Here is a 52,373-nt window from a genome sequence, read left to right as displayed (position 1 = left end):
ATATCGAATACAAATCGAATTTAAAATTGGCATAGAAAAAAGGAGTCCAATTCGTAAATGAATTGAACTCCCACACTCTTCATCAACACCAGTTGACAAAGAGCCATTAATCGTTACTCATGCCGTGCTTCATAGGTATCACAGCTCTGAATCACACAGAGTAGCCCGGTGTCGAATTGGAACGTCCCGTGCTCGCCTACGAATTCATTGCTAGCAAACGAGATCGGGTATGGAATTGGTTCATCGTGCAGCTGATACTTTTCATCAAGTAAGCTCAAATGGTCGATGGGCGTTAACGGAATGAATGCCAAGTACTTCTTATCGGCTTCCTTATCAATCGTATACTTGCCCGGGGCAAAAAATTGGATCGTATTCTGCCGGTCGATCAAACGAATCTGGCTGGCATACCGTTTGTACTGTGGTTCCAGCACCAGAAAAAGATTAGCCAGGAAGTGGTCCATTCGGCCACCAGTCGCCCCATAAATGTCGAGCTTATCGGCACCATAGTCCCCAAATGCCACGGACACCGCCGACTGGGTATCCGTGAAGTCCTTTTCGGGTTGTGATTGACGGATGTCCTTCACGTTCCGCCGGACGCGTTGAAGCTCACCGGGTTGCAACGAGTCAAAATCGCCAATCACGGCAATTGGTTGAATACCCAAATCGATCAGCCGCAACGTTCCCCGGTCAACCCCAATCCAGGGACCGTCAATTGCTTTAGCAGCTAAATCACTCGGCCAAGTCGCCTTCGGTCCACCAACTAACAGATTAAACGTTCCCCCACGTAGCATTATTTTGTCGCATCCTTTAAGGCTTGAACTTGAGCGGCTGGATCGTCGGCATTGAAGACGTATGATCCAGCAACAGCAACCGTAGCACCCGCCTTGGCACAGTCAACGACCGTTTCGTTGTTGACCCCACCATCGATCTCGATATCGAAATTGTAGCCTTTCTTCTCTTTGATGGCGTTCAATTCGGCAATCTTGTCCACAGAACTAGGCAAGAACTTTTGCCCACCAAAGCCGGGGTTAACCGTCATGATCAACACTTGGCCAACCATGTCTAACACGGGTTCGATCATGGCAACCGGCGTCCCCGGGTTGATAACCACCTCGGGCGTAGCACCAGCATTCTTGATCATTTGCAAAGCCCGGTGAATGTGGGGCGTTGCTTCGACGTGAACCCCGATAATATCGGCACCGGCCTTCGCGAAGTCTTCGACGTACCGTTCTGGGTTTTGAACCATCATATGAACATCCAAGACCATCTTGGTAATGGGACGAATTGCTTTAACCCAACCTGGACCATAGGAAATAGCTGGTACAAAGGCTCCATCCATGACATCGATGTGCAAAACTTCGGCACCGGCCCGGTCGACCATTTCGATATCCTTTTGTAAGTTGACGTAATCAGCACTTAAAATTGAAGGCGCTACTTTAATCATAAATTCTCTTCCTCATTTCTTCTTGTTATAGACTGGTTTTTGATTTTTTAACAGCGTTAAGAGTTGGACATAGTTGTCATATCGACTCTGCAAAAGCTTGCCCTCTGCCAAGCTTTCCTTGACCGCACAACCAGGTTCATTGATGTGAACACATCCCCGGAACCGACAGTCGTCAGCCAGGGCCATGAACTCTGGAAAGAAGTGACACAACTCACGATAATCGATTGTCAGTGTATCATAGGATGAAAAACCTGGCGTATCCGCAACAAGCCCGCCGGCAATCGGCATCAGACTGACTTTTCGCGTGGTATGCCGTCCACGATTCAAGGCCTTTGAGATTTCACCGGTTGCTAACGTTAGATCAGGTGACAGGTGATTCAGCAGCGTGGATTTACCCGCACCCGTTTGTCCCATAATCACCGTTTCCTTATCGGCTAAGGTGGTCTTCAACTGATTTAGACCCTCTGTGGCAAAGGGTTCGCGCGTCAAGCAGACGGCGTACCCGATCTGTCGATAGCCCGCGGCCAGCGTTTCAAATTCCCGGTAGCGGTCATCGTCAATCAGATCGGTCTTGGTGAAGTAAATCACCGGGGTGATACCACTAACCTCTAAGGCAATCAATTGTCGGTCCAGCAAATTGGTTGAAAACTCCGGTTCAGCAACGGCCGTCACGACCACCCCTTGGTCAATGTTAGCCACTGGTGGTCGCTGCAAGGAATTGGTTCGTGGCAAGATCTCTAAGACATAGCCTTCTTTGGGTGAAGAACTTTCAAAGACGACTCGGTCACCAACCAATGGCGTAATTCGGCGCTTACGGAAATTACCACGGGCCCGCGTCCGATACATTTTACCCGCGCTAAAGACATCGTAAAAACCACTCAATGATTGGCGAATCTGTCCTTCAGCCATAACGCACCTCCTAATAGTTTGAATAAAAAAACTCAGTTCTCTTATATTATAAAAGAACTGAGCACCAATTGCAGGCCTTTTCCCTAATTTTTCGTGACGTGGTTGTCGGAAGCAATCACATGGCCGTCGCGAACGACCTTGTATGCCCCGTCTTTCCCACTTGCCACCGTAAATGGCAACGTCACTTGGGTATCATCGGTAATCGTCATTTGTTTATAAACCGAACTTAGTGAGTGGTCCTGGTCCCGGAGATAAATCTGAATGAGATTCTCGCTGGATCCCGTATTACTACTGTCATCATCGTCCGTTGAGCCACTATCGTAAGGAATCTTAACGTCGACACTAAATTCATCGACGGAAGAGCTACTATCGCTCTCCGGCCCTCGAGACAGCGTCAAAGTCACGTTATCCCCTTCATGGACTACGGCACCTTCACCCGGCGACTGCCGAATAACATGCCCCTTAGCCACGTCCGAAGAATAAGCATATTTGAACGCCAAATTCAGGTTATGGTCGGTGGCATAGCTTTGGGCTTGGCCCTTGGTCTTATCGGTCAAGTCCGACAACGTCACCGTCTTCGATCCCGTTGAGACCGTGAAGGTCACCTCTGTATTGGCCGGCACAACGTTCTTACCCGCGGCCACACTCTGTTGGATAATTTTACCCGCCGGTACACTTGTTGAGTGAACCGACTCCCGGTGAACCGTGAAGCCCAGCGCCTCTAATTTAGCCGCGGTGCTGGCATACGATTCACCCTGATAGTCAGCCATGCGGAACCGTTTTGGTCCGGTGCTTATCCAGAGATCGACCGCACTCTTACGCCGCAACTGGGTTCCGGAACGGGGTTCCGTTCTGACAACCCGGTGAACCTTCACCGAGGCGCTCGACACCTTATGGACCTGACCAACCTTTAGCTTGGCCACGATCAATTCGCTACGAGCGGCGGTTTCAGTCCTCCCGGCAACCTTGGGAACCGTCGTCATTCGTGGCTGAAAGAGGGCCACTCCCAAGATAATCCCTAGCAGGACCAGTAACACCACCGACCCAGCAATGATAAACTTCCGCCGGCGAGGATGACGATGAAACTTACGTCCCTTCTTGCCCTTATTCTTTTTGGGCTTAGCGACCGGCTTAACGTCGGCCTGCGCCGTTTCCTCCGGATGATCAATTTCGGAAAACGCGGCTAGCGCACTAGCCGGCAAGACTTTGGTCTCTCCATTATCGTCCTCGCTAGGCGTAAACCGGACCTCCCCCGCCCGAGTTGGAGACAGGGAAGTCTTAAGATCTTCGGCCATGCTGGCAACATCCACATAGCGGTCCCGAGGCTGCTTGGAGGTGGCTTTTAGGACCACATTCTCTAGTGCTTGGGGAATCCGTGGATCAATATCTCTGACCGAGGGGATCTCTGATTGGAAGTGTTTCAGCGCAATGGAAACGGCCGTCTCGCCCTGAAACGGCACCGTCCCCGTCAACATTTCATAGAGAATAATCCCCAATGAATAAATGTCGGACTGCTTCGTTGCCATACCCCCACGGGCCTGTTCAGGCGACAGGTAGTGCACGGAACCCAAGACTGTATTGGTCTGCGTGAGACTGTGTTCCGACAGCGCTACCGCGATCCCGAAGTCCGTAATCTTGGCAACCTGATGCTCATCGATCAAGATATTCTGCGGCTTCAAATCCCGGTGAATAATATTATGTTTGTGGGCCATCGAGACGGCGCTAAGAATCTGCTCCATAATCTTAATGACCTCTTGATAAGGGATCGGAAAGTGGTGCTTGATATAGGCCTTGAGATCCGTGCCTTTCACGTACTCCATGACCAGGTACTGCATACCATTCTCCTCGCCGACATCGTAGACCTGCACAATATTATCGTGCACCAATTCCGTAGCGGCCAGCGCCTCACGCTGAAATCGTCGAATTGTGTTCGGATCGTCGCGCAAGTCCAGTCGAAGTAGCTTAACCGAGACGTCGCGGTCGAGAATCAAGTCATGGGCCAAGTACACGTTGGCCATGCCACCTTCGCCCAGCGCCCGAACAATTCGGTAACGCCCGTTCAGGGTATAACCCGCCTTCATTGTCCCATCACCTCCCGCGGAGGATTGGTGATCAAGAGAACGGTGATATTATCCAGTCCACCGGCAGCATTTGCCAAATCAATGAGCTGCTGACACTTGTCTTCAGCCCGTTGGTCACTGAGCAAAACCGCCTGAATCTGATCATCATCTACCATATTGGTGAGACCGTCGGTACAGAGCAACAACTGGTCGCCCGGTACTAAGGGATAAGTATTCAAATCAAATTGGGCATCGTCAGAGATCCCTAAGGAGCGGATAATCACGTTCTTTTGGGGATGATGCCGGGCTGCCTGACGACTAATCTCGCCGCGCTTAACCAATTCGTTCACCAAGGAATGGTCCTCGGTCAACTGACGTAACTGCTCGTCACGTAAAAGGTAGGCTCGTGAGTCGCCAATGCTGGCAATGACCACTTCATCCGTAAAGTACACGGCCGCCACCAAGGTGGTCCCCATGCCATTCAGATCGGCAAACTGGTTAGACTTATCAATGATCGACTGATTTTCCGCCGTGATCTGCGCGGTAATCCAGTGCCCCGCCGTTTCCGGCGAGGCGATCTTGGTCTGTTCGAACTCATGGCCTAGGTGTGACACAGCCATGGCGCTGGCGACATCACCCCCCTGATGACCCCCAATACCATCCGCAATGATGGCCAAATGTTGGCCTGCCAGGTTGGTAAAGACGTCCACATAATCTTCATTATCTTCGCGTTGCTTGCCAATCGACGTTTGGTATGCCACTTCCATGGTTACTCACCCCTATTTTTTACGACGGAACGCACTGACAAAGAACCCATCCGAATCAAAATCATCGGGATAGAGGCTCAGGGTGTCAGTCGTGCGGTCTTCCTTAATTGCTTTAGTCGTTGCGACCCGCACGCTCTCAAAGTCCGGATGAGCGGCTAAGAACTGCTTCACAACGTCATTGTTTTCGGTATCTAAAATGGTACACGTACTGTAGACCATCAGTCCAGCCGGCTTCAACTTGGCACTCACGGCATCCAAGATCCCGAGTTGCACCTTCTGGAGCTGTTGAATATCGGCTGGGGTCTTTTCGTAACGGATTTCTGGTTTCCGACGAATCAGCCCGAGCCCAGAACAAGGTGCATCGACCAGGATACGGTCAAACATCTTCTTGGGGTATGCCTCATTGATCTTCCGGGCATCTAAAGCAACGGCATCCACCCGGTCGGCAACGTGCAGTCGTTCGGCATTACTTTCAATCAAGGCAACCTTCTTGGGATGCAAATCAAGGGCGGTGACTTTCCCACCGGAATGGGCATCGAGGTGCGCCGCAATTTGAGTGGTCTTTCCACCAGGAGCCGCACAGGCATCGAGCACCTGATCACCCGGCCGGAGTTGTAAGGCTTCCACCGGTAACATAGCACTCTCATCTTGAATGGTCAGACGACCATCTGCAAAGGCTTTGCTCTGGTTAGCAGCGGCATCGTCCAAACGAAAGGCTTCGCCGGCCACTTCACTTGGTACCACGTCATAGCCTTCGGCCGTTAAGGCCTGTTGAACGGCTTCCATGGTGGTAACTGCCACGTTGACCCGCACAGATTGGGCAGCTGGCTGGTTAATTGTCGCCAATATCTTAACCGTCTTGTCGGCGCCAACCTGTTTCTGTAAGGCCGTGATCAACCACTCTGGCACGGAATATTCGAGACTTAACCGCTGCGTTGGGTCCTTAATAGCCGCAATGTCTGGTAAGCCTTGGCGATCGATGGCATGCAAGACCCCGGTCACAAACCGACGAATACCTTCATGACCCCGGTCCTTCGCCAGCTGAATGGCCTCGTTAAAGATGGCCCGTTTAGGTACCCGGTCCAAGTAAATTTCTTGATAAAGTGCGACCAACAACGTCATCTTAACCCAAGGCAACACCTTCTGGTTAGGCTTGATAAACCCTTCCAAATAGTAGTCTAAGGTGAACCGATGTTGGATCGTCCCGTAAACCAAGTTCGTCACAAACCGCCGGTCAACGTCGCTAAGGGCGTTCTTTTCCAATGTTTGTTCCAATTGTAAGTTTGAGTATGCCCCGTTAGCAACCCGCGTCAGTGCTTCGACGGCCAGTGCCCGCGGTGTCTTATTTTTTGTCATTTATTCTGCCACCTGTTCGCCCACGGCCAATTCGTCCGTGGTTCCATTTAGAAAGTCTGTAATGCTGAGCTTAGGCTTACCAGCCGGTTGTAATTCATCCAGGCTGATGACCCCATTTTCCCCGGTCGCAATGACCAAGTGATGCTTGTCACGTCTGACCACTTGGCCAGGCTTGAGATCGGTCTGTTCGGGTAAGACCGTGACGTGCCACAACTTTGTCCGCACACCATTCAAATAAATATGAGCCGTTGGCAATGGCCGCAAAGCCCGAACTTTGCAGTCAAAGAGCCGGGCACTGAGTGTGATGTCGACCCGTTCCTCATCCGACTTAATGGTTGGCGCAAAGGTTACCTGGTCCTCGTCTTGCGGAATTGGCGTGATTGACCCAGCCAGCAATTTAGGCAAGGTGGTCAGCAACAGGTCGCGCCCTAAATCACTGAGTTTGTCGAACATACTCCCCACATCGTCTTGATCGGTAATCGGAATGGCTTTCTGGGCCAGAACAGCCCCGGCATCCATCTTCTTTTCCATGAACATAATTGAAACCCCGGTTTCGGCGTCCCCGTTCATAATGGCATAGTGGACGGGAGCGCCTCCGCGATACTTGGGTAAGAGTGAGGCATGAACGTTTACCGCCGCCACCTTAGCCGCATTCAGCAGCTTGGTTGGCAGAAATTGGCCAAAGGCCGCGGTCACAATCAGATCGGGCGCCAATTCGATGGCCCGCGCCATCTCGGGACTCCCCGAAATCTTTTCCGGCTGGAGCACTTCGATATTATGGTCAACGGCCACTTGTTTAACTGGTGACGGGGTCATAATGTGCTTCCGACCAACGCGACGATCCGGTTGGGTCACCACCGCTAAGACGTCATAGCCATGTTCAATCAAACTCGTTAGGATGGGCGCCGAAAACTTGGGCGTCCCCATAAAAATAACAGATGTCATGTCACACCATACTTTCTTTTTTCTACATAAAGTTCATGGGTTCCGGATCAATCGTTACGGCTAAGCCGTGACGGGCCGGGATCTGGGCTGCCTGGCGAATCTGTTCCAAGCCCGCCTTCAAATCTGGTTCATTCTTATATTTAATCACAACTTGATAATAATACTTCCGCTTGACCCGTGCAATTGCCTTCGGGGTTGGTCCCAGCACAATCGCTTGGTCACTCAGGTCGCCCTTCAGTGCCGCCACAATCTGATACATCGCCTTAGCCGCGACCGCTTCATCTTCATGGCTGGCTGTCACCTGAACGGCAAAGTAATATGGTGGATAACTGCCCTGGTGACGCATCGCCATTTCGGTCACGAAGAAGCGCTCGTAGTCCTGGCTCTGTGCCAACTGGATAGCATAGTGGTCCGGATTAAATGTTTGAATAAACACCTCACCCGGCTTGGTGGCCCGACCGGCCCGGCCGCTGACCTGGGTCAACAACTGAAAGGTCCGTTCACTGGCTCGAAAGTCGGGTAACCCCAGGGCCGTATCGGCATTCAACACCCCAACCAGGGTAACGTTAGGGAAGTCGAGTCCCTTGGCAATCATTTGGGTTCCCAATAGAATATCGGCCTCGTGATTTCCAAATTGTTTTAAGATCCGCTCGTGGGCCCCCTTTCGCCGGGTGGAATCGACATCCATCCGCAGAATTCGAGCCGTTGGAAATTGTGCCTGCAGAGCCGTTTCGACCTTCTGAGTCCCGGTCCCATAGTAGCGAATCTTACGACTGTGACAGTTGGGACAAACTTTGGGGATGGCCTCTTCATGCCCGCAATAGTGGCACTTCATGGAGTGACTATCCATGTGTAGCGTTAATGAAATATCACAGTTGGGACACTTCAACACAAACCCACAATCACGACACATGACAAATGAAGAATAACCCCGTCGGTTCAACATCAACACAACCTGTTCCTTGCGATCCAATCTTGCTTGAATCGCGGCCACTAATGGTGTTGAGAAGTCACTGTCGCCAATGCTCTTCATCTCGGCCCGCATGTCCACGATGTGCACAGTGGGCAGGGGTCGATCGTTGACCCGCTTCGGCAAAACCAAACGGGTATAGATCCCCTTGGCCGCCCGCGCTCGTGTTTCCAGCGAAGGCGTAGCACTACCTAAGACCACCGGACAATGATTATATCGACCACGCCAGAGCGCCACGTCACGTGCATGGTACCGCGGCGTCTCGTCTTGCTTATAGCTACTCTCATGTTCTTCATCCATGATGATCAGCCCAACGTTTTTAACGGGAGCAAAGACCGCGGAGCGAGCCCCGACGACGACCGTGGCCTCACCGTTGTCAATCCGTCGCCACTCGTCGTACTGTTCACCCTTTGAGAGACCGCTGTGAAGGACCGCGACCTGTTCGCCAAACCGGGCCTTCACCCGATTGACCATCTGCGGCGTCAACGCAATCTCCGGCACCAGCATCAGGGCCGTACGCTTCTGTTGCAACGCCACGGCAATGCTTTGGAGGTAAACCTCGGTCTTACCACTCCCAGTGACCCCTTCAACCAAAAAGTTCTGAGTGTCATCCCCATCGATGGCGGCGGTGATGGCCGCCACGGCCTTGGCCTGATCAGGATTCAATGTCAGGGGGTGGGTCGGCTTGACGGGCTGATGGAACGGGTCCCGGTAGACCTCCAGGCTGGATTTCTCCAGCCAACCCTTTTCCGCTCCGGTATTAATCACCGCGCTGGAAACACCGGCCGCCTTAACCACCTTGGCCTGGGGTTGAGGCTGACTCGGAGTCATTCCCTGTAAGTAGGCCAACAGATCAGCCTGCTTAGGCGCCCGTTTGGCAACCGCGTGTTGAATTTCCACCAACTTATCCGGTGGTAATAACGGTGCCACACCGGTGGTCGTCTTCGCCGCCGCCTGATTCTTCACATGATAGAGCACGGTTACCTTGCCCGCTCGTTGTAACTTCAACAAGCCGGCTACCGTAGCCTCATCCAACTTATCGGGGTCGAATGGCCGCGGGGTACCGTCTGGAAAATAGGTCGCTCTTTCGGCGGGAGTAATCGCGTCCAATGGTGCAATCTCCCGCTCGGTCTTGGTCTTTAATAGGTTCGGTAACATGGTTTGAATACAAGTAATCCGAAAGGCAAACGTTTCGTCTGCCAACCAGTCGGCGAGTTGCTGTAACTCAGCATTAAGCACGGGGGAAAGGTCCAGTACGGCCTCGATTGGCTTAAGTGTCCCGTCGAAACTGGTCACATCGGTGACGCCAACCACCACGCCGTCAACCATCCGATGACCGCGACCAAATGGGACAATGACCCGCATCCCCGCCTGAAGTTGATGTTCCCACTCGGCTGGAATCGCATAGGAGTAGGGATCATTGGTTTGCATCGTCGGTACATCTACTAGAATTTGACCAATCTGGGCCACGACTGTCACCTCACTTACTTGCTAAAGTTTCTGCTAATCGTTTAATTAGCGCCTGTGCTATCAACTTTTTACTGGTTTTCGGCGTCTGATCGGTGACCCCATTCGGTTGAATAAAGGTCACCTGATTATCATCGCTGTTAAATCCAATTCCGGCCTGTGAGACATCGTTTGCTGCTAACAAGTCTAAGTGCTTGGCCTCTAACTTTTTCTGCCCGTTAGCCAGTAAATCTTGCGTCTCGGCAGCAAAGCCCACCGTAACTTGGTGGGGTTGCTTAATGGCTGCCACTTCCTGCAAAATATCAGGCGTTGGTTGCAGACGTAAGGTAAACTCGGTCTCACCAGGCGTCTTTTTAATCTTCTGATCGGCCATTTGCAAGGGTTGAAAGTCGGCCACGGCAGCCGCCATCACCAGAGCATCGGCCCGTTGATACGCCGTAATCACGGCATCGCGCAGTTCAGTTGTACTCTCTATTGGCACAACCTTGGTTCCAACCGGTGGATCCAGTCGCGTTGGGGCGGTAATTAAGGTCACATCAGCACCCGCGGCCACCGCAGCAGCTGCCACGGCGTAGCCCATCTTGCCAGAGGAATCATTCGACAGGAAGCGAACCGGATCCAACCGTTCCCGTGTGCCGCCGGCGGTAACGACCACCCGTTTACCCTTTAAAATGGGGGCTTGAAATAGGTTTAGATCATTAATCTGGCTCACAATCTCAGTCGGCTCCAGGAACCGGCCTTGACCGGCGTAACCTTCGGCCAACAGTCCGGTAGCGGGCGTCAAAACATGGACGCCATCGGCCACCAATTGTTGCCGATTCCGCTGGGTTGCCGGCGCCGTCCACATGTGGGTGTTCATGGCCGGGATCACCACTTTAATAGCGTCGGTCGCCAACCAAGTAGCACTAGCCACATCCCCGGCCAGTCCGTTTGCCAATTCGGCCATGAGATTAGCGGAAGCTGGTGCGGCAAGGGCTAAATCCGTCCAGTCGGCGAGAGCGACGTGATCGATTTCACCTGAAGCCTGCCACCAGCTCTCATCGTTTAGGACCGGTACCTTGGTCAACGCAGCAAAGGTTGCTGCCGTCACAAACTTAGCGGCGGCCGCGGTAAGGACCACCCGAACCTCCGCACCGGCCCGCTGCAACTCACGGGCTAAGGTCGCTGCCTTATAGGTCGCCACGCTACCACTGACCGTCAATGTCACATGTTTTCCAGTTAACATTTCGTCCCTCCTTGTCACTTACGATAAAAAAGGCCAGATCACCCAACGGTAATCTGGTCCTTCCTGAATCGCCAAGTTAGGCGTCCAGATCCTTTTCGTCCGGATCAATCATCAACGCACCGGCAGCAATTTCTTCCAGTGCACGACCAATGGTCTTAGGCGACTTGTAGTCGGTTAACAATGGCTTGGCACCGGCGTCCAACTCGTGGGCCCGCTTGCTAGCCAGCATAATTAATGAGTAACGTGAATCAACTTGTGCTAATAAATCATCAACTGAGGGATAAAGTAACATTAGTTTTCGTCTCCAATCATTTGTTCGTAATCCGGCATGACCCGGGTTACCCGTAACCGTTCACTGCGAATAATCATCTGAATCCGGGCAACTGCCTGGCTAACTTCATCGTTAACCACGGCGTAATCGTAGTTGCGCATCATCCGAATCTCACCAACGGCCTTTTTAATACGCTTGTTGATGACATCCATGGCATCCGTCCCCCGTCCAATTAATCGATGCTTAAGTTCCATCAGATCAGGCGGTGTCAAGAAAACAAAGACGGCGTCCGGACAATTGGCCCGAACCTGCATGGCCCCGTTGACTTCAATCTCTAAGAAGACATCTTTACCTTGGTCAAGGGTTTCATTTACATATTTTAACGGGGTGCCATAGTAGTTGTCAACATACTTGGCATACTCGAGCATTTCCCCATTACGGATATTCTCCTCGAATTCTTCCTTGGAAACAAAGTAGTAGTCGACCCCATTGACTTCGCCTTCTCGTGGTTGACGAGTCGTCATTGAGATGGAGTAAGAGAAGTCGGTCGCACCGGTATCAAACAATGCCTTTCGAACCGTTCCTTTACCAACTCCCGAAGGACCTGAGAGTACGATGAGCATTCCACGTTTAGCCATTCTGAAAAAATCCCTTCATCCAAAAAATTTAATTACTGACCCCATTCGTCCGTTGGGCCGAAATGCAGCGGGTCGCGTGCCAGCCGTTAGCCGGCCTTATCGACAATCTATAGATAACTATATTACCACTATTTCTGTCCGAATAGGTTGGTTTACCTCTTAAAATCCAGAAAAAGTCCGAAATATCGGGATTTTAGGACTCCGATAAAAAGTTCTTGCATTCTCGAACGGATGTTCGTATAATATAAATACAAACAAACGTTCGAGGTGAGCAGTATGCAAAACTTAAAGATTACTCGTGCAGCCCTGTCAGATCGGGTTGCAACTGCCTATAAGGAACTCTTTAGTAGTCGGCCTGTCGTTCAAGGCCAAGTGATTGAGTCGCAAATGCCCGATGAACAGCTTCATTACTTCATCCGACAATCACTTGACCGGCATTACTTTGTCCGTCTCCAATTCAAGAGCGCCCCTGACGTTGCCCCCGCAACGGCGAGTGGTTATTTAAGTGAAGATGCCGCTGGTCACCTCGTCTTGAAGCAAGACCGGCTAACGACCATCGTCGCACCCCGCCTCTTGCGTTCAATTCAACGTTACTAACGTAAAGCAACCTTCCTAGACCATAGACTAGGAAGGTTGCTTTTTTGTCGTATCATCACTTACTTACCGTTTAGTGGACCGGCACCATTGCCAAACACTCACGCTAGTGCCGAAGACCAAAAGGCCTAAGATCATGGCAAAGAGACTCTTTTGCTCATTCGTTTGTGGCAGGAAACGCTTCAAGCCCTTGGGTTTAGCAGCAGCACCGCTAGCGGAAGGCAGGTTTGTGCCACCGGCATTCGCCGTCGTCAGAGCGTTCGAGGCGAGATCCGCCCTACTACTCTGGTTGCGCTTGACGGTTGCTGGATGGGAACTCGAAGACGAACTTGAATCCTTTTTGACTGGCTCAGGTTCGCTCGAGCTTGTTGAGTCTGAACTCGAATCTGGTTCTGGCTCCGATGTTGGCGGCGTTGGCTTCTTGGACGGCGTAACAGCTGAGTCACTATCGAAGGTCGTAGAACTGCCGCTTTCGCTCGACATCGGTTCAGAAGAGGCACTCGGAATCGAGGCCGAAGCCGATGGGGTCGAGGAACTAGATTCTTCGGAACTTGAACTGGATGGAATCGAGGAACTTACCACCGGCTTGGAACTTGACTCGGTCGATATGGATGAAGACGCCAAGCTTGAGCTCGAGCTGCTTGGAATTGCGGAAGTACTAGTCGAACTAGTCACACTCGACGATGGCGTACTTGACGTCTCGGCAGAGCTCGAGGAAGCCACGGTAATTGGTTTGTCAACTTGCTCGACGCCGACAGCCGCTGTTCCGGCAGCCGAAACGGTTACGGGTACCGGTTCGGTATTCTTCTCATAACCATCCGGTGGCGTCACTTCATAGAAGTTATAGTCACCAGGTGCCAGCTTACTGACGGTCACTTGACCGTGGACATCCGTGACCAAATTGTCGGCAACAACTTTCCCAGTTGAATCCTTTAGCTGATACGTGGCTCCCGCAAGGACGTCACCGGTGCTGGCATCCTTCTTGGTCAAGGTGACCGAGTTAGGATTGTCGACCTGCGTTAATTCATGAATCGTGTTGCCTGCGGCGGCGTCACTGGCGGCAATGGTAAATTCAATCGGTTTATCCTTATCTGAACTGTAATCCGGCAAAAGATAGCCATCCGGTGCCTTGGTTTCAATCAACCGATAGTCCCCAACTGGAAGCAGTGGATCGCTTAAGACCCCCGTTGCATCGGTGGTCAGTCCGGTTTGAATATCGGACCAACTCCCACCATCCGCCTGCTTTTGAACCTTGTACTCGGCGCCAGGTAACGTCATGGCTGCATCGCCTAATGCCGACTTCGTCAGGTTGAAGCCTCCAACGTAATCACCATCTAAAACGGCTTTACCACCCCAATGAAAGTTCTTGGTCGAACCAGACTTGATGGGCCCATCCGGGGTGCTGGAACCGGGATCCTCACCCGTACTCGAGCTCCCGGTATCCCCGGCGGCACTCACCAGATCAACCTTGTTGCTGAAGACCCCTGAGGTACTACCCGTAATCGCCGCGGTATCCACCGACGTGTAATAGACCAGAGTCGTATTCTTGGTAATGTTGTCGAAAGTAAACGTCACCGTAGACCCGTTAGCGGCTACCGTTGGCTTAAGCACAGTGCCATCATCATACTTGGCCGAGATCGAACTGTCGTTGATAAAGGTCTGCAGGGGACCAATGGTATCGGTCAGTGTGACCTTCCCCATATCCTTATTGTTAGGGTTGAACACAATATCCCAAGTGATCTTGTTAGGTAAGACCCCCGTGTAATCATGTTCGTTAACCCAACCATTCTTATTGATCACGTAAGTTGCCCCACCACTGGAGGCCTTTTTATTGGTCCCGACGGCATTAAATTGGAGCGTCCCCGTTCGACCGACATTGGTTTTAGACATCTTATTATTAAAGGTGATGACCCCGACATTCGTGCCAACCTTGATCAAAACTTCACCGACGACCGTGTTGTTGGCGTCCTTAGCCATGACGTCAAACTTGGCCGGTGAGGCCGAGGCATTGGTTGGCATCGTAATTGTGGCGGTGTCGCCATCCCTCACTTGAACACCATCCTTGACGCCCCAGGTGTAATACAATTGAAAGTTTTGACCAGAATCAAGCTGAGTAGTATCTGTGACTGGCGTATAGACATTGTTGCCGGTTTCCTCAGCAATCGATGATGGGCCATCTAACCCCGTCGTTTGAGCCGTAATATCTGTGGCATGGGCCGTAATCGACCCGGCTACCAAGACAGTCACCAGGCACAATAGCCCGATGACTAAGCCCATAATCCTTTTTTTCATAATTCACACCCTCAACTAACTTTTCATCTCTTAAAACAATGTTATTATCCTTAGTATAAGCCAATCACCGAAATAATTTAAGCTGAATTTTATAAACCTTTTAAACTACCTGAGCAGACAAAAATAGTGGTCCCCATCAAAATGACTGGTAAACCACTAGGGATGATCACTTGTTTTGCGTATTTGTTTGCCGCTGCTTGGTTTCATCGGCCAGGGCCAGGAGTTCGCTGGCGTGTTCCAAGGCGAGCTTCGTCACCTGGGTTCCCGCGGACATTCGGGCAATTTCATCGATCCGTGCATCCGCATTTAACCGGGTCAAATTGGTCTCAGTCCGTTCGCCCACGATCTGCTTAGCAATGAAGTAGTGGTGGTCGGCCATCGCAGCAACTTGGGGTAAATGTGTGATACACAGGACCTGTGAGGCCCGAGCGATACCACTAATTTTTTCGGCAATGGCTTGGGCAACTCGGCCACTAACCCCGGTATCCACCTCATCAAAGATGATCGAGGTAATCCCCTGAGACTCGGAGAAGATCGTCTTCAGGGCCAGCATAATCCGGGACAGCTCCCCACCGGAAGCAATTTTAGCCAAGGGTCGCATATCCTCACCGGGATTCGTGCGCAGATAGAACTCCACGTGGTCCAGTCCCGTGCTCAGTAAGCCTTCGTTCTTGGGCCGCGAAAAGCGAACAGCAAAGACCGTCTTGGCCATATACAGGTCGCCCAATTCACCGTGAATGGCGCGTTCCAACTTCTCGGCGGCATGGTGCCGGGCCTCACTCAGCTGTTCCCCGACCTCATGCAGCTTGGTCTCCTGAGCGGCCACCTGTTCTTCCAAATCGTCGGCCTGAGCATCGGTCGTCTGCATCTGTTTCAGTTCGGCCGCAATTTTATCGAAGTACTTCAGAACCTGCGACTCGGAGTCGCCATACTTACGCTTCAACTGGTTAATCACATCCAACCGCTGCTCAATTTCGTCTAACCGACCCTCGTCCCATTCCAACAAATCCAATTGGGAGGAAACATCCCCCACGGCATCGGTCAGGGCATAGTAGGCCGTCTCTAAGCTGGCACTGATCTGCTTGAACGCCGGATCGAAGTCGGCAATCCCCTGCATCGCCTGCAGAGCACTGCTGAGCTGATCATTCACGCCAGGTGCGGCATCCTCACCCGTCAGCGTCATCTGGCTCCGTTGTAAAGCATCGTTAATCTTTTGGTAATTGTCCAAGCGTTCCCGTTCAGCAATCAGGTCGTCCTCTTCGCCCGGTTGCAGATTCGCCGACTCGATCTCGTTAACCTGAAACTTCAGCATATCCAGGTGTTGCGCCCACTCTTTCTCATTGGTCCGGCGACTCTCCAACGTCGATTGGAGTTGCGTATAGCGGTGATAAATGGTCTGATAGCGCGTCCGTAACTTGGCAACTCTGCCCCCCGCAAACTCATCCAACATCCCTAAATGCTTCTCTGGCTGCATGAGTTCCTGATGTTCATTCTGCCCATGAATATCCACGGCGGTTTCACCAATACGTTTCAGGGTATTGGTGTTGACCAACATGCCGTTGACCCGACAGGTATTCCGGCCATTCTGATGAATTTCTCGCTGTAAAATCACGCTACCATCGTCGTGGTCAATGCCCAGCTCATCCAATACCCGGTAGGTCGTTCCGCCATCGGGAAAAACAAAACTCCCCTGGATGATCGCCTTATCGGTTCCGGTGCGGACAAAGTTGGCCGATCCCCGTCCACCGGCTAGGAGGCCCACCGCATCGATAATGATGGATTTACCGGCACCGGTTTCCCCGGTCAGAACGGTCATGCCCTTCTTAAACGTCACATCCAGCTGATCAATAATCGCAAAGTTTTTAATGGATAACTCTTGTAACACGGTCTGACCTCCTCAAAAATAAAACGACCACGCCGCCTAGGTCAGCTAACCGCTGATTGGTGAGTCGTGATCGCGCCAAAGTTAATCTTCTAACATCTGATTGATTGTCTTCTCTAATTGTAGGGCACCCTGATGCGAAACACAAACGGCTAACACCGAACTGTCATCGCCAACCGTGCCAAAGATAAAGTCATAACGCATCTGGTCCAGCAAGGAGGCAATCACTGGGCCATTCCCTGGCAACACCTTCAGGATCGTGAATTGGTCCTGTACAGCGAAGGAAATGTAGGCATTTTGCAATGTCCGCTGCAGCTTCTTCTGGGTATCAATCTTTTTTTGAACTGGGAGACTATACCGGTAACCCCCTGAATCAGCGGGTAACTTAACGAGTTGCATCTCCTTAATATCCCGTGAAATCGTGGCCTGCGTAACATGAATGCCATCTTCGGCCAGTAGGCGAACAAAATCCTCCTGCCGTTCGATTTCCCGCGATGTCAGCAGTCTTTTCAGCAACTGCTGGCGTTCCTGCTTCTTCATACCTAGCCCCCCTTTTTTATCTGGTAAAAATGTATATTCTTATCATATACCAGACGTGAGTATTTGGGAAGTAAATTCTCATAATTTTCTCATAGTCTATTGTTTAAGGCCTTCATAGGCTGCTGCAACCGTTTCTTCAACGGAAACTGAACTTGCACAGACTGCATGTTTATCAACTGAGCGTAAATGAACCAAGAATTCAATGTTGCCTTCACCACCCCGAATTGGTGAATAATCCAATCCGATGACACTATATCCCGTTTCAACCGCAAAGTCGATAATTCCTTGGACCACGGCCAAATGGACCGCGCGGTCACGAACAATTCCATGTTGTCCCACATCTTCACGATCCGCCTCAAATTGCGGTTTAATGAGGGCAACGACCTCACCATCCGTCGCAAGAATGGCCTTCAACGGTGGCAAGATTAACCGTAACGAGATAAAGGAAACGTCAATCGAAGTAAACGTGGGTTGCCCCTGCGTAAAGTCGGCCAACTTGCTGTAACGAAAGTTAGTATGTTCCATAACGATGACGCGTGGGTCCTGCCGCAACTTCCACACCAGCTGATTGCTGCCAACGTCCAGGGCGTAACTCAACTTGGCCCCATTTTGCAACATGACATCGGTAAACCCACCAGTGGAGGAACCAATGTCCAGCACTGTCTGGTTACTAAGGTCAATATGGAAAACCTCTAACGCCTTAGCCAATTTGAACCCACCCCGGGAAACGTATGGCAAGGGGTGGCCCTTGATATGTAATTCCGTGTCGATGGGCACCATGGTGCCCGGCTTATCCAACCGTTCTTCATTGGTCCCCAGGATTTCACCAGCCATGACGGCCCGCTTAGCCGCATCCTTCGACTCGAAGACGCCCTGCTCGACCAGCAAATCTGCTACCCGTTTTTTCTTCATGCTTTCACCCGTTTCGTATCAAAGTAACTAAAGAAAGCTGCCAACAAACGGGTGTCCACCGTCGCCGGCAAGGTCGCCAGTGCAGTCTGTCCCTGTTCAATGGTCGCAATCAGCGCTTGGTTGGCCCCCTCGAGACCTAACTTACCTGGATAGGTATTCTTAGCCTCACCCGCATCTTTTTGAGTTGCTTTACCCAATTCGCTGGGTGTGCTGACCACATCTAAGATATCGTCATAGATTTGAAAGGCCAGGCCAAAGGCATCAGCAAACTTCAGGTACGGGGTCCACTGTGCCTCCGGTAATTCGGCCAAGATTAGACCAGCCTGGACCGCATAGTGCAGCAAGGCCCCCGTCTTCTCACGATGAAGGACCCGCAAGTCTGATAAGGGTAAGTCGATGTGTTCAGACCGAATATCTTTGGCCTGACCAGCAACCATCCCGCTCGGGCCAGCCGCCCGGGCCAAGGCTTGCGTTAATTTAGCCTGAACCAACGGTGGTAATGCTGTCGCGGTTAACCATTGAAAGGCTAACGTCAACAACCCATCCCCGGCCAACGTGGCCATGCCCGCGCCAAATTTCACGTGATTCGTGGGTTCACCACGGCGCAAGTCATCATTGTCCATAGCCGGCAGGTCATCGTGAATGAGCGAATAGGTATGCAAGAGTTCCAGCGCCATGATCGGTCGCCAGTCCTGGCCTAAATCAACAGTGGGGCCAACCGTGGTCAATGTAGCCACAGTTAACAACGGCCGCAACCGCTTACCGCCGGCCAACACCGAGTACTGCATGGCGGCTGCCAACTGATCGTCGCCAGTGTCCGCCGCAATCGCCGCTGCTAAGGGTTGATTTAATTGTGGGAGCCAGGCCTGTTCAAAGGCCTGAAGCCGTTCATTACTCGGCATTCCCTTGGCCTCCCTGTGGTGCCTCGAAAGCTTCTTCGTGATCTTCATCATTCATCATAGTCGTCAACGTCTTCTCGGCGTCCTGCAAGGTACTTTGCAGGCTCTTGCTCAACGCAACCCCCTTTTGAAACTGATCCAGGGCCTGTTCCAGCGGAACATCACCCTGTTCAAGTTGGGCCACAATGGTCTCCAAGGTTGCTAAATTTTCTTCAAATGTTGGTTGTTTTTCTTCACTCATGTTGATCCTCCGTTGCTGGTGTGATGGTCTGAATCTCTGCGGCGGCGGTCCCGTCACTCAAATGAATGGTGGCGAGCCCCTGCTTTAAATCGGCCGTTTGCCGAATCACCCGGTCATCCTGGGTGACATAGCTATAACCCCGCCCTAGAATCTTTAAGGGACTCAGATAGTCTAATCCTTCAATTAACTGACCGACTCGTTGTCTCTTCGTGGTTAGGAGTCGTTCGGCATTTTCATTCAACCGTTGCGTCGTCTGACCGAGGTCTGTTTGCGCTCGACGAACTCGATCTAATGGGGACTGATTCTTTAAGCCCTGGCTGGCTAAGCGAAACTGCTGTTGCCGCCGGGTAACCTGTTGGGTCATTCCCTGCCGCAACCCCTGTTGTGCTCGGTCGAGTCGCTGAACATAGGTCTCATAGAGTCGCTGCGGTTGTCGAAAGACATACGCCGTCATCAATTTGTTCAGGCGCTGTTGCTGGAAATTAATCCGATTAGCCATGGCATTCAGGAGGCGCGTCCGCTCCTGGGTGAGCTTCAATAGTTCATCCTTTAACACGGGAACCGCCAATTCGGCCGCGGCGGTGGGCGTTGCCGCCCGCACGTCCGCTACCAAATCAGCGATGGTCGTATCAGTCTCATGACCAACCGAGGAAATCACCGGTAACCGACTCGCCGCAATGGCCCGGGCAACCCGTTCCTCATTAAAAGGCCAGAGGTCTTCAATCGACCCACCCCCCCGACCAATGATCAGGGTATCAAAGGTTCCGGCGGCATTGGCCCGTTCGATCTGGCGAACGATGTCATCAGCGGCAGCATCCCCCTGAACGACCGCCGGATATAACACAATTTGAGCGATTGGATAACGCCGTCGCACCGTGGTGATAATGTCGCGAATGACAGCCCCACTGGGACTCGTCACAACCGCGATTCGCTTGGGAAAACGGGGGAGCGGTTGTTTCGGGGCCGCAAACAGCCCTTCATTTGCTAATTTCTTTTTCAATTGTTCATAGGCTTGATATAACTGGCCGATTCCGTCCGGCTCCATCCGCTCAACGTAGATTTGATAACTGCCGGTAGGTTCATACAGCGAAATCCGACCGGTGACCAGCACCTTCATCCCGGTTTCTGGAGTAAACTTTAGCTTCTCAAAGGCTGACCGAAACATGATAGCGTTAATTTTGGCGTGATCATCCTTCAAACTGAAGTATTGATGCGCGTGGGGCCGGAGCCGAAAGTTAGAAATTTCACCAGTCAGATAGACCTTGCCCAGGTATGGATCGACGTCGAACTTTCGCTTTAAATACTGCGTCAATACCGTTACCGATAGATAGTCGTTACTTGCCAAATTATTCACTCCACTCGCACAAATCCACAGTCTGTTGCATCAAGGTGGCAATCGTCATGGGACCCACACCACCTGGTACGGGAGAAATAGCACCAACCTTGGCAAACACGCCGTCAAAATCAACATCACCGGTTAGCTTACCATCCTCATCACGATCCATGCCCACGTCGATGACAATAGCGCCGGGTTTCACGTCGGCCGCCTTGATCAGATGGGCAACCCCCGTGGCCACGACCAATACATCGGCCGTCTTGGTAATATCGCTTAGTCTTTCACTGTACTGATGCGTGATCGTCATCGACATATCGGCGTTCAGCAACAAAGCCCCCATTGGCCGACCAACAATCATGCTCCGACCAACGACCACGGCATGCTTGCCTTTTAGAGGAACGTTCAAGGACCTTAACATGGTCATGATTCCCCGCGGCGTGCAGGAGACGGGATAGTTGCCTGGTAAATTAGCAAAGGTCTTCCCGACATTTAGGGGATGAAACCCATCGACGTCCTTAGCGGGATCGATCGCCGCCACAATTCCCCGTTCGTCGAGTCCCGTCGGCAGCGGCGATTGCACCAGAATCCCATGAATCGAGGGATCCTGATTATAATCTTGAACCACCGCCAGTAATTCTGCCTGTGTAATCGTGGCCGGTAACTCGCGAACAATAGACTTAATGCCTAACTGGGTGGCCTTACGATGCTTGTTGCGCACGTAGATGGCACTCGCTGGGTCTTCTCCCACCATGATCACCGCGAGTCCGGGAACGATACCACGTTGACCCAGTTGGGTAACCCGTTCCTTGGTCGCTGCATTCACCTGTTTGGCCAATTGCTTGCCGTCAATAATGGTCGTCATGAAGAATTTCCTCCCAGTTTAAAATTCAAAGTTATCTTTCATTTTAGCATAGTTATTCTGAAAACGGGAACGAGCACCCCGGCATTCTGGCACAAAAAAACCGATGATGGCAAACCATCATCGGTCGTTTAATTCATTAGTCTTGAGGTGCTGACGAGTCGTCCAGCGTATGAGCCAGCACACCGTTGATAAAACGACGTGAACGGTCATCGCTAAAGTTCTTAGCCAGTTCCAGTGCTTCATTGACCGCAACCCGGTCCGGCACATCATCGACATGGTCAATTTCAAAAAAGGCCAGTCGTAAGATCACCAAGTCGGTCTTGGCAATTCGCTTTAACTGCCAACCGGTACTCAGGTACTGTTCGATCTGAGCATCCAGTTCGGTTTGGTTGGTCAAAACACCCGTGACCAACGTGTCTAAGTAAGCCGGTACCGGCACAACCTGCGTCGTGTCGTCCGTTAAGACCCGTTGATACAGAGCGTCATGATCGGCGTCGGGATTCGCATTCAGCGCAAAAAGCATCTGAAAAGCGCGTTCCCGAATCTGGTGTCGTGTAAGTGCCACTATTGATCACTGTCTCCTTCATCGGCTTCGTTGAACAGGTGATCGGGATCAACCTGTTGCGCCGTCTTTTCGGGAATGACGCCTTCCACGTGAACATTGACTTCACGTAAGTCGAGATCGGTCATGAACAATAGTTGCTGCTTCACGCTGTCTTGAATGGCCAAGGCAACCTTAGGTACCGCCACGCCGTAATTCAAGTAGACGTACACGTCAACGGCCAGTTCACCGTCATCAAATACCAGCTTGACACCCTTACCGTGCTGTTCTTTACGACCCAGCAATTCGGTAAAACTGTTGGCAAGTGAGCCACGCATCCGGGCAACCCCATCAGTCTGACTTGCAGCAATACCGACAATGATTTCAAGCACTTGCGGTGCCACTTCAATCTTGCCCAAAGCCGGTTCCTTTGATTCTAAAATGATATTAGTCTCTTCTGCCATTCATTGACCCTCCCTTACTGATTAAAGTTTGAAAACTATGCCCGGGAAATGTAAGTTCCATCGGTCGTGTTAATCGAAAGTTTGTCGCCTTCGTTAACGAAGAATGGTACTTGCACAACTAAGCCAGTGTTCATGGTAGCGGGTTTGGATCCACCGGAAGCGGTGTTCCCCTTGATACCAGGTTCAGTTGCCGTAACTTCTAAGACAACCGTGTTTGGAACTTCAACCCCTAAGATTTCGTTACCAAATTGAACCAAGTCAACGTTCATGTTCTCTTGCAAGTAAGGTAATTGACCCTTGATTTGGTCGTCTGGCACTTCGATTTGTTCGAAGTTGTCAGTATCCATGAAGACCCGGTTATCAGCATCTTCATAAAGGTATTGCATGCTACGAGTCACGATGTCAGCTTTTTCCATCTTGGCCCCGGCACGGAAAGTCTTTTCTTGAACGGCACCCGTCCGTAAGTTCTTAAGCTTTGAACGAACAAAAGCGCCACCCTTACCAGGCTTAACGTGTTGGAATTCAACGATCCGCCAGATTGCGTGATCGACCTCGATAGTTAAACCATTTTTAAAATCAGCAGTTGAAATTGCCATAATGTGTCAGCCTCCTAAAATATGTCCTCTTTATAATATCAATTCTTACCCATAAAAAGCAAGATACCCGGACCGCTTACAGAATAATTAAATTCCGTGGTGTGGTCGTTAAACACTCGTTGCCCGTTTCCGTGACTAACAGGTCATCCTCAATTCGGATGCCCCCCTTGCCAGTGAAATAGACGCCGGGCTCCACCGTAATGACCTCGTTAGCCTGCATCACATCAGGCCAGCCTCGACCAATGTTCGGCCCCTCATGAATATCGACCCCGATGCCATGACCGGTTCCATGAAGAAACGCGGAACCGTAACCACACTCGGTGAGGTAGTCGCGGCCAATCCGGTCCAACTCATCGCCGGTCACGCCCGGCCTAACCGCAGCACGAATCAACTCTTGTGCTTGCTGTACCGCCTGATAGGCTGCCGTCAATTCGCGACCTGGATCACCCAAAGCCACCGTCCGGGTCACGTCTGATGTATAACCATCCACGTAAAAACCGCAGTCGATCGTGACTAGTTCCCCCATTTTGAGTTGCTTATCACTCGCCTGTCCGTGGGGCCAAGCGGAACGCTCCCCACTAGCCACGATGGTACCAAAGCTTGGGCCGGTCGACCCATGGTCTTGCATCCACCGTTCCAACCACTGGGCAGCTCCCCGTTCCGTCATCCCAGGTTTCAGGACAGCCAAGAGGGCTGCTAACCCCTGACTAGTCAACCGAGTTGCCTGCCGAATAGCCATTAGCTCAGTTGCATCCTTAATCTGACGCAACGCACCAACGACCCCCGTCATGGGAACAATGTCCGTCATCAAGTGCTCGTCTAACCACTCGTATTCGACCACAGTTAAACTATCCTCGATCCCAAGAACGGTCGCACCAGCACCCTCTAAGGCGGCATTAACCGCCTGCAGATAGTCCCGAGTGATCGTCTTGGGAACGGTCGGCATCGTTACGGCAAGTTCAGCCTCATAACGGGCATCCGTCACAAAGACGGCCGAATGTGCCAAGACCAACAGGTACCCGTCGCCGGCCTCAACACTCGTTCCGGTCAAATAACGTTGATCACTCGGTGATGAAACCAGGAACGCATCAATGCTCAATGAAGCAAAGGTTGCCTGAAGCTGTTCAATTCGACTCGTCATGAACAACCCCCTTTCTGATAAGCTAACCGAAGCCAGCGTCTCGCACGCTTCATTTTAATGGAAAAAAAGAAGAACTCAAAGCGAATTGGTCTCGCCTCAAGCTCTTCAGTCGTACGAGGAAAACCTCGTGTTATTTAGCTGCTTCTTCTGCAACTGGGTATACGGATACTTGACGCTTGTCACGGCCCAGACGTTCGAATTTAACGACGCCAGCAACCTTAGCAAACAAAGTATCGTCACCACCGCGACCTACATTAAGGCCAGGGTAGATGTGCGTCCCACGTTGACGGTAAAGGATAGAACCACCGGTAACAGTAGAACCATCAGCAGCCTTCGTCCCAAGACGACGACCAGCAGAGTCACGACCGTTAGCAGTAGACCCACCACCTTTATGGTGAGAGAAGAATTGTAAGTTCATGTTCATCAGCATAAGTTTCACCTCCGCAAATTAATCTTTGACTTCTACGAATTTAACAAAATCCGCGTAATTTGTGGCGACATCTCGTAATCCATCCTCAAAACTCTGGAGAAGTGTTTGTCCCTTAAGTTCAGCCGTTGCCCCCAGCTCTGGTGGTAAGCGGACTTCCAGAAAGCCGCCTGCCTGATCGCGGTTCTCGACTTCAACTGGAATCTGAGCGATTCGTTGTAAGCCGTTCACCGTACTAATCGCGAGCACCGAAACTGCGGCACAAACAATGTCTTGACCATACTCACCTGAGTCAGCGTGGCCAGTGATTTGGAATGAATTGATTCGGTTAGTTCCATGATGGAACGTCGCATGAATCATCGGGATCGCCTCTCTTAATCTTTAGGCTTTAAGCGTTGATCGCATCAACGACAACCTTGGTGTATGGTTGACGGTGACCCTTCTTCGTATGTTGGCCCTTCTTGGCCTTGTACTTGAAAGTAACAACCTTCTTTTCCAGACCCTGCTTTTCAACAGTCCCGGTAACAGTTGCTCCTGCGACAGTTGGCGTCCCAATCTTAGGCTTGTCACCACCAACAAAGACAACTTGGTCAAAAGTAACCTTTTCACCAGCTTCAACGTTCAACTTTTCGACGTAAACAGCTTGGCCTGCTTCGACCTTGTACTGCTTGCCGCCAGTTACGATAATTGCGTACATGTATGTGCACCTCCTTGTATATTTAGACTTAGACTCGCCGAAGATAAGTGCTCCGCAAGGCGGAAAACTTAAGACTTATTCCGAGCGGTTGCAGCTGTGGAAGTCCACAAATACAACATGAAAATTATACCTGAACCAATAACCCGAGTCAAGACTTTTCTGAAATCGAGTCGACATCCAGTCCTACCAAAGAAAACCACCCCGCCAAGGGCCGTAGCTCAGGCGAAATCATCTGCCGAAAGGCCCGTGCCAAAAACTCTGGTCGGTACCGTAGATCGTCGTCCAACCATTGCTGAACCAGACCAAGAAAGGCCGTGACAAGGAACGTCACCTGAATATCCTTGGGAGGCAGGTTAGCCAGTTGTGGCGTCAACTGCCGCGAATAACCCATCAGTTCATGTTCAAAGCGTTCCCGTAAATGGGGTCGGAATCGGCCAAAATCCGGTCCTAACAGGACGGACACGATGTGCCGATGGCTCTCAATGTAGCGCAAAGCCGGTGCCAAGGCAAACCCCGCGACGGGTTCGCCATTCGGGGCTAACGTCACCTTGGCCGCGGTAAACCATTCGTTAACCACCTGATCCTCGGTTTGCGTCAAGAAGTCCGCCTTGTCTTTGTAATGAAGGTAGAACGTTCCCCGGGTAAGCTGCGCCGACTGGGTTAACTTCTGGACTGAGATTTGTTTTAAGGACTGTTCCTGCAAGAGTTGATGTAAGGCCTGACGAAGACGCTCGTTTGTCCGGACCACCCGTGGATCAATCATTTCCATCACCGAACTCCCCCTTTGAGTGGACAAAAAGCTAGCCCGTAAGCACGAACTAGCCTGCCTGTTGCTAATAGTTATTTGCTTGGCGGTCGAGGTTCACCTGTCGCTTGGCTTCGTAAGCCGCCTGAATCTCATCTTGACTGAAACCAAAATCGACAAAGCCCCACTTCAGGAACAATCGCCAAGCGTGTCGGAAGTCCTCTTGACGATGGGAGAAATGGCTATTGAAGACCATCCGTTTCAGAATTAAATACTGTTGGTCGGGATCCTTTGCTGGCTGGCTCGTTGCCAAAGCCTGCAAATCTTCTTCTTTTAACATAATCAGTTGCGTCCAAACCTTCTTGGCCGCAACTAGGAAGAAGAAATCCATGGCATCCGTGTATTCCGTCAGTAACGTCTCTCTTGCGGTGAAGCCGTCATCGGCCTTCCCACGATGAGTCTTCCAGACCTTAAACCACTCCGAGGTGTTGGCCACTTCGGCTAACTCCACGTCTAATGCGACATAGGCATTCTCAATCTGCCGATGACGCGGCAGCTCAATGTCTCGTTCGGTCGTGATCTGATTGTCTAATGCAATCGACTGTTGGACTAATTTTGCTAACTCTAACACGACGTCAATCCCTCTCTAATCAAAGACCAATGGGTCCGACTTAACTTCCAGATCCGTCAAATTTTCTAAGTACCAGTCGCGAATAAATGGGTACTTAATCAGCACGTCAAACCAGGAAACCTTCTGCTCATTGTCATGAACCGTCAGGACCCATTCTGGTTGACCTTCCAACTGATTATTGAAGATGTCAACGACGACATCCCCATCCAAGGCGATCTCCGCCCCATTACCATTAACCCCGTTGGTCAACATGTAATCGTTTTGGGCCGCGACCACGAAGAGACGGTCAACGATGCCGGCTGGCAAGTCGGCGGCTCGCACGGCGTAGTTTTGACGATTAGCAGCATCCAAAATGTTAAAGTCCACGGAGTAACCGTAGTCTTCCTTGAGGAACCGGGCAAAATCAACCAAGATTTGCACCGATGTCTTCACCGTTTCGGCGGGGACCGTGTCATGCAGATCAATGATAAATAACTGGGTCAGTGCGTGGCTACTAAACCGGAACATCTTACGTTCCAAATTCAGGTAGAACAGAGCTTGTCCCGTGGCACGTTCACGATAGAAAACCCCACCATTTTCGGACGTTTCGATCCGAAAGTTAAAGGTCCCACGATCTCCCAGCGGCGTTAGCTGTTGGGTTAACTCTTCTTTGTGATCCCGTGATTGTAAAATCACGTTATTCCCTTGATCGTGCAGTTCCAACATCCGTGACATAAATAATAAGTAGTAATCGGCATTGCTATATTGATGTGGGAAGGTCACAAAGTCGGAGTCCAATTGAAAACTGGCCAGTTGTGTGGCTGCGGCCACCAATTCATCCGTATCGGTGGTCTTAATCAGTTGGTCCATGAGCTTGGTAAACGTAATCCCAGTTTCCAAGCCCGCTTTGATGGCTTCATTGTAATTTAACAACCGGCCACTGGTTGTCAGGGTCGACGGATCATTCTCATTAATCATCGACAGTCACCCCGCCTTCACTCTTACCCAGCAAGCTGTTTAAATAGTCAGCGTATAGGCTAGCATTGTGAGATTCGAAATGTTCAAAGTCATCGAAGGCATCGCGGATGCTTTGCTTTTCATAATTCAGAATCGTGTCTTCCTTGGACAGAACCAAGATCTGATCATCGTTTTCCTTGATCGCCTTGTGGGCGTCCAAAGCCTTTTCATCTTCATCGGCCAACTTTGTTAGCTGATCAATGATATTTTGCCGTTCGTCTTTCACCTTACCGGATTCCCAAGGCATGCTGCTCCGGCCACTGTTTTCCTTAAGCTGGTCGCGCAACGTGGCCTTTTCGGTGTCACGCTTGGCTTGGTCGTCAACCAACTGTTGTAGCCGTTCGCTATTGGCGGAAATTTGTTCAATTTTAGCGGTATTTAAGCGTTGATTCTGGCTTTCTAAGGCAAAGGAATCCCGTAGCTTCTGGTATTCGGCTTGATCGAATTCGAACTTCACATTGACAACGTCCAGGTCGCCGAATAGCCGCCGGTCCCACCAATTACCAAAATAGATGTGGAAGAGTCCGGTCGTATATTCTTCATAATAGAAAAATGGATAAATATGCCCTAAATAATCAATCAAGTTATCACTTAAGTAGTGACTGATTTGGGGATGAATGTTATCGACTAATTCTGCTAAATGATTCACGGTCCGCGTCGTCCGCGTCTTCTTAACTTCCTGGAAGTAACGAACTTGGTCTAAGAGTTCATACACCTTACGGTCGTCACCGTGCTGAACAGCGGCCTGTAAAGTACTTAAATAATCGAGTTTGTTGGCGATTGCCTGCGTCAAAATATCGGCGGCACTTGCTGTTTGTTCTTGGTTTTCCATGGCTTTTATCCCTCGTTTGAACATCCCCGGTGAACCCAGAGACATTAGGTTATACGTTCATGTTACCAAAAATCTGCTGAGAAAAAAGCCCTTTGCATAAAAATTACATTAATTTCGTCATTTTTTATTCATAATTGAAAAAAGATGCCAGCCAAGGGGAGCCCCTTCACTGACATCTCGATTAATTATTCATTATTTGCTTAATATAATGGTAAATATGTGTCGCGTTCCCATTCAGAAACTTGGGTCCGGTAAGAATCGTATTCCAGATTCTTGGCTTCGATAAAGTTCTTGCAGAGCCGTTCGCCCATGGCTTTACGAATTACGTCGTCACCGGCAAGATCCTTCAATGCATTGTGTAAGGAATCTGGCAAGTTCGTAATGTGGTTTTCCTTTCGTTCATCGGTATCCATCCGGTAGATGTTCCGGTCAACGGCGTTTTCTGGCTTAATCTTGTTCTTCAAGCCATCCAAACCGGATTCCAGCACCGCAGCAATCGTCAGATATGGGTTGGCTGCGGGGTCAACGCTCCGTAATTCCAGCCGCGTTCCCACGCCACGAGAGTTAGGTACCCGAACGAGTGGTGAACGGTTAGAACTGGACCAAGCGACGTAAACTGGTGCTTCGTAGCCGGGAACCAACCGCTTGTAACTGTTTACGATTGGGTTACAGATCGCGGTGTAGCTCCGGGCATGCTTCAACAGGCCGCCCAAGAAGTAGTACGCATCTTGAGAGAGCTCACGGTCGCCATCCTTATCATAAAAGGCGTTGCCTTGGTCATGGAAGAGGGACATGTTAATGTGCATCCCCGAACCGTTAATCCCATACAAAGGTTTTGGCATGAAGGTTGCGTACAGACCATGCTTACGAGCAACGGACTTCACAACCAACTTGAACGTTTGAATGTTGTCGGCAGCGGCTAAGGCATCTGCATATTTAAAGTCAATTTCATGTTGACCAGGGGCCTCTTCATGATGGGCGGCTTCGACTTCAAAGCCCATTTCTTCAAGAGTCAACACAATATCGCGCCGACAGTTTTCACCCAAATCCATTGGGGCCATATCGAAGTAACTCCCCTTGTCATTCAGGTCAGTCGTTGGGTTCCCCTTATCGTCCAACTTGAACAGGAAGAATTCTGGTTCTGGTCCGATGTTGAAGTCGGTGAAACCGGCCTTGCGCATATCATCAAGAACGCGAATCAGGTTATTCCGTGGGTCGCCAGCAAATGGCTTGCCATCGGTCGTATGAACTTCACAAATAACCCGCGCAATCTTACCCTTGTTATCGGCGCTCCATGGGAAAATCATCCACGTGGAAAGGTCGGGGTATAAGTACATATCGCTTTCTTCAATCCGGACAAAGCCGTCGATTGACGACCCGTCGAACATAATTTTATTGTCGAGCAATTCTTCAAGCTGGTTGATTGGAACCTCAACGTTCTTGATGGTTCCAAATAAATCCGTAAACATTAACCGTAAGAATTGGACATTTTCGTCCTTTGCAATTTGACGAATGTCATCTTTACTGTATGTTGCCTTTGCCATTAAAAATCGCTCCCTGTCAATTATCTTCTGAGTTGCCAAGGTTATAGAGGGCGTTGTTGTATGCCAGGTCGGGTCTGCCCTAATCGCCCTTGCCGAAGAAATTCATCCTGCATGATTCGCCGAACGTCATCATCGGTCAACGGGTGCTCTTGGTTTTCCTGTTTCGCTTGCGCTGCACTAGCTTGTTGCTCATAGATCGCCTTAATACCAGCAATATTGACACCCTCAGCCAAGTAATCCCGAATTTCCAGTAGCCGATCGATGTCATTCAGTGAATACATCCGGCGGTTTCCTTCATTACGTTCGGGTTGAATCAGTTGTTGGGCTTCATAATAGCGGATTTGCCGTGCGGTCAGGTCCGTTAACTTCATAACCGTACCAATTGGCAAAACAGCCAGTGAGCGACGCAATTCTTTCTCCTTCATGCAAGTGGCCTCCTAAACCATGTCGTTATCATACCACCCTGAAAAGTGGTGTCAATAACAAATGTTAGAAAATATGACATCAGTCTTTAATTTTTCCTTAATCAACCCGTTTTTACGGCGGTTTACGATAACCACGCGGTTATTTCATGTTCGATCTTCTGACGTTCCTCGGGATGCTGGACTAAATCGAACCATTCAGCTGTCGTTTGGTTCCGAAACCAGGTCAATTGACGTTTCGCATAGTGCCGAGAATCTTGCTTGATTTGGTCCACCGCCGCCGGAATTTTAGCCGGTTGGTCGAGGACAGGCAACAGCTCACGATAACCTATACCAGTTGCCGGTGGCAAGGCCGTCCCGCCCTGTTCTTGCAACCAACGAACCTCGTCTAAAAGTCCCGCTTGCATCATCAAATCCACCCGTTGGTTGATCCGTTGATAAAGTAGCGCTCGATCCGTGTTCAGGGCCAGGTAACGTTCATCATACTGGGGCCCCTGGTTATCCTGATGGGAGAACAGCTGACCGGTGACCTCAATGACCTCTAAGGCCCGGACAGTCCGCCGCACGTTGGTCACTGGTATCTTGGCGGCCGCTACCGGGTCTAGGGCTTGCAGTCGTTTCCAAAGGGCCTGACGGCTATTCTGCCGGGCCTCTGCCTGCAGCCGCTCACGAACGGCCGGATCGCCTGGTGCGTCGGCCCCTAATTTCAAGCCGTCGAAGAGCGCCTGAAGGTAAAAACCCGTACCACCGGCAATGATGGGGAGATGTCCCCGCCGGTGGATCGCCGCAATTAATTTCTGAGCTGCCGTCACGAACTGGGCAACTGTGAACTGTTCGGTCACGTCCCGCACATCCACCAAATGGTGCACAGCCTGCGCCTGTTCCACCGGTGTGGCCTTCGCGGTGCCAATGTCTAGGTGCCGATAAACCTGCATCGAATCTCCAGAAATAATCTCACCATCAAACTGCTGGGCTAATGATATTGCTAACGCCGTTTTCCCGACTGCGGTTGGCCCAACGATGGCCAATACTTTCTGCATGGTGCCTAACACTCCCTTCAGTGTCACAATTCTTTACTAATAAGATTACCACACCTACCAAATTCCTGGGTCCTGCATCATTTCAGCGACAGGAAAAATACTGGTAATTTTCAGCCGAAACCAGCATAATACAGTTAAACAAACCAAATTTATAATAATGATGGGAGTCGAGTGTTATGAAGTCATTCTCCAAAGGATTCTTTTTCGGTGTCGTTGCTACTGCCAGTGCAGTTGCCGGTGCAGTCTTTTCTTTCAAGAAGACGGTCGTTCAACCAATCGAAGACCAAGAAGCACGGTTTGAAGAAAACCGGAAGCGAGCCAATCGTAAGAGTCACGCCGCACATAACGGCTAAACCCACAAAAAAGGCAGTGGAATTTTATTCCACTGCCTTTTCATCTGGCCATTTGCATTTAAAACTTGGCCTTCTTGGTCTTACCTTCCCAACGAACAAACCCCTTTTTGAGGATTGAAATGTCATTGAAGCCTTCCTTGCTCAGGATGAAGGCTGCCCGAGTGCTCAGGGCTTTGCCTTGATCATACAGGTAGACGGGCAAGTCCGAACGTAACCCACTGTGACTCGCCTTGAAAGTAGAGTAAGGCATGTTCCGAGCACCTAAAATGTGCCCAGCATCAAAGTCCTTCTTCTCTCGTAGGTCAACCACTTGAGCCGTCCGAATGCCCTCCTGGAAGTCCTTTTGGTCAAGCAAGGTTGCAACCTTGTTCCGCCGGATGATGGTGATCAAAGACCACAGTCCCCATGCGACCAATAAAATAATTAAAACGATACTGTACACCAGTCCGCCTGAGATTTCGCCAATTACCAAAACTAAATCGTCCTTCCTAAACCACTAAATTCTAATTGCTTTTTTGAAAACGTAGTGCCAATGAGGCGGCACCAATCACACCAGCGTCGTTTCCTAGCTGGGCCAACTTAAGCTTCGTTGAGTCACGAACAGCTGGGAAGGCATTTTCTTGGAAATAACGGGTTGTTGGTTGCAGCAACGTGTTCCCGGCATTCGACACTCCCCCACCAATAATGATGTTCGCTGGATTCAAAATGTTGGCGACATTGGCTAAGGCCAGCCCAAGGTAGAAGGTTACCCGATCCACCACTTGATTAGCTAAAATATCCCCATTGTCGGCCAAGTAGAAGACCATCTTAGAAGTGACACTCTCGCGATTATCTTCCATTTCCTTCAACCGAGAAGTTCCCATGAAGTCCTTAGCCATGTCGGCTGCTACGTGAACAACCCCCGTAGCTGACGCGTATTGCTCCAAGCAACCCCGCTTACCACAGGTACACAGGTATCCATTGGGCTGAACGGTGACGTGTCCCAGTTCGCCAGCACCACCGTTGATCCCGTGGAGCAGGTGACCACCAGCGATCACCCCGCCACCGACACCGGTCCCGAGCGTGACGAACACCACATCATCGTCCTTTTCACCGGCACCCTTCCAGTATTCACCCAACGCCGCAACGTTCGCGTCGTTATCCAGAATAAACTGTAAGCCAATGCCATTTTGGATCTGGTCACGAACCTGTTGCCGTTTCTTCCAGTTCAAATTGAAGGCACCGATTACGGTCCCATTTTCAATATCAACGGAACCTGGCGTTCCCATCCCAATTCCTAAGAAATTGCTCTTACTAAACTCAGAATTAATAATGTGTGAACGAATCGAATCAACGATGTTGGGCACGATGTGTTGCCCCTCGTCGCTAATGTCCGTGGGAATACTCCACTTGGTTAAAACTTCACCGTTAGTGGAAAGAAACGCCATCTTCGTGGTTGTTCCGCCTAAGTCAATTCCAATCAAATTCCGTGCCATAACGCTAGATCCCTCCAATGGATTGGTGTTTACGTTTTGCTTTCTCTTCTTCTAACCGATGTTCGTGGGTTAACACCAGCTTTGCCTGAATAAATGTTGTATTGTCAACAACTCGTGCTTGATGTAAGTGGTCCAATTCCAATGCCATGACTTCGATATCCCACATCCGGCGTCCCACGTAGACGTAGATATCATATTTTTTTAATAATTGCTGAACATCATATAACGTTTTCATTGTGCCACAACCTCTCTAAAAATGCACGTTCCGCTGGCCTTTACGCCGCCATTCCTTGCAGGTAAAGAAAGATTAAACCACCAACTAAAACCACGGTGGCAATCACGCGTTTGACCATGCTAACCTTTCCAATACGAGGAACACCAACTGTATACGCTATCAAAAATCCGGCGACTAGGCCCCCAAGATGTCCCGCCATATCAATTCCCGGCGTGAAGACATCAAAGGCAATGTTCATGACCACAAAGGCCAGGAAAGTCCGGGCCAACTGCCGAATCACGGGATTCTGCCAGAACGATTCCCCCAACATGAGGAACGCCCCAAACAGGCCAAAAATGGCTGTGCTGGCTCCTGCTGACAAGCTATCGGAGAAACAAAAACTGGCAACGTTCCCACCAATTCCTGCCACTAAGAACATGATCAGGAATCGCGTATGACCAAATGCCGCCTCGATTTGCATCCCAACAAAGTAGAGCGTAATCATATTCATTAAAATATGAGTAAAACCAATATGGAGAAAAATAGGGGTGACAAGTCGCCACCATTCTCCTTGTTGAACCAAGGCATTGACCTTAGCGCCAAAGGTTATGAGCACATTAATGTTCGTACTCCCGCCGGCCAAGGTCATTGCCCCATAGACTATCACCATTAGCGCAATTAAGCTAATTGTCACGAATGGTTGTTGGTCCAAGCGGTTCAGTCGTCGCTTCCACTGAGTCACCGCTAGGCCCCCTTTCTTCTTGTTCTACTTTACCCTAGCGGCCAGTACTGCGTCCAGTAAAACGTCAAACGACTCCACTGGCCACAAAGGCTGTGCGGCCTGTTGTGCTGGCATGGCCAAGGCAACCTTGGTCGCGGTGGTCTTGGGCAGATAGCGGTCATAATAGCCGCCACCAAAGCCTAACCGTTCCCTGGTTGCCGCAAACATCAGTCCGGGAACCAAAATCAAGTCAAACTCTTCGGGGGCAATCACCCGACCATCAGTGGGCTCTAATAGGCCAAATTTAGTCCGTTCTAGGTGAGTTCGATCATCTAGAACATGGAAGGCCATCTGACGCTTAGGCAGCGTCTCAGGGACAGCCACGGTCTTGCCTTCGGCATGGGCCCGGTCGATGATCGGCTTCGTCGGCAGTTCAAACCCACCGCTGATCGTGGTGGCAATGGTGACGGCCGACTTCCAGGCCTGAGTATCCCAGAGCTGTTGATACAGGTCTGCGGCCGCTCGTAGTCGTTCATCGGCAGTCATTCCATTCAGCGCCTGAATCGTTTGTTGGCGAAGTGCTGCTTTAGTTGTCATGATTTACCCCCTCGATAGAAAAATTCAATAAAAAAAGGTGCGGACTCTCGCCCGTACCTTACTTAGTTTCGCGATGCAAAGTTACTTTCCGGTCACGTGGGCAGTATTTCTTAAATTCAACCCGGTCCGGGTTATTACGCCGGTTCTTGCTGGATAAGTAATTGCGTTCGTGGCATTCTGTACATTCTAAAGTGATGTGTACACGCATTGTGGGTAACCTCCCAACTTATTCAAAATTACAGGCTAGAGCCCTTAACTCGTAATATATTACCATTAATCAGTACTAATTACCAGTCATAATCCTAAATATGTTAAGGAAAAATACTTAACAGCTAAATTACCCGTTGGTGTTTTGTGCGGATCCCCCCGAAGTTGCCTTCGTTGGGTTCGTTAACGTTGACGTTGACTGGACACTCTTCCAATAAGCGGCATAGATTGCCTTAGCCAGCTTCATGTTGTTGTCTTCGGCATTGACCCCCAGATTAGGCATGGCCAGAGCAACCACCACTTGTGGATGATTCGATGGAGCATAGGAAGCCAAACTCAGGGTCACGGTTTCATTCCCCTTGTAGTACGTTTGCGCCGTCCCCGTCTTAGCAGAAATACCTGGCGAGATAGAGGCCAGTTCGGCACCAGTCTTATAGGTGTTGGTTCCGTGAACCACATCATAGAGCCCTTCCTTAACCAGATCCTTTTGCGCCTTCGTCATGCCAATCGTATTCAAAACCTTCGGCGAAACGTTCGACTTAACGGCCCCCAGGGTCCCATCGGACTTCGTCCCGCGAATGGATTGAACCACGTGAGGCGCGATCCGCGTCCCACCATTAGCAACCGTTGACATGTACTGGGCCACTTGCATCACCGTGTAGGCATCGTAGTTACCAAACGCCAAGTCCAACGCGTTCCCAATGTGGGCCTTAGAGCTCGACCCTTCCAAACCGGAGCTTTCGCCGGGAAGGTCAATCCCTGTCTTAACACCCAAGCCGAATTGGTTAAAGTAACCCCGTTCGATATCAAACGCCTTGGTACTCATGGTTAGCGCAGCGCCATCAGAATAATTAAAACCCGCTTCCTTCATGGCCAATTGCATCATGTAGGAGTTAGAAGAAACTTCCAGGGCCGTCGCGGCGTTAACCGCCATGTTGGCACCCCCACCATGGTTAAACCATGACGCCTTCTTGACCCCACCAACGGTAATTGGCATATCGGTTAAGGTACTATTGGTTGGCGTAATGACCCCCTTCATCAGGGCACCTGATACCATCGCTCCCTTAACCACGGACCCCATAACGATGTCACTGTTAATCGTCCCGAGGGCATTCTCAGTCGTCTTACCGGTTGAAGGATTCCGATCAACCCCCGCCATCCCGATGACAGCACCCGTGTTCGGGTTCATCACAACGGCATAAGTCCCAGTGGAGTTCCCACCGGCACCGGCTTCAGCTGATTTAACCAATGACTGTAGTTTACTTTGGAAGCTGGAGTTGATAGTCAATTGCAGGTTATCACCCTTTTGCCCGCCATACTTTTTAACTTCCTTCGTCACCGTATTGTTACCGGCAACTTCAACCTGTTTCTGCGCCTTGGTTCCCCGCAGAACGGATTCATATTCTTGTTCCAGGTAGGATTGACCCACGCTGTCGTTACGTGAATAACCTTGGGCTAACAGCTCATTGATCTTATCGCTGGGAAGCCCCGTCTTTTCAGACGAAACCGTGCCGATGATCGATTTGATTGACGACCCATTGGGATAATTCCGTGACCAACTTGTGCCCACTTGAACCCCAGGCATCGCCGACAAGTGTTCCCCAATTTCGGCGATTTCTTGACTCGAAACGCCCGAGTCCTTAATGTAGGTGGTCGACAACGCGTAGGCCCCACTCATCTTAGCAAAGATGGTGGCGGCGTTCCGTTGACTCTTAGTTAACTTAAATGAAGCATCCTTTTGTAAGTAAGCCAAGGCCTTATCATACCGCTGGGATGCCGTTGAGTTCTTAGGAAAACTGAGTTTCTTTTCGACCGCCTTAAGGTTGTCGGTATCGGTCAGATAATAATCAATCGCCTGCCGTGGCGTAAGCGAACTGGTTGAGACCGTTAAGTAGGTGCCTAACCGATTCGCAATCTTATACATATCTGTAGATAAAACGTTGACCCCCTTGGTATATGAGATGGCTTGATGAGACTTGTTCCCCACCAGCACCTTACCATTTGAGTCGTAAATCATCCCCCGTTGAACATTCGTTGTTTCAATGGTGGTGTCGGTCTGATTGACCTCTGCCTTAAACTGCGACCCATACATTACCTGCAAATACGCTAACTGGCCAATTAACGCCGCAAATAACAGGGCAACGATAATGAAAAGAAAATTTAACCGAAAGGGAATCTGTGACTTTGTCGGGCCATCAGACCGCTTGCTCCGGTTGCTAATACGATTATAGAAATTCTTCACAACTGCTCTGCTCCTTATTGTACAGCTACTATTTTACCAAACTTCGCCGCCGGTCACTATCCCACTACCGAAATTTAATCATTCTATGCTATTCTAGAGACCGTAAACACAAATGTACAGGGTCCAAGTTAACTTTTATAATTTCTAAAGATTGAGGTGGCTTCATTGCAAGACCAAAAACGACGCTGGCAACCTACCACGCGTCAACTCACTTTATTGGGGGCGTTCATCACCCCGTTTATCCTTATGACGGCCTATTTTATCTATCGTCAGATGGCCCCCTTTGGATCGAGTAGCCTCCTCACGGTCGATCTCGGTCAACAATATATTGACTTCTTTGCCTATCTCAGACGGACCATCCTACATGATCCTAGCAGCCTATTCTATTCCTTTAGCAATGGGCTCGGTGGCGAAATGTTCGGTACCTGGTCCTACTACCTGTTGAGTCCCCTGAACTGGATTCTGCTACTCTGTCCGGGCGCCTCCCTCACGGTGGGGGTCTTCTTCCTGACCGTTCTCAAATATGGACTAGCCGGTCTAACCTTTGCCTGGCTGATCACAAAGACCACATCACAGACCGGTCTGCGGGCCGTGACATTAGCCACCGCCTATGCGCTCATGGGATGGTCGATTGCCAATCAACTGAACGTCATGTGGTTAGATGCTGCCTACCTGTTACCCCTAATTTTCTACGGGCTGTTTCTGTTGATGCATGCCGCTAAGTGGCGCCTCTACGTTACCTGGTTGACCATTATGCTGATCGTGAACTACTACATGGCCTACATGATCTGTCTCTTCTTAATTTTGGCATTCATCTGGTTAGCCGTCGATCGCTGGACCAACTGGCGAGCATTACTGCGGCAAGGCAGTCAATTCGCCCTCAGTTCGGTGGCGAGTGGTCTACTCGCGGCGTTTGTCCTGCTACCAACGTGGTGGTCACTGTCGCAAAGCAAAGCCCAGTATACCGTCACCTCCTTTAAGTGGAAATTCGAATTCTTTCCACCAAAGATGATCGGCAAATTCTTCATGGGGGCCTTTAACTTTGATCAGATGCCCGATGGAACCGCCAACCTCTTCATCGGGGCAATTGCCTTGCTGGGAGCAATGTTTTTCTTCGCCGACCACCGTATCCAGCTTCGCAGTCGGATCGCCGCCGGCTTGGTCACAGTATTTCTAGCATTGTCCCTCTGTGTACAACCCTTGGATCTCCTATGGCACGCCGGCCAGTTTCCCGTTTGGTACCCCTACCGGTTCTCCTTTGTCGTAGCTTTCTGGCTCATTTGGTTAGCTGCCCAAACGCTGACCGATGACTTTGAACCCGGCTGGTTAGCCATCGCCGTAATCACCCTGATCATCACGATCGGTAGTGGCTACATCGCCCTAAACATCAAACATTTCAAGTATCTGCAAATGAATCAGGTCCTGCTGGGCTTGTTCTTTGTGATTCTAGCACTGGGGCTGATCACGCTCCCCGTGAAGCAGCACTGGATTTATCCTTTAACCTTCTTCGTCATTGGGGCAACTGAAATCTCCGCCAATGCCTTCATGTCCCTGAACAATATCAGCTACGTCTCACAGAGTGAGTATGGCAACTACACCCACGAACTGCAACGACTGGTTGATCACGTTCAGCAAAAAGACACCAGTGCTTACCGGATTGGTAAGACCTTCCTCCGAACCAAGGGTGACGCTTTCCAGACCGGCTTCAACGGTGGTGGCGTCTTCTCCTCCGTTCTGCCCAAGGCCGTCCCAACCTTCTTCGGTAACACCGGGAATCCGGATGGAGATGGCTTCGTTGAATACAGTAACGGCACCCTAGTGACCGACTCACTGCTGAACATGAAATACTACTTCCAGCAAAAACAACTGGCGGGTGCCCTTAGTGGTAGCAGTATGTTGCCTGCTTCCAGCAACAAGGCCGACCTGGCCGACTATCAATCGATTGGTCAAGATCATTGGGCCACCACCTACAAGAACCCGTATGCCCTACCAATGGGCTACGCTGCCAGTCGTGATATTCTGACACTTAAGAATAAGACCGCCGATCCCTCACAGTATCAAACCAACTGGTTGGCCGCTCTAACGGGTCACTCGGCGGACCGGCGGCTCTACACCGCCCAAAATTTCGATCAGGTCACCTTCCAAAATATTGGGCAACAGTCGAAGATCACTGGCGCCGTGCTTCAGAAGAAGAATCTGTTGAAGCCCGCCAAGATGACGCTGACATTCACACCAACCACTAATGACGCCTACTATCTAACCTTTGGGTCGACAGTTAATTCCGATAACGCCAACTTCGTCTTAAACGGTCAGGCGCTGAACCAGTACAAGACCTACCGTAATACCATCATGGTCAGTGTTGCCGATCACGCTAAGGGAAAGAAGCAGACGCTGACCATTCAGTTGAAGAAAGGGTCTCTGTGGCTAGATAACTTCACGCTATACCAGCTCAACACCCCCAAATTCAGGTCAGCCGTCACCGACCTGAAAGCCCACCCGTGGCACCTCACCAAACACAACAACCGCTACTTCAGCGGGTCCATCTCGACCGCTAACGCCGGTCAGGTACTCAACACATCCATCCCATACTCGCAGGGATGGCACGCAACCGTCAATGGTCACCCGGCCAAGACCTATAAGACCGTCGGCATGTTCACCGCTCTGAAGCTCCCTAAGGGCAAGAGTCAGGTCACCCTGTCCTATTGGCCACCACTGCTGAACCTCGGCTTGGCCATTAGCACCGGAACACTCATAGTTCTGACAGGTGGCTGGTGGTTCTTCCACCGGCGGCACTAACCACGTGGTCAAAATAAAGAAGCACGATGACAGCTAGCCATCGTGCTTCTTTTTGATCAATAGACACTTGACAAATCAGTGATCGAGTTCGCCATTGTCTTGATAGATATAGGTTGGACCATCCGTCACGGGATCGTAGTCAATGGTCAGGTCGTACCCGACGAAGAACCATTGGTCACCCTCGGTGATGTAATAGGTCACATCGTCTTTCTTCTCCGTCACGACGGGGTCGCGCGGATGGTCATCCGGTGTCATCCCCAGCGAGAAGCCTTCATGCACCGGCGTCTTACCGTAGACCTTACCAAAGAAACGAATTCCTCGGCCGGTCATGCCCATTTCGTTACGGAACCATTCGCTTGCCTTATCAGTCACAGTAATTTTCATCTTCACAAGACTCCTCCTCGCACGGTCCATGAATCCGTTTTCATAGTTCATTTATAACACGTTTAGCTTCCATTTAGCAAGTATTGTTTCACTATCTAGATTATGCTCGATTTAATTGCGCAAAACAAACTATTTGCTCAAAGAAAAAGCGCCGGCCCAACCTGGGCGACGCTTCATTTCTGCTATTCGACATCCAAAATCTTAACGGACATGTCGCCACCTGGCGTTTCAAAGGTGACTTCTTCACCCTTACGGTGACCTAACAAGCCCTTAGCAATGGCAGAGTCGTTAGAAATCTTACCAACCATTGGATCGGCCTCGGCAGCACCCACAATGGTGTATTCTTCGGGTTCTTCATCGGGTAATTCCTTGAAGACAACCTTCTTACCCACCGTCAGCTGATCCTTGTCGGTGCCATCGTTGTCAATGATTTCCGCGTATTGCAGCATCCGTTCAACGGTGCTGATTCGCGTTTCCAACATACTCTGTTCGTCCTTGGCTGATTCGTATTCCGAATTTTCGGACAAGTCCCCGTATGAACGGGCGATCTTAATCCGTTCGATAACGTCTGGTCGTTTGACCATCTTTAAGTTTTCTAATTCGGCTTGGAGTTTTTCCTTACCTTCTTCAGTCATTGGATACATTTTATCTTGTGCCACAGTGGCCACCCCTTTTACGCAATTTTTTTCATGTTGGCCTGGCCAACTTCATTTATGATTTTAGAAAAAGGCTAGCCTCATCGGCTAACCCGTCCTATTCTATATGGTTGTATCTGGATTGTCAAAAACTTCTTTGTTTCCGCTAGCTTCAAGGATTGCTCGAATCTTGGTTACCAAGAGATCGATAGCCACCTGATTCTCCCCACCTTCAGGAACAATCAAGTCCGCGTAACGCTTGGTTGGTTCAACAAATTGATGGTAAGTTGGCTTAACAGTCGCCAGGTATTGTTGAATAATCGAATCTAATGTCCGTCCCCGTTCGTTCATATCCCGTTCAATTCGGCGAATAATCCGAATATCATCATCCGTATCAACAAAGACCTTGATGTCCATCAGATCACGCAACCGTTCATCATCTAGAATTAAGATTCCTTCCAAGATGATGACGTCCCGTGGTTCTTGATGAATCGTTTTGTCACTCCGAGTTGATAAGGTGTAGTCATAGACCGGTTTTTCAATCGGCTCGTAATTCAACAACGTCTTCAACTGAGAAATCAACAGGTCCGTATCGAAGGCCAGTGGATGGTCATAGTTCACGGCTGCCCGTTCTTCCATGGTCATTTCGGACTGGTCATTGTAGTAGGAATCCTGTTGTAAAATCATGATTGAATGCCCAATTAACTGGTCAAAGATTGCCCGGCTAACGGTGGTCTTCCCACTCCCGGAACCCCCGGTAACTCCAATAATAATCGGTCGCTTTTTGTTTGCCAACTTTGTCGCCATCCTTTATTTATTATCGCTTGCTAATGAACTGGTTAACTTTTGATGCTCGTCATAGGTCCTAGAGAAGTAAACCTTCCCGGTCTTGCTATTGGCAATGAAGTAATAGTACCCCTTGCTCTTATCAGCAGGATGCAGGACCGACCTGATAGAATCTGTACTTGGACTATCGAATGGTCCTGGACCATACCCCGTATGAACGTAGAGGTTATACGGCGACTTGACCTTAAGATCCTTGTAAGTCAAATTTTTCTTGGTGGACTTCAACGCATATTGAATGGAAATGTCGGATTGTAAGGCCATTCCTGCCTTCAACCGGTTAAAGAAGACCCCCGCAATCTTGTTACGGTCCGACGGCGTTACCCCTTCGCGTTCGACCAGCGATGCCAAGGTTAAGGTCTCTTGAACCGTCAACTTTTGCTTCTTAATCGTTGCATAATCACCGGCCAAGTTCTGATCCGTCTTGGCTACCATTTGGGTCACAATGTCCTTAAGCGTCATCTTCTTACCAGCTTGATACGTGGCTGGGGCTAAATAACCTTCAAGACGATAACGAACATTCTTGGCCGATTTGGCCGAATTCAACAGCCGTGGGTACTTCGCCGCTAACTCATTAAAGAATGCTTGATCCTTCATCAATTTCAAGAATTCCTTCTTAGTGAAGTCCGTTTGGATGGGCACCTCGGTAGCCAACTGATCAACCGTTTCGCCTTCTCTGACTAACAGTTTACCCGCGGTACTCTGAATGGGCTCCGCGGAGCCCCCCTTTTGAAGCTGCTTGGCAATCTGCTTAAGCGTCATCGACGGGGTCAGCTGATAGTAGCCCGCTCGGAAATTGGTAAACTTATTTGACTTAACGTAGTAGTTAAAGACCATGCCACTTTTGACAACTTTCTTATCCTGTAAGATCTGACCAATCTTATTGGACGTTGCCCCCATCGGTACGTGCACCTGAACCACCTCGTGATTACTGGTATCCATTGGTTTTAAAGCCGTCTGAAAGTAATGATAACCAAAGAAACCAATAATGACCGCTAAAACAACGAGTAGGCTGGCCACGCCAATCATAATTCTGCGGCCAAACGACCGTTTATTTCCTGAGTCCTGCCGCGTAGGGGTGGGATCTGTGCCATTCTCCAACTTGTTTCCTCCGTTCTTTGCCATAATCTTCTCTATTATACAGAATTTATGAGGCTACGGAAACATGAAAGCGCTACTTTGATAAAAATGTAATCTTTGACCCCTTTTCAACAAAAAGTGCGCTTGATTTCATTTACAGAAATCAAGCGCACTTGCCATCCTTTAACGAATTTCAGCGTCCAAGTCGTCTTCAAGCCGCTGGGTGACCTTATCGAAGGCCTGGTTGACCTTGTCATCAACCAACGTTCCCTGCTTGTCTTGATAAGTTAAGGTATAGGCTAAAGACTTCTTGCCCTTTGGCACCTTGACCCCATCGTAAACGTCAAACAACTTAACGGATTGGAGATAAGCCCCGCCTCGCTTGTCGATCAACGCCATAATTTCTTCGTTGGTGGTTTCATCGCTAACCAGCATGGCAATGTCTCGCGTAATTGCTGGGTAACGAGAAATCAAATCGTATTGGTTTTCCTGCTTTGGCATATCGATGATCGCCTGCAGATTTAATTCAAAGACGTAGGTGGCCCCAATCTTGAATTGCTTAGCAATCGATGGGTGGACCTGCCCGATGAAGCCGATTCGGTGACCATGAACGAGCACGTCAGCTGTTCGGCCGGGATGCATCTCTGGCATCTCGCTGTTAGCCACGAAGGAAACATCTCCGTTAACAGCCATGTCTTGTAGGTAAGCCTCAACGATTCCCTTCATTTGGAAAAAGTCGACAGCCTGGGCCGGTTGATTCCAGCCGGCAGGCATCAGAGTCCCGGTAATGACACCGGCAATATGTTCCTCTTCGCTAGGCCGGTCGTTGCCGTCTTCGCGGTAGAAGACTCGTCCTTGTTCATACAAGGCCACATCCTTCACCTTCCGCGCAGTGTTGTAAGCAATGTCATCCAGTAAGCCAGTAATCACATTCATCCGTAGGACGGCGTGATCGACACTCATTGGCCAAGCCAACTTAGTGATCTCACTAGCCTGCATGGTAAACATCTTCGCCTTATCTTCCGTCGTCAAGGCGTAAGAAATGGCTTGGTTTAACCCCAGACCCTCCAGAGAATGTCGCGTGGCCCGCATTAGCTTCTGAGCAGTCGTTAAAGTGCCCATCGTCATGCGCCCTGTTGGTAGCGTCGTTGGCAACTCATCATACCCGTAAATCCGAGCGACTTCTTCCAACAAATCGGCTGGAATATGGATATCATTACGCCGAACTGGCACCGTCACCGTCAGTGTGTCACCTTCGGCCATGACCGTAAATTCCAGGCTCTGCAAAATATGGATAACTTGGGCTTGGGTCAAATCCGTTCCCAAGACCGCATTAATATGGCCCATGCTGATCGTGATCACGGCTGGTTCTGGCTCATTGTCAGAACCAACGGCGGTACCGGTCTGTACCGCCCCATCGGCTAACTCGTTCATTAGCTGAGCGGCAGCGTCCAAGGCATCCTGTACGCCAGCCTGATTAACGCCCCGTTCAAATCGTTGGGAAGCATCCGTATGCAAGTTGTGACGTTGCGCCGCCTTACGAATATGGTCATGTTCAAAGACTGCGGCCTCGATGGCAACCGTCTTAGTCTGGTTGGTGATGGCGGCATCTAAACCACCCATGACCCCAGCTAACCCGATTGGTCGATTACTGTCGGCAATCACAATGTCTTGGTCCGTCAGTTCATGTTCCCCTTCATCCAAAGTGGTCAAAGGTTCACCGGCCGTGGCTGTCCGTACATAAACATCTTGCCCGTCAAATTTATCATAGTCAAAGGCATGCAACGGTTGACCGTATTTCAACATGATGTAGTTCGTGATATCAACCACATTGTTGATTGGCCGGTACCCGGCATTCCATAGACGAATCTGTAACCACATGGGACTTGGGGCAATCTTAACCTGCTTCACCAACCGCATTCGGTATTGCGGTGCTAGATCAGCGTCCACATGCAACGTCAGTTCGGAATCGATGGCCGCACCGCTTTCCTTAACGTTGGGTTGGTCCAATTCAACGGGTTGGTCATAAATAGCCGCCAGATCATGCAACGTCCCGTTCAAACTGAGCATATCCCCACGGTTAGGCGTGACATCAAGGTCGATCAGGCTGTCATTCATCCCAAGGTAATCATAGACTTCGTCCCCAGGCGTCGCGTCTGCGGGCAGAACATAAATTCCGTCAACATACTCCTTGGGTACCACGTCTTCACTGAATCCAATTTCCTGTAAGGCACAGACCATCCCTGCGGATGGCACGCCCCGCATCTTGGACTTCTTGATCTTCACGTTGCCGGCAATTCGTGAACCGGGTAAGGCAACAATAACGTTCTGATCCTTGGCGATATTGGGTGCACCACAAACAATTTGTAAGGGTTCATCTTCACCAACATCGATTTGGCAGATGTGAAGGTGATCGGAGTCGGGATGCATCTCAACTGAGAGTACGTGACCAACCACGATCTTCTTCAAACCTGCGCTTGGTTGCGTTACGCCGTCAACTTCAACGGAAGTTCGCTCAATCTTTTCGGCGAGGTCTGCGGGTGAAACATTTAAATCTAAATATTCGTTAATCCAGTTATATGAAATCTTCATGGTTGGCGATTATCCTTTCTTCGTAAATTGCTTGAGGAAGCGCACGTCATTGAGATAGAAGTTCCGAATGTCATCGACACCGTACTTCAACATAGCAAACCGGTCGGGACCCACACCAAAGGCAAACCCACCGTAAACGTCAGGATCGACGCCAGCCATCTTCAACACGTTAGGATGGACCATGCCGGCACCCAGCACTTCAATCCACCCGGTGTTCTTGCAGACGCCACAACCCTTACCGCCACAGTTGAAACAGGTGATGTCTGCTTCAACTGAGGGCTCGGTAAACGGAAAGTAACTTGGTCGAAGTCGCACGTCAAATTTGTCACCAAATAACTCGTGGGCCAGTACCTGTAGCGTTCCCTTTAAGTCAGCCATGGTAACATGCTTGTCGATGACTAACCCTTCTACTTGATGGAACTGATGCGAATGGGTCGGGTCATCGGTATCCCGCCGATAAACGACACCGGGAGAAATCATCTTCAATGGCCCCTGGCTAAAGTCATGCTTCTCTAGGGTCCGGGCCTGCATTGGCGACGTTTGTGTCCGCATTAAGATTTCCTTCGTAATGTAGAAGGTATCCTGCATGTCCCGTGCTGGATGATTCTTAGGTAAATTCATCATTTCGAAGTTGTACTTGTCCTCTTCAACTTCAGGACCATTCAGGACTTGATAACCCATCCCCAAGAACAGGTCTTCAATCTGGTCGATAATTTGCTGAATCACATGTGGTTCACCCTTGGCTACCGGTGTTCCCGGCAGGGTAACGTCAATCGCTTCCTTGGCCAACCGCGCATTTAAGACTGCGCGTTCCAGTTCTTCACGACGCTGCTCCAAGGCTGCGGTTAACTCGTCGCGGACCTTGTTCGCAAAGGCCCCAACCTTTGGCCGTTCATCGGCATTTAAATCCCGCATTCCACGGAGAACTTCCGTGATGGGACCCTTCTTTCCCAATAAACTAACCCGAACTTGGTTAACATCCTTGAGGTCATTTGACTTTTTGATCTCGGCCAAGCCACGTTGCTGTAGCTCGTCCAACTTATCTTTTAACGACATACGACATCCTCCAATTATTTTTCTACGACGGACAATTTGCTGACTGAGTCTGGAACTTCTCAAGAAACTGGGCAAATAAAAAAGCTCCGTCCCCTAGATTAGGGACGAAGCATCGCGGTACCACCCTGATTCAGTCTAGCATTCACTAAACCACACTCAGACGTGATAACGGTCACTTACCGGGCAGTCATTCATCGCTAACGCGAATCCCGTTGCCTACTCAAGAACTGAATTCACCGACAGCATTAGAGGCTGGCTTTCAGTCACGGCCAACCCTTCCTGACAAACTCCATCGATTACTACTTTTCTATCATCGTATTTGATTATTACATTCACTAAGGTTAGCCGAAAAAAACCGACCTGTCAACTACTTCTGGTCGGTTTCCGTTGAACAATACCACTTATCGGACCACGCATGAACCGCCGCCATCACGGCTTTAAATTCTTGGCCCTTTTGGGTTAATTCATATTCAATTAAGGCGTTATCTGGAAAGGTTTGACGAACAATCACGCCGTTCTCTTCCAATTCCTTCAATCGTTCCACGAGAACCCGGTCACTACAACGGGGCACCTTACGTGCCAAGTCGCGAAACCGCTGTGGTCCCTCGTGTAACAAGACATCAATGATTAAGCCGTTCCACTTTTTCCCCAAAAAAGAAAAGGTCTGCTCAAATCGGGGACACAGTGTGAAGTCGACCGATGAGTCTTCGTCAGTTTTTGACGTCATCATTTGCAAAGTTTCTGCCCCCAATCCTACTCTAGCTGTTCCTAAGCGTTCGGTGTCATTCGTTGCTTGAGTGCTGCCACTCGCTTACGCATGGGTCCACAAAATTCGTGAACGGCTTCGTAATCATCCACCAAGGAAACAATCGCACTCTCCCGGTATTTCGGCGTTGCCAACGTGGCACCCCACATGTGCTTCAAAATAATATCCTTCTCCATGGGACTCAGATCAGTCAGCTTCTCAGCATTCCTCAAAGCCACCCGCGGATGGATAAAGGCATGCGAACCCAAGTCAAACTTGGTTGTCCGCCAGTCATAATAAAACAAATCATGTAACAACCCGCCCCGTGCAGTGGCCCGGGTATTCAAACCAAGTTTCTTCGCAATCAAATAACTATTATAGGAAACTGAAATACAGTGGTCCAGTCGGTTTGAATGGTGGTGCTGGGTATAATTTGCCAGGCGTTGAACCGGCTCCTTTGCCAACAGATCAGAAACTAAAGCCAGGTACTCGGGGTCATCGCGCCAAGTCAGTTTGGTCATAAAATGCTTCCTTTTCATTTAGTATGGTTTTATTATTACTCTCAGTTACTGTATATCATACTTTCTTTTGGCCAGAATGCAACCATAACGATTCATAAAGCCCGCTGTTTAGCGATTCTTAACCTTTATGCCACAACCCGAAACATCACAACACCAGCCGCAATCGCGACGTTAAGCGACTCGGCCTGGCCCTTGATCGGAATGTAGAGATTAGTCGTGGTCATCGTTTGTAGATCCGGCGCCATGCCGTTACCCTCGTTGCCCATGACGATCGCGCCCGCAGTCATTGGGTTGACCTCGCGATAGTCCCTGGCTTTGGGGTCAAGGTTGGTCCCATAGACGGGCAACCCCCGACTGGTAAACGCTTTGATCCAGTCATGCAAATCGGCTTCAACCAGCTGCAGGTGATACTGACTTCCTTGCATTGCACGTAAAACCTTCGGTAGAAAACGACTCGCCGTCCCCTTACCAAATACGACCCCTGTGAGTCCCGCAGCATCGGCCGTACGAACCATCGTGCCAATGTTACCGGGGTCCTGAACATAATCCAAGAATAACCAGGTGCCCGCGGCAGTTGTCGGGTCGACCACCGTTGCGTTAGGCATAGGTAACGTCGCAAAAATTCCTTGCGGGGTTCCCGTGTCCCCAATGGTCTTCGCGATACTGTCGGTCAGCTCGAAGGTTGGCACTGCCTGTGGCAATTGCACCTCATGAGCCGCCAGCTCATCTGCCGTACCCATAATGGCGGTGAGTGGTTGCCGGGCCTTAATCGCTTCTTGAACCAAGTGCCAGCTTTCTAATAGGTAGCTTTGTGTTGCTTGACGTCCTTTTTTACTGCTCAACGACCGCCACTGCTTCACGCGTTTGTTTTGGCCGGATGTTATTTTTTCTCTCACGCTGATTACTCCCATCGACTCGTTTCTTTAAGTTTACCATACCCCTGGGCAGACTGACGGACTTGGCTTATGATAGTAGAAAAACTTCATTCAAAAGGAAGCGATGCTATGCTGACACAAAAGTGGCTTATTTCAGGCCGGGTTCAAGGCGTTGGGTTTCGGTGGTCCGCTCAGCAACTGGCGAACCAATTGGGCGTCACGGGAACCGTTCAAAACCTTCGAACCGGTCAGGTGGCCATCGTGGTCACCGGTGAACGCGAACAACTGGTGGCTTTCACCGATCGGCTTCAGCGTGGTCTCACCCCCTGGATTACCGTCGCCAATATTACGAAGACTGACTTGCCGGTCCACCATTTTGCGGACTTTCAGATAATTATTTGAAAAAGGCTACCAGATCAAGTAAGATATTTGATGTTGACGGCGTTTTCGCCGTCGGGGGCTACGTGCTCTACATCGCGAAAGATAAAGGGGTTCAAAACATAAAATGAAAATCTCCAAGAAAGTCTCGGTCACTGCGGCACTCGCAGGGCTCGCCCTGGTTTTAAGCGGCTGCGTCCAGACCAAGAATGGTAAGCCTTATGGCTTTGTCTACGACTACTTAGCCGTTCCCGGGCAACACGTTATGGATTGGTTCGCCAACGCCTTCGGTGGTAGTTATGGCTGGGCCATTATTATGCTGACCGTGGTCGTCCGGATGGTTCTGTTGCCATTGATGGTCCGTCAAATGCGGAGCTCCACCGTTCAACAAGAAAAGATTTCGATGATTCGACCACAGATGACAGAATTGCAAAAACGGCAGAAGGCTGCCAAGACACCAGATGAGCAAGCCGCTGCCGGGCAGGCGATGATGGCACTCTACAAAGATAATGGTATCAGCATGACCGGTGGGATTGGGTGTTTACCGCTCTTAATCCAAATGCCCGTCTTCGCTGCCTTATATGCCGCAATCCGGTACTCACCAGAACTTAGTGGATCGGTCTTCATGGGCATTCCCCTGGGAAAGTCCAGTTGGATCCTAGCCATCTTAGCGTTTCTTTCCTACCTGTTACAGGGCTACCTCACCATGTTAGGAATGCCGGAAGATCAGAAGAAACAAATGATGATTACCTTGCTGATGTCACCCGTGATGATTCTCTTCTTCACCATGAGCTCACCAGCCGGACTAGGCTTGTACTTCTTCGTTGGTGGACTGTTTGCCTGCCTACAAACTCTCATTATTAACTTCTACCGGCCAAAGATTCGTAAGGAAATTCAAGAACAGGTTAAGAATCGTCCAGCTCCAGTCGTGAAGCCAGCTCCCAAGCCGGTTGCGCCAACTGAGAAACAAAAACCAGTTGTCCCAACTAAAATCTCTGCGACCCACGAAAATAATCATAAAAGAAACGCCGGTAAGCAGCAACATCGGCGCTAAATGAAAAAAGTCCTTCCGACCATGTCGTCGGAAGGACTTTTTTGGTTAGGCGGTCACTTCTTGATAAATGGCTTCTTGTAACCAGCAAATTGAACAGTCACCAGCTGTAACTTCCAAAACTTTTCCAATATCAACGAGACCATTAATCAGACAAATGCCAAGGCCATTTAACCTGATTAGTTGTGTATGACAAAAAGGATAATAAAAGCAATTATCTAGCAAATTTCAGGAACTAAACCGTCGCCAAGTTTCGCTTCACACTACCCGGAATACGGTCATTCAACACGGCCGACCATGATTCAACATTCTGGCCCTTCGTTTCGATCTGCAGGAATTTATTAGGCTTCAGTCGCCACTGGGAATCGAAAGTTAATGTCCGAGATTTTCCAGCCGAGTTGTAAGTCAACAACTGGTAAGTATATTCCTTTTCACCAGCACCCCCAATATACTCACGAACGGGCTTGGCCGAGGTTGACGCATACACAGTTTCAGACTTTACTAGCGGGTTCACGTTATCCAGGGCCATCGCCCATTCCGAATGTTGATTGCGGGTCACCTGGGGAATAAACGCAGCCGTTAATCCCAGTCCCCCTATCAATAACGCGGCTAACCCCAATAGTCGTTTAATTATTTTCATGTTGATTCCTCCTGTATTGGTTAATTACTAGAGTAACTAACTAGTTATCCTAGAATACTGGATTAATCCGAACCTGTCAAGTCGCCTAATAAAATTATCCATAAAAAAACGACTAGCAAGCTAGTCGTCCGCATAATTTAGTGGTTCTATGATATCTGGTGTTGATGGAGAAATCCATCAACACCATTTTTAGTCAAAAAGAGAGGCATGTCACCTCTGTGCTACAATCAAGTCGACGAAAACCAATTGAAAGCGAGAATGATGACATGTCCCAAGAACAGTCTACAAGAAAACTACTGCAAATTAAAGACCAAAATATTACTAATTTTAGCGTACAAGATAATTCACGTGACGCTTTGCGAATCTATGCCGACCTGTCGTATACCGTAAATGTTTGCCCACGTTGTGGCAAACATGAAGTCGTTAGAAATGGCTTCAAAACAGTGAATATCAAGATTCCTAATATTAGCGAACGGACAGCTCTACTAATTTTACGCAAACAACGTTTTCTCTGCAAGAGCTGTGGCCACACACAAATTGCCCAAACACCTGTCGTAAAGAAAAAACATCAGATATCTCAAAGCATTAATCATAGCATTACAAAAGAGCTAACCACAGATCGAACTATGACCAGTATCGCTTCACAATACAACGTGTCGACTAACACAGTTAGTCGACAATTAGTAGCCCTTGGGAAGCAAACCAGGCCGGCATACAATGGTCTTCCCACTTCTTTGTGTATTGATGAGTTTCGTTCTACTGGCAATCAAATGAGCTTTATCGCTATTGATGCTAAAAAGCACGACCTTATCACCATCTTGCCAGGACGAAAGAACAAAGAAATTGGAGAATTTTTCCTAAATCACTATTCTCTAAAGAATAGGAAAAAAGTTACTCGTGTTGTCATGGACTTCAACGCACAATACCAATCCGTTATCCGTAAGATCTTCCCTAAAGCTGTAATAGTCGCCGACAATTTCCATCTGGTTCAAATGACCTTACGTTCACTGAACCAGACCCGCGTTCAGTTGATGAAACAATTCCCTAAAAAGACTCGTGAATATCGTGTTCTTAAGTATTATTGGCGTCTCTACTTGAAGAACTATAAAGACCTTGAGAAGACCAAAACACACTGGTTTTCACACCTTAAAGACCATTTAACCCAAGAGCAAGTTGTACTGGAAGGTGTAGAACTAAATCAGCAATTCAAAAACACCTATTACTCTGCCCACGCTTTAACCGAATCTATTCAAAAACGCGACTACTCCGCCTTTACCGAAGC

Annotated in this window: 56 protein-coding genes and 1 other annotated feature; of the genes, 6 read left to right on the top strand and 50 right to left on the bottom strand. The window is 49.9% G+C overall.

Annotated elements, in window-relative coordinates; genetic code table 11:
• Positions 1-113: 113 nt before the first annotated feature.
• The 11 genes from LSE01S_RS07200 to gmk form a co-directional block, all read right to left on the bottom strand.
• A complete protein-coding gene (locus LSE01S_RS07200; RefSeq protein ID WP_061776955.1) occupies positions 114-791 on the bottom strand; it encodes a thiamine diphosphokinase in 678 nt (225 codons plus the stop codon).
• Complete coding sequence (gene rpe / locus LSE01S_RS07195; protein WP_061776954.1) at positions 791-1,444, bottom strand: ribulose-phosphate 3-epimerase; 654 nt, start codon at positions 1,442-1,444, stop codon at positions 791-793. Before rpe ends, LSE01S_RS07200 begins: the two co-directional genes overlap by 1 nt.
• A gap of 12 nt (positions 1,445-1,456) precedes the next feature.
• Complete coding sequence (rsgA, locus tag LSE01S_RS07190) at positions 1,457-2,353, bottom strand: ribosome small subunit-dependent GTPase A (RefSeq protein WP_061776953.1); 897 nt, start codon at positions 2,351-2,353, stop codon at positions 1,457-1,459.
• Between the two features lie 83 nt (positions 2,354-2,436).
• Entirely contained in the window at positions 2,437-4,434 is a 1,998-nt protein-coding gene (gene pknB, locus LSE01S_RS07185; RefSeq protein WP_061776952.1) for a Stk1 family PASTA domain-containing Ser/Thr kinase, read from the bottom strand.
• Positions 4,431-5,180: a Stp1/IreP family PP2C-type Ser/Thr phosphatase gene (locus LSE01S_RS07180; protein WP_061776951.1), complete on the bottom strand. Its 750-nt coding sequence runs from the start codon at positions 5,178-5,180 to the stop codon at positions 4,431-4,433. The genes pknB and LSE01S_RS07180 overlap by 4 nt, the downstream gene beginning before the upstream one ends.
• Before the next feature lie 12 nt (positions 5,181-5,192).
• Positions 5,193-6,536, bottom strand: coding sequence for a 16S rRNA (cytosine(967)-C(5))-methyltransferase RsmB (gene rsmB / locus LSE01S_RS07175; RefSeq protein ID WP_061776950.1), 1,344 nt, complete (start codon positions 6,534-6,536; stop codon positions 5,193-5,195).
• Positions 6,537-7,481 (bottom strand): methionyl-tRNA formyltransferase, encoded by a 945-nt coding sequence (fmt, locus tag LSE01S_RS07170; RefSeq protein WP_061776949.1) that lies wholly within the window; start codon positions 7,479-7,481, stop codon positions 6,537-6,539.
• Between the two features lie 22 nt (positions 7,482-7,503).
• Complete coding sequence (gene priA, locus LSE01S_RS07165) at positions 7,504-9,921, bottom strand: primosomal protein N' (protein ID WP_061776948.1); 2,418 nt, start codon at positions 9,919-9,921, stop codon at positions 7,504-7,506.
• 10 nt (positions 9,922-9,931) lie between these two features.
• Positions 9,932-11,143, bottom strand: coding sequence for a bifunctional phosphopantothenoylcysteine decarboxylase/phosphopantothenate--cysteine ligase CoaBC (gene coaBC, locus LSE01S_RS07160; RefSeq protein WP_061776947.1), 1,212 nt, complete (start codon positions 11,141-11,143; stop codon positions 9,932-9,934).
• 76 nt (positions 11,144-11,219) lie between these two features.
• Complete coding sequence (gene rpoZ / locus LSE01S_RS07155; protein ID WP_061776946.1) at positions 11,220-11,435, bottom strand: DNA-directed RNA polymerase subunit omega; 216 nt, start codon at positions 11,433-11,435, stop codon at positions 11,220-11,222.
• Positions 11,435-12,052 carry a guanylate kinase gene (gene gmk / locus LSE01S_RS07150; protein ID WP_061776945.1) on the bottom strand — a complete coding sequence of 206 codons (618 nt, stop codon included), beginning with the start codon at positions 12,050-12,052 and terminating at the stop codon, positions 11,435-11,437. The genes rpoZ and gmk overlap by 1 nt, the downstream gene beginning before the upstream one ends.
• A gap of 276 nt (positions 12,053-12,328) precedes the next feature.
• On the opposite strand from gmk, the gene LSE01S_RS07145 reads away from it, so the two are divergent.
• Positions 12,329-12,649 carry a hypothetical protein gene (locus LSE01S_RS07145; protein ID WP_061776944.1) on the top strand — a complete coding sequence of 107 codons (321 nt, stop codon included), beginning with the start codon at positions 12,329-12,331 and terminating at the stop codon, positions 12,647-12,649.
• A gap of 63 nt (positions 12,650-12,712) precedes the next feature.
• Here LSE01S_RS07145 and LSE01S_RS07140 read toward each other — a convergent pair whose 3' ends face one another.
• The 22 genes from LSE01S_RS07140 to miaA form a co-directional block, all read right to left on the bottom strand.
• Positions 12,713-14,938: a SpaA isopeptide-forming pilin-related protein gene (locus LSE01S_RS07140; RefSeq protein ID WP_061776943.1), complete on the bottom strand. Its 2,226-nt coding sequence runs from the start codon at positions 14,936-14,938 to the stop codon at positions 12,713-12,715.
• 166 nt (positions 14,939-15,104) lie between these two features.
• Positions 15,105-16,823 carry a DNA repair protein RecN gene (gene recN, locus LSE01S_RS07135; RefSeq protein WP_061776942.1) on the bottom strand — a complete coding sequence of 573 codons (1,719 nt, stop codon included), beginning with the start codon at positions 16,821-16,823 and terminating at the stop codon, positions 15,105-15,107.
• A gap of 81 nt (positions 16,824-16,904) precedes the next feature.
• Positions 16,905-17,360 carry an arginine repressor gene (locus LSE01S_RS07130; RefSeq protein WP_061776941.1) on the bottom strand — a complete coding sequence of 152 codons (456 nt, stop codon included), beginning with the start codon at positions 17,358-17,360 and terminating at the stop codon, positions 16,905-16,907.
• A gap of 96 nt (positions 17,361-17,456) precedes the next feature.
• Positions 17,457-18,272 carry a TlyA family RNA methyltransferase gene (locus LSE01S_RS07125; protein WP_061776940.1) on the bottom strand — a complete coding sequence of 272 codons (816 nt, stop codon included), beginning with the start codon at positions 18,270-18,272 and terminating at the stop codon, positions 17,457-17,459.
• A complete protein-coding gene (locus LSE01S_RS07120) occupies positions 18,269-19,174 on the bottom strand; it encodes a polyprenyl synthetase family protein (protein WP_061776939.1) in 906 nt (301 codons plus the stop codon). Before LSE01S_RS07120 ends, LSE01S_RS07125 begins: the two co-directional genes overlap by 4 nt.
• Positions 19,164-19,412 carry an exodeoxyribonuclease VII small subunit gene (locus LSE01S_RS07115; RefSeq protein ID WP_061776938.1) on the bottom strand — a complete coding sequence of 83 codons (249 nt, stop codon included), beginning with the start codon at positions 19,410-19,412 and terminating at the stop codon, positions 19,164-19,166. Before LSE01S_RS07115 ends, LSE01S_RS07120 begins: the two co-directional genes overlap by 11 nt.
• Positions 19,405-20,757, bottom strand: a complete 1,353-nt coding sequence (gene xseA, locus LSE01S_RS07110) for an exodeoxyribonuclease VII large subunit (RefSeq protein ID WP_061776937.1) — start codon at positions 20,755-20,757, stop codon at positions 19,405-19,407. Before xseA ends, LSE01S_RS07115 begins: the two co-directional genes overlap by 8 nt.
• 1 nt (position 20,758) lies before the next feature.
• The gene (locus LSE01S_RS07105; protein WP_061776936.1) at positions 20,759-21,610 is read right to left on the bottom strand and encodes a bifunctional 5,10-methylenetetrahydrofolate dehydrogenase/5,10-methenyltetrahydrofolate cyclohydrolase; all 852 of its coding nucleotides are present in this window, start codon (positions 21,608-21,610) and stop codon (positions 20,759-20,761) included.
• Between the two features lie 136 nt (positions 21,611-21,746).
• Complete coding sequence (nusB, locus tag LSE01S_RS07100) at positions 21,747-22,175, bottom strand: transcription antitermination factor NusB (RefSeq protein WP_061776935.1); 429 nt, start codon at positions 22,173-22,175, stop codon at positions 21,747-21,749.
• Positions 22,175-22,615, bottom strand: coding sequence for an Asp23/Gls24 family envelope stress response protein (locus LSE01S_RS07095; RefSeq protein ID WP_061776934.1), 441 nt, complete (start codon positions 22,613-22,615; stop codon positions 22,175-22,177). Before LSE01S_RS07095 ends, nusB begins: the two co-directional genes overlap by 1 nt.
• Before the next feature lie 35 nt (positions 22,616-22,650).
• The gene (gene efp / locus LSE01S_RS07090; protein WP_061776933.1) at positions 22,651-23,211 is read right to left on the bottom strand and encodes an elongation factor P; all 561 of its coding nucleotides are present in this window, start codon (positions 23,209-23,211) and stop codon (positions 22,651-22,653) included.
• Positions 23,212-23,287: 76 nt separating this feature from the next.
• A complete protein-coding gene (locus LSE01S_RS07085) occupies positions 23,288-24,352 on the bottom strand; it encodes a M24 family metallopeptidase (protein ID WP_061776932.1) in 1,065 nt (354 codons plus the stop codon).
• Positions 24,353-24,482: 130 nt separating this feature from the next.
• Positions 24,483-24,776, bottom strand: coding sequence for a 50S ribosomal protein L27 (rpmA, locus tag LSE01S_RS07080; protein ID WP_269801535.1), 294 nt, complete (start codon positions 24,774-24,776; stop codon positions 24,483-24,485).
• 24 nt (positions 24,777-24,800) lie between these two features.
• The gene (locus tag LSE01S_RS07075; protein ID WP_061776930.1) at positions 24,801-25,139 is read right to left on the bottom strand and encodes a ribosomal-processing cysteine protease Prp; all 339 of its coding nucleotides are present in this window, start codon (positions 25,137-25,139) and stop codon (positions 24,801-24,803) included.
• 28 nt (positions 25,140-25,167) lie between these two features.
• Complete coding sequence (gene rplU / locus LSE01S_RS07070) at positions 25,168-25,476, bottom strand: 50S ribosomal protein L21 (protein WP_048736202.1); 309 nt, start codon at positions 25,474-25,476, stop codon at positions 25,168-25,170.
• Between the two features lie 20 nt (positions 25,477-25,496).
• Positions 25,497-25,576: a sequence feature (ribosomal protein L21 leader region), on the bottom strand.
• Positions 25,577-25,624: 48 nt separating this feature from the next.
• Positions 25,625-26,245, bottom strand: a complete 621-nt coding sequence (locus LSE01S_RS07065) for a TetR/AcrR family transcriptional regulator (RefSeq protein WP_235808317.1) — start codon at positions 26,243-26,245, stop codon at positions 25,625-25,627.
• 64 nt (positions 26,246-26,309) lie between these two features.
• Positions 26,310-26,852 carry a dUTPase gene (locus LSE01S_RS07060; protein ID WP_061776929.1) on the bottom strand — a complete coding sequence of 181 codons (543 nt, stop codon included), beginning with the start codon at positions 26,850-26,852 and terminating at the stop codon, positions 26,310-26,312.
• Positions 26,853-26,867: 15 nt separating this feature from the next.
• Complete coding sequence (locus LSE01S_RS07055; RefSeq protein ID WP_061776928.1) at positions 26,868-27,809, bottom strand: hypothetical protein; 942 nt, start codon at positions 27,807-27,809, stop codon at positions 26,868-26,870.
• Positions 27,802-28,680 carry an exonuclease SbcC gene (locus LSE01S_RS07050; RefSeq protein WP_082622362.1) on the bottom strand — a complete coding sequence of 293 codons (879 nt, stop codon included), beginning with the start codon at positions 28,678-28,680 and terminating at the stop codon, positions 27,802-27,804. Before LSE01S_RS07050 ends, LSE01S_RS07055 begins: the two co-directional genes overlap by 8 nt.
• A 200-nt stretch (positions 28,681-28,880) precedes the next feature.
• On the bottom strand, positions 28,881-30,224 hold the full coding sequence (gene glnA / locus LSE01S_RS07045) for a type I glutamate--ammonia ligase (RefSeq protein WP_061776926.1): 1,344 nt from the start codon (positions 30,222-30,224) through the stop codon (positions 28,881-28,883).
• Positions 30,225-30,265: 41 nt separating this feature from the next.
• On the bottom strand, positions 30,266-30,649 hold the full coding sequence (locus LSE01S_RS07040; protein WP_061776925.1) for a MerR family transcriptional regulator: 384 nt from the start codon (positions 30,647-30,649) through the stop codon (positions 30,266-30,268).
• A 122-nt stretch (positions 30,650-30,771) separates the two neighbouring features.
• Positions 30,772-31,686 carry a tRNA (adenosine(37)-N6)-dimethylallyltransferase MiaA gene (gene miaA, locus LSE01S_RS07035; protein ID WP_061776924.1) on the bottom strand — a complete coding sequence of 305 codons (915 nt, stop codon included), beginning with the start codon at positions 31,684-31,686 and terminating at the stop codon, positions 30,772-30,774.
• A 176-nt stretch (positions 31,687-31,862) separates the two neighbouring features.
• Between miaA and LSE01S_RS10800 the strand changes: the two genes are divergently transcribed.
• The gene (locus tag LSE01S_RS10800) at positions 31,863-32,039 is read left to right on the top strand and encodes a DUF3042 family protein (protein WP_082622363.1); all 177 of its coding nucleotides are present in this window, start codon (positions 31,863-31,865) and stop codon (positions 32,037-32,039) included.
• A gap of 58 nt (positions 32,040-32,097) precedes the next feature.
• Here the strand turns inward: LSE01S_RS10800 and LSE01S_RS07030 are convergent, their stop codons facing one another.
• From LSE01S_RS07030 to LSE01S_RS07005, 7 genes are all read right to left on the bottom strand, one after another.
• Complete coding sequence (locus LSE01S_RS07030) at positions 32,098-32,511, bottom strand: rhodanese-like domain-containing protein (protein WP_061776923.1); 414 nt, start codon at positions 32,509-32,511, stop codon at positions 32,098-32,100.
• 31 nt (positions 32,512-32,542) lie between these two features.
• Positions 32,543-33,514: an ROK family glucokinase gene (locus LSE01S_RS07025; protein WP_061776922.1), complete on the bottom strand. Its 972-nt coding sequence runs from the start codon at positions 33,512-33,514 to the stop codon at positions 32,543-32,545.
• A 4-nt stretch (positions 33,515-33,518) separates the two neighbouring features.
• On the bottom strand, positions 33,519-33,749 hold the full coding sequence (locus LSE01S_RS07020) for a YqgQ family protein (RefSeq protein ID WP_061776921.1): 231 nt from the start codon (positions 33,747-33,749) through the stop codon (positions 33,519-33,521).
• A gap of 40 nt (positions 33,750-33,789) precedes the next feature.
• Entirely contained in the window at positions 33,790-34,398 is a 609-nt protein-coding gene (locus LSE01S_RS07015) for a rhomboid family intramembrane serine protease (protein ID WP_420843297.1), read from the bottom strand.
• A 96-nt stretch (positions 34,399-34,494) separates the two neighbouring features.
• On the bottom strand, positions 34,495-35,046 hold the full coding sequence (locus tag LSE01S_RS07010) for a 5-formyltetrahydrofolate cyclo-ligase (RefSeq protein WP_061776920.1): 552 nt from the start codon (positions 35,044-35,046) through the stop codon (positions 34,495-34,497).
• A gap of 58 nt (positions 35,047-35,104) precedes the next feature.
• Positions 35,105-35,254, bottom strand: a complete 150-nt coding sequence (gene rpmG / locus LSE01S_RS10795; protein WP_011667723.1) for a 50S ribosomal protein L33 — start codon at positions 35,252-35,254, stop codon at positions 35,105-35,107.
• Between the two features lie 129 nt (positions 35,255-35,383).
• A complete protein-coding gene (locus LSE01S_RS07005) occupies positions 35,384-37,495 on the bottom strand; it encodes a peptidoglycan D,D-transpeptidase FtsI family protein (protein WP_061776919.1) in 2,112 nt (703 codons plus the stop codon).
• Between the two features lie 165 nt (positions 37,496-37,660).
• Here LSE01S_RS07005 and LSE01S_RS07000 point away from each other — a divergent pair, with 165 nt between their 5' ends.
• The gene (locus tag LSE01S_RS07000; protein ID WP_061776918.1) at positions 37,661-40,291 is read left to right on the top strand and encodes a YfhO family protein; all 2,631 of its coding nucleotides are present in this window, start codon (positions 37,661-37,663) and stop codon (positions 40,289-40,291) included.
• A 75-nt stretch (positions 40,292-40,366) separates the two neighbouring features.
• On the opposite strand, the gene LSE01S_RS06995 is transcribed toward LSE01S_RS07000, so the two are convergent.
• The 9 genes from LSE01S_RS06995 to LSE01S_RS06955 form a co-directional block, all read right to left on the bottom strand.
• Complete coding sequence (locus LSE01S_RS06995; RefSeq protein ID WP_061776958.1) at positions 40,367-40,675, bottom strand: HesB/YadR/YfhF family protein; 309 nt, start codon at positions 40,673-40,675, stop codon at positions 40,367-40,369.
• A gap of 182 nt (positions 40,676-40,857) precedes the next feature.
• Positions 40,858-41,334 carry a transcription elongation factor GreA gene (gene greA, locus LSE01S_RS06990; protein ID WP_061776917.1) on the bottom strand — a complete coding sequence of 159 codons (477 nt, stop codon included), beginning with the start codon at positions 41,332-41,334 and terminating at the stop codon, positions 40,858-40,860.
• A 99-nt stretch (positions 41,335-41,433) separates the two neighbouring features.
• A complete protein-coding gene (gene udk / locus LSE01S_RS06985; RefSeq protein WP_061776916.1) occupies positions 41,434-42,117 on the bottom strand; it encodes a uridine kinase in 684 nt (227 codons plus the stop codon).
• 3 nt (positions 42,118-42,120) lie between these two features.
• Entirely contained in the window at positions 42,121-43,278 is a 1,158-nt protein-coding gene (mltG, locus tag LSE01S_RS06980; RefSeq protein WP_082622364.1) for an endolytic transglycosylase MltG, read from the bottom strand.
• Positions 43,279-43,416: 138 nt separating this feature from the next.
• Positions 43,417-45,825, bottom strand: coding sequence for a phenylalanine--tRNA ligase subunit beta (pheT, locus tag LSE01S_RS06975; protein WP_061776915.1), 2,409 nt, complete (start codon positions 45,823-45,825; stop codon positions 43,417-43,419).
• A 9-nt stretch (positions 45,826-45,834) separates the two neighbouring features.
• Positions 45,835-46,881 carry a phenylalanine--tRNA ligase subunit alpha gene (pheS, locus tag LSE01S_RS06970; RefSeq protein WP_061776914.1) on the bottom strand — a complete coding sequence of 349 codons (1,047 nt, stop codon included), beginning with the start codon at positions 46,879-46,881 and terminating at the stop codon, positions 45,835-45,837.
• A gap of 367 nt (positions 46,882-47,248) precedes the next feature.
• A complete protein-coding gene (locus LSE01S_RS06965) occupies positions 47,249-47,608 on the bottom strand; it encodes a winged helix-turn-helix transcriptional regulator (protein ID WP_061776956.1) in 360 nt (119 codons plus the stop codon).
• Between the two features lie 41 nt (positions 47,609-47,649).
• A complete protein-coding gene (locus tag LSE01S_RS06960) occupies positions 47,650-48,147 on the bottom strand; it encodes an HDIG domain-containing metalloprotein (protein ID WP_061776913.1) in 498 nt (165 codons plus the stop codon).
• Positions 48,148-48,272: 125 nt separating this feature from the next.
• A complete protein-coding gene (locus LSE01S_RS06955) occupies positions 48,273-49,043 on the bottom strand; it encodes a TrmH family RNA methyltransferase (RefSeq protein ID WP_082622365.1) in 771 nt (256 codons plus the stop codon).
• A 108-nt stretch (positions 49,044-49,151) separates the two neighbouring features.
• Between LSE01S_RS06955 and LSE01S_RS06950 the strand changes: the two genes are divergently transcribed.
• Together LSE01S_RS06950 and yidC are read left to right on the top strand one after the other, a co-directional pair.
• Positions 49,152-49,424, top strand: coding sequence for an acylphosphatase (locus LSE01S_RS06950; RefSeq protein ID WP_061776911.1), 273 nt, complete (start codon positions 49,152-49,154; stop codon positions 49,422-49,424).
• Between the two features lie 103 nt (positions 49,425-49,527).
• The gene (gene yidC / locus LSE01S_RS06945; RefSeq protein ID WP_061776910.1) at positions 49,528-50,454 is read left to right on the top strand and encodes a membrane protein insertase YidC; all 927 of its coding nucleotides are present in this window, start codon (positions 49,528-49,530) and stop codon (positions 50,452-50,454) included.
• 232 nt (positions 50,455-50,686) lie between these two features.
• Here the strand turns inward: yidC and LSE01S_RS06940 are convergent, their stop codons facing one another.
• Positions 50,687-51,091 carry a YxeA family protein gene (locus LSE01S_RS06940; protein ID WP_061776909.1) on the bottom strand — a complete coding sequence of 135 codons (405 nt, stop codon included), beginning with the start codon at positions 51,089-51,091 and terminating at the stop codon, positions 50,687-50,689.
• Positions 51,092-51,357: 266 nt separating this feature from the next.
• Here LSE01S_RS06940 and LSE01S_RS06935 point away from each other — a divergent pair.
• The coding region (locus LSE01S_RS06935; protein WP_235808318.1) for an ISL3 family transposase at positions 51,358-52,373 on the top strand (1,016 nt) is incomplete at its 3' end.

This window comes from Levilactobacillus senmaizukei DSM 21775 = NBRC 103853, assembly GCF_001592085.1.
Taxonomy (GTDB): Bacteria; Bacillota; Bacilli; order Lactobacillales; family Lactobacillaceae; genus Levilactobacillus; species Levilactobacillus senmaizukei.
The sequence above is the reverse complement of the archived record's forward strand: the minus strand, read 5'-3'. Positions and strand labels throughout refer to the sequence as shown.

What these genes read in the sequence shown, in the direction of transcription:
- LSE01S_RS07020 (WP_061776921.1), bottom strand. Translation starts at nt 33,749, where the DNA reads ATGAAAACGTTATATGATGTTCAGCAATTATTAAAAAAATATGATATC.
- mltG (WP_082622364.1), bottom strand. Translation starts at nt 43,278, where the DNA reads ATGGCAAAGAACGGAGGAAACAAGTTGGAGAATGGCACAGATCCCACC.
- rsmB (WP_061776950.1), bottom strand. Translation starts at nt 6,536, where the DNA reads ATGACAAAAAATAAGACACCGCGGGCACTGGCCGTCGAAGCACTGACG.
- LSE01S_RS07065 (WP_235808317.1), bottom strand. Translation starts at nt 26,245, where the DNA reads ATGGAAATGATTGATCCACGGGTGGTCCGGACAAACGAGCGTCTTCGT.
- LSE01S_RS06965 (WP_061776956.1), bottom strand. Translation starts at nt 47,608, where the DNA reads ATGACGTCAAAAACTGACGAAGACTCATCGGTCGACTTCACACTGTGT.
- LSE01S_RS07040 (WP_061776925.1), bottom strand. Translation starts at nt 30,649, where the DNA reads ATGAAGGAGAAAGAATTGCGTCGCTCACTGGCTGTTTTGCCAATTGGT.
- LSE01S_RS07025 (WP_061776922.1), bottom strand. Translation starts at nt 33,514, where the DNA reads ATGGCACGGAATTTGATTGGAATTGACTTAGGCGGAACAACCACGAAG.
- rpe (WP_061776954.1), bottom strand. Translation starts at nt 1,444, where the DNA reads ATGATTAAAGTAGCGCCTTCAATTTTAAGTGCTGATTACGTCAACTTA.
- LSE01S_RS07075 (WP_061776930.1), bottom strand. Translation starts at nt 25,139, where the DNA reads ATGATTCATGCGACGTTCCATCATGGAACTAACCGAATCAATTCATTC.
- rsgA (WP_061776953.1), bottom strand. Translation starts at nt 2,353, where the DNA reads ATGGCTGAAGGACAGATTCGCCAATCATTGAGTGGTTTTTACGATGTC.
- LSE01S_RS07050 (WP_082622362.1), bottom strand. Translation starts at nt 28,680, where the DNA reads ATGGAAAACCAAGAACAAACAGCAAGTGCCGCCGATATTTTGACGCAG.
- LSE01S_RS07145 (WP_061776944.1), top strand. Translation starts at nt 12,329, where the DNA reads ATGCAAAACTTAAAGATTACTCGTGCAGCCCTGTCAGATCGGGTTGCA.
- LSE01S_RS07130 (WP_061776941.1), bottom strand. Translation starts at nt 17,360, where the DNA reads ATGAAGAAGCAGGAACGCCAGCAGTTGCTGAAAAGACTGCTGACATCG.
- coaBC (WP_061776947.1), bottom strand. Translation starts at nt 11,143, where the DNA reads ATGTTAACTGGAAAACATGTGACATTGACGGTCAGTGGTAGCGTGGCG.
- rpoZ (WP_061776946.1), bottom strand. Translation starts at nt 11,435, where the DNA reads ATGTTACTTTATCCCTCAGTTGATGATTTATTAGCACAAGTTGATTCA.
- LSE01S_RS10800 (WP_082622363.1), top strand. Translation starts at nt 31,863, where the DNA reads ATGAAGTCATTCTCCAAAGGATTCTTTTTCGGTGTCGTTGCTACTGCC.
- LSE01S_RS06940 (WP_061776909.1), bottom strand. Translation starts at nt 51,091, where the DNA reads ATGAAAATAATTAAACGACTATTGGGGTTAGCCGCGTTATTGATAGGG.
- gmk (WP_061776945.1), bottom strand. Translation starts at nt 12,052, where the DNA reads ATGGCTAAACGTGGAATGCTCATCGTACTCTCAGGTCCTTCGGGAGTT.
- LSE01S_RS07095 (WP_061776934.1), bottom strand. Translation starts at nt 22,615, where the DNA reads ATGGCAGAAGAGACTAATATCATTTTAGAATCAAAGGAACCGGCTTTG.
- LSE01S_RS06960 (WP_061776913.1), bottom strand. Translation starts at nt 48,147, where the DNA reads ATGACCAAACTGACTTGGCGCGATGACCCCGAGTACCTGGCTTTAGTT.
- LSE01S_RS07200 (WP_061776955.1), bottom strand. Translation starts at nt 791, where the DNA reads ATGCTACGTGGGGGAACGTTTAATCTGTTAGTTGGTGGACCGAAGGCG.
- rpmG (WP_011667723.1), bottom strand. Translation starts at nt 35,254, where the DNA reads ATGCGTGTACACATCACTTTAGAATGTACAGAATGCCACGAACGCAAT.
- miaA (WP_061776924.1), bottom strand. Translation starts at nt 31,686, where the DNA reads ATGCAGAAAGTATTGGCCATCGTTGGGCCAACCGCAGTCGGGAAAACG.
- glnA (WP_061776926.1), bottom strand. Translation starts at nt 30,224, where the DNA reads ATGGCAAAGGCAACATACAGTAAAGATGACATTCGTCAAATTGCAAAG.
- LSE01S_RS07055 (WP_061776928.1), bottom strand. Translation starts at nt 27,809, where the DNA reads ATGATTAATGAGAATGATCCGTCGACCCTGACAACCAGTGGCCGGTTG.
- LSE01S_RS06950 (WP_061776911.1), top strand. Translation starts at nt 49,152, where the DNA reads ATGCTGACACAAAAGTGGCTTATTTCAGGCCGGGTTCAAGGCGTTGGG.
- rplU (WP_048736202.1), bottom strand. Translation starts at nt 25,476, where the DNA reads ATGTACGCAATTATCGTAACTGGCGGCAAGCAGTACAAGGTCGAAGCA.
- fmt (WP_061776949.1), bottom strand. Translation starts at nt 7,481, where the DNA reads ATGACATCTGTTATTTTTATGGGGACGCCCAAGTTTTCGGCGCCCATC.
- LSE01S_RS07015 (WP_420843297.1), bottom strand. Translation starts at nt 34,398, where the DNA reads ATGGTGATAGTCTATGGGGCAATGACCTTGGCCGGCGGGAGTACGAAC.
- LSE01S_RS07120 (WP_061776939.1), bottom strand. Translation starts at nt 19,174, where the DNA reads ATGCCGAGTAATGAACGGCTTCAGGCCTTTGAACAGGCCTGGCTCCCA.
- LSE01S_RS07105 (WP_061776936.1), bottom strand. Translation starts at nt 21,610, where the DNA reads ATGACGACCATTATTGACGGCAAGCAATTGGCCAAACAGGTGAATGCA.
- yidC (WP_061776910.1), top strand. Translation starts at nt 49,528, where the DNA reads ATGAAAATCTCCAAGAAAGTCTCGGTCACTGCGGCACTCGCAGGGCTC.
- pheT (WP_061776915.1), bottom strand. Translation starts at nt 45,825, where the DNA reads ATGAAGATTTCATATAACTGGATTAACGAATATTTAGATTTAAATGTT.
- pheS (WP_061776914.1), bottom strand. Translation starts at nt 46,881, where the DNA reads ATGTCGTTAAAAGATAAGTTGGACGAGCTACAGCAACGTGGCTTGGCC.
- LSE01S_RS06995 (WP_061776958.1), bottom strand. Translation starts at nt 40,675, where the DNA reads ATGAAAATTACTGTGACTGATAAGGCAAGCGAATGGTTCCGTAACGAA.
- pknB (WP_061776952.1), bottom strand. Translation starts at nt 4,434, where the DNA reads ATGAAGGCGGGTTATACCCTGAACGGGCGTTACCGAATTGTTCGGGCG.
- LSE01S_RS07115 (WP_061776938.1), bottom strand. Translation starts at nt 19,412, where the DNA reads ATGAGTGAAGAAAAACAACCAACATTTGAAGAAAATTTAGCAACCTTG.
- LSE01S_RS07180 (WP_061776951.1), bottom strand. Translation starts at nt 5,180, where the DNA reads ATGGAAGTGGCATACCAAACGTCGATTGGCAAGCAACGCGAAGATAAT.
- LSE01S_RS07010 (WP_061776920.1), bottom strand. Translation starts at nt 35,046, where the DNA reads ATGACAACTAAAGCAGCACTTCGCCAACAAACGATTCAGGCGCTGAAT.
- udk (WP_061776916.1), bottom strand. Translation starts at nt 42,117, where the DNA reads ATGGCGACAAAGTTGGCAAACAAAAAGCGACCGATTATTATTGGAGTT.
- efp (WP_061776933.1), bottom strand. Translation starts at nt 23,211, where the DNA reads ATGGCAATTTCAACTGCTGATTTTAAAAATGGTTTAACTATCGAGGTC.
- LSE01S_RS07125 (WP_061776940.1), bottom strand. Translation starts at nt 18,272, where the DNA reads ATGAAGAAAAAACGGGTAGCAGATTTGCTGGTCGAGCAGGGCGTCTTC.
- LSE01S_RS07140 (WP_061776943.1), bottom strand. Translation starts at nt 14,938, where the DNA reads ATGAAAAAAAGGATTATGGGCTTAGTCATCGGGCTATTGTGCCTGGTG.
- rpmA (WP_269801535.1), bottom strand. Translation starts at nt 24,776, where the DNA reads ATGAACATGAACTTACAATTCTTCTCTCACCATAAAGGTGGTGGGTCT.
- LSE01S_RS07085 (WP_061776932.1), bottom strand. Translation starts at nt 24,352, where the DNA reads ATGACGAGTCGAATTGAACAGCTTCAGGCAACCTTTGCTTCATTGAGC.